The organism is Streptomyces sp. AF1A (assembly GCF_047340315.1).
In the GTDB taxonomy this organism is placed as follows: Bacteria; Actinomycetota; Actinomycetes; order Streptomycetales; family Streptomycetaceae; genus Streptomyces.
This window is the reverse complement of the sequence record NZ_JBLEBI010000016.1, coordinates 1-55,673: the sequence shown is the minus strand read 5'-3', so window position 1 is coordinate 55,673 and position 55,673 is coordinate 1. Positions and strand designations below refer to the sequence as shown.

52 protein-coding genes and 6 pseudogenes (1 of these 58 running past the window's edge) are annotated in these 55,673 nt (G+C 69.6%); 30 read left to right on the top strand and 28 right to left on the bottom strand.

Features of this window, described 5'->3' with window-relative positions; all coding sequences use genetic code 11:
- The 4 genes from ACLU3S_RS08180 to ACLU3S_RS08165 form a co-directional block, all read right to left on the bottom strand.
- Positions 1-465 carry the 5' portion of an MFS transporter gene (locus tag ACLU3S_RS08180; protein WP_413951107.1) on the bottom strand. Its footprint begins 675 nt before the window's first position, so 465 of the gene's 1,140 nt are visible here — the first part of the coding sequence; its start codon is at positions 463-465; its stop codon lies off the left edge, out of view.
- A gap of 496 nt (positions 466-961) precedes the next feature.
- Positions 962-1,360 (bottom strand): VOC family protein, encoded by a 399-nt coding sequence (locus ACLU3S_RS08175; RefSeq protein WP_413951077.1) that lies wholly within the window; start codon positions 1,358-1,360, stop codon positions 962-964.
- A 411-nt stretch (positions 1,361-1,771) separates the two neighbouring features.
- Positions 1,772-2,305, bottom strand: coding sequence for a carboxymuconolactone decarboxylase family protein (locus tag ACLU3S_RS08170; protein ID WP_413951076.1), 534 nt, complete (start codon positions 2,303-2,305; stop codon positions 1,772-1,774).
- Between the two features lie 859 nt (positions 2,306-3,164).
- Positions 3,165-3,296 carry a hypothetical protein gene (locus ACLU3S_RS08165; protein WP_413951075.1) on the bottom strand — a complete coding sequence of 44 codons (132 nt, stop codon included), beginning with the start codon at positions 3,294-3,296 and terminating at the stop codon, positions 3,165-3,167.
- Between the two features lie 63 nt (positions 3,297-3,359).
- Between ACLU3S_RS08165 and ACLU3S_RS08160 the strand changes: the two genes are divergently transcribed.
- The 3 genes from ACLU3S_RS08160 to ACLU3S_RS08150 all read left to right on the top strand — a co-directional run bounded on the left by ACLU3S_RS08160 (position 3,360) and on the right by ACLU3S_RS08150 (position 5,832).
- Complete coding sequence (locus tag ACLU3S_RS08160; RefSeq protein ID WP_413951074.1) at positions 3,360-4,187, top strand: LLM class F420-dependent oxidoreductase; 828 nt, start codon at positions 3,360-3,362, stop codon at positions 4,185-4,187.
- Positions 4,188-5,205: 1,018 nt separating this feature from the next.
- Positions 5,206-5,340 carry a hypothetical protein gene (locus tag ACLU3S_RS08155; protein ID WP_413951073.1) on the top strand — a complete coding sequence of 45 codons (135 nt, stop codon included), beginning with the start codon at positions 5,206-5,208 and terminating at the stop codon, positions 5,338-5,340.
- A 3-nt stretch (positions 5,341-5,343) separates the two neighbouring features.
- Complete coding sequence (locus ACLU3S_RS08150; protein ID WP_413951072.1) at positions 5,344-5,832, top strand: hypothetical protein; 489 nt, start codon at positions 5,344-5,346, stop codon at positions 5,830-5,832.
- 17 nt (positions 5,833-5,849) lie between these two features.
- Here the strand turns inward: ACLU3S_RS08150 and ACLU3S_RS08145 are convergent.
- Positions 5,850-6,030 (bottom strand): annotated as a pseudogene (locus ACLU3S_RS08145) (transposase); the annotation flags it as partial.
- A gap of 89 nt (positions 6,031-6,119) precedes the next feature.
- On the opposite strand from ACLU3S_RS08145, the gene ACLU3S_RS08140 reads away from it, so the two are divergent.
- A complete protein-coding gene (locus ACLU3S_RS08140; protein WP_413951071.1) occupies positions 6,120-6,287 on the top strand; it encodes a hypothetical protein in 168 nt (55 codons plus the stop codon).
- 359 nt (positions 6,288-6,646) lie between these two features.
- Here ACLU3S_RS08140 and ACLU3S_RS08135 read toward each other — a convergent pair whose 3' ends face one another.
- The 3 genes from ACLU3S_RS08135 to ACLU3S_RS08125 form a co-directional block, all read right to left on the bottom strand.
- On the bottom strand, positions 6,647-7,177 hold the full coding sequence (locus ACLU3S_RS08135; protein ID WP_413951070.1) for a hypothetical protein: 531 nt from the start codon (positions 7,175-7,177) through the stop codon (positions 6,647-6,649).
- Between the two features lie 342 nt (positions 7,178-7,519).
- On the bottom strand, positions 7,520-8,032 hold the full coding sequence (locus tag ACLU3S_RS08130; RefSeq protein WP_413951069.1) for a hypothetical protein: 513 nt from the start codon (positions 8,030-8,032) through the stop codon (positions 7,520-7,522).
- A gap of 428 nt (positions 8,033-8,460) precedes the next feature.
- The gene (locus ACLU3S_RS08125; RefSeq protein ID WP_413951068.1) at positions 8,461-10,587 is read right to left on the bottom strand and encodes a glycogen debranching N-terminal domain-containing protein; all 2,127 of its coding nucleotides are present in this window, start codon (positions 10,585-10,587) and stop codon (positions 8,461-8,463) included.
- Positions 10,588-10,709: 122 nt separating this feature from the next.
- Here ACLU3S_RS08125 and ACLU3S_RS08120 point away from each other — a divergent pair, with 122 nt between their 5' ends.
- From ACLU3S_RS08120 to ACLU3S_RS08105, 4 genes are all read left to right on the top strand, one after another.
- A complete protein-coding gene (locus tag ACLU3S_RS08120; protein WP_413951067.1) occupies positions 10,710-11,771 on the top strand; it encodes a LacI family DNA-binding transcriptional regulator in 1,062 nt (353 codons plus the stop codon).
- 148 nt (positions 11,772-11,919) lie between these two features.
- Complete coding sequence (locus ACLU3S_RS08115) at positions 11,920-13,164, top strand: extracellular solute-binding protein (protein ID WP_413951066.1); 1,245 nt, start codon at positions 11,920-11,922, stop codon at positions 13,162-13,164.
- Positions 13,165-13,366: 202 nt separating this feature from the next.
- Positions 13,367-14,353 carry a carbohydrate ABC transporter permease gene (locus tag ACLU3S_RS08110; RefSeq protein WP_413951065.1) on the top strand — a complete coding sequence of 329 codons (987 nt, stop codon included), beginning with the start codon at positions 13,367-13,369 and terminating at the stop codon, positions 14,351-14,353.
- Positions 14,350-15,246, top strand: coding sequence for a carbohydrate ABC transporter permease (locus tag ACLU3S_RS08105; RefSeq protein WP_413951064.1), 897 nt, complete (start codon positions 14,350-14,352; stop codon positions 15,244-15,246). Before ACLU3S_RS08110 ends, ACLU3S_RS08105 begins: the two co-directional genes overlap by 4 nt.
- Before the next feature lie 179 nt (positions 15,247-15,425).
- On the opposite strand, the pseudogene ACLU3S_RS08100 reads toward ACLU3S_RS08105, so the two are convergent.
- From ACLU3S_RS08100 to ACLU3S_RS08090, 3 genes and pseudogenes are all read right to left on the bottom strand, one after another.
- Positions 15,426-16,549: pseudogene (locus tag ACLU3S_RS08100) on the bottom strand (IS256 family transposase); the annotation flags it as partial.
- Positions 16,550-16,602: 53 nt separating this feature from the next.
- Positions 16,603-17,025 (bottom strand): hypothetical protein, encoded by a 423-nt coding sequence (locus tag ACLU3S_RS08095; RefSeq protein WP_413951063.1) that lies wholly within the window; start codon positions 17,023-17,025, stop codon positions 16,603-16,605.
- Complete coding sequence (locus ACLU3S_RS08090) at positions 17,022-17,852, bottom strand: IS5 family transposase (RefSeq protein ID WP_413951062.1); 831 nt, start codon at positions 17,850-17,852, stop codon at positions 17,022-17,024. Before ACLU3S_RS08090 ends, ACLU3S_RS08095 begins: the two co-directional genes overlap by 4 nt.
- 175 nt (positions 17,853-18,027) lie before the next feature.
- On the opposite strand from ACLU3S_RS08090, the gene ACLU3S_RS08085 reads away from it, so the two are divergent.
- The 3 genes from ACLU3S_RS08085 to ACLU3S_RS08075 all read left to right on the top strand — a co-directional run bounded on the left by ACLU3S_RS08085 (position 18,028) and on the right by ACLU3S_RS08075 (position 20,317).
- Positions 18,028-18,270, top strand: a complete 243-nt coding sequence (locus ACLU3S_RS08085; RefSeq protein WP_413951061.1) for a hypothetical protein — start codon at positions 18,028-18,030, stop codon at positions 18,268-18,270.
- Positions 18,271-18,973: 703 nt separating this feature from the next.
- Entirely contained in the window at positions 18,974-19,549 is a 576-nt protein-coding gene (locus tag ACLU3S_RS08080; protein WP_413951060.1) for a transcriptional regulator, read from the top strand.
- 483 nt (positions 19,550-20,032) lie between these two features.
- Entirely contained in the window at positions 20,033-20,317 is a 285-nt protein-coding gene (locus ACLU3S_RS08075; protein ID WP_413951059.1) for a hypothetical protein, read from the top strand.
- Here the strand turns inward: ACLU3S_RS08075 and ACLU3S_RS08070 are convergent.
- From ACLU3S_RS08070 to ACLU3S_RS08060, 3 genes and pseudogenes are all read right to left on the bottom strand, one after another.
- A complete protein-coding gene (locus ACLU3S_RS08070) occupies positions 20,306-20,899 on the bottom strand; it encodes a DUF4291 domain-containing protein (protein ID WP_413951106.1) in 594 nt (197 codons plus the stop codon). The genes ACLU3S_RS08075 and ACLU3S_RS08070 overlap by 12 nt on opposite strands.
- Before the next feature lie 120 nt (positions 20,900-21,019).
- Positions 21,020-21,193 (bottom strand): annotated as a pseudogene (locus tag ACLU3S_RS08065) (IS5/IS1182 family transposase); the annotation flags it as partial.
- A gap of 183 nt (positions 21,194-21,376) precedes the next feature.
- Entirely contained in the window at positions 21,377-22,003 is a 627-nt protein-coding gene (locus tag ACLU3S_RS08060) for a DUF1963 domain-containing protein (protein ID WP_413951105.1), read from the bottom strand.
- A 268-nt stretch (positions 22,004-22,271) separates the two neighbouring features.
- Here ACLU3S_RS08060 and ACLU3S_RS08055 point away from each other — a divergent pair, with 268 nt between their 5' ends.
- The 6 genes from ACLU3S_RS08055 (at position 22,272) to ACLU3S_RS08030 (ending at position 31,765) form a co-directional block, all read left to right on the top strand.
- Entirely contained in the window at positions 22,272-22,526 is a 255-nt protein-coding gene (locus ACLU3S_RS08055; RefSeq protein ID WP_413951058.1) for a hypothetical protein, read from the top strand.
- 145 nt (positions 22,527-22,671) lie between these two features.
- Positions 22,672-22,875, top strand: coding sequence for a relaxase domain-containing protein (locus ACLU3S_RS08050; protein WP_413951104.1), 204 nt, complete (start codon positions 22,672-22,674; stop codon positions 22,873-22,875).
- Positions 22,876-23,211: 336 nt separating this feature from the next.
- Entirely contained in the window at positions 23,212-25,545 is a 2,334-nt protein-coding gene (locus ACLU3S_RS08045; protein ID WP_413951057.1) for a tetratricopeptide repeat protein, read from the top strand.
- Positions 25,546-25,850: 305 nt separating this feature from the next.
- Entirely contained in the window at positions 25,851-26,213 is a 363-nt protein-coding gene (locus ACLU3S_RS08040) for a hypothetical protein (RefSeq protein ID WP_413951056.1), read from the top strand.
- Positions 26,195-29,134 carry a CHAT domain-containing protein gene (locus tag ACLU3S_RS08035; protein ID WP_413951055.1) on the top strand — a complete coding sequence of 980 codons (2,940 nt, stop codon included), beginning with the start codon at positions 26,195-26,197 and terminating at the stop codon, positions 29,132-29,134. Before ACLU3S_RS08040 ends, ACLU3S_RS08035 begins: the two co-directional genes overlap by 19 nt.
- A gap of 447 nt (positions 29,135-29,581) precedes the next feature.
- Complete coding sequence (locus ACLU3S_RS08030) at positions 29,582-31,765, top strand: SpoIIE family protein phosphatase (protein ID WP_413951054.1); 2,184 nt, start codon at positions 29,582-29,584, stop codon at positions 31,763-31,765.
- A gap of 114 nt (positions 31,766-31,879) precedes the next feature.
- On the opposite strand, the gene ACLU3S_RS08025 is transcribed toward ACLU3S_RS08030, so the two are convergent.
- The gene (locus ACLU3S_RS08025) at positions 31,880-32,581 is read right to left on the bottom strand and encodes a TetR/AcrR family transcriptional regulator (RefSeq protein WP_413951053.1); all 702 of its coding nucleotides are present in this window, start codon (positions 32,579-32,581) and stop codon (positions 31,880-31,882) included.
- Positions 32,582-32,788: 207 nt separating this feature from the next.
- Here ACLU3S_RS08025 and ACLU3S_RS08020 point away from each other — a divergent pair, with 207 nt between their 5' ends.
- The 3 genes from ACLU3S_RS08020 to ACLU3S_RS08010 are packed head-to-tail and all read left to right on the top strand — an operon-like array spanning position 32,789 to position 34,150.
- The gene (locus ACLU3S_RS08020) at positions 32,789-32,995 is read left to right on the top strand and encodes a hypothetical protein (RefSeq protein WP_413951052.1); all 207 of its coding nucleotides are present in this window, start codon (positions 32,789-32,791) and stop codon (positions 32,993-32,995) included.
- 25 nt (positions 32,996-33,020) lie between these two features.
- On the top strand, positions 33,021-33,764 hold the full coding sequence (locus tag ACLU3S_RS08015; RefSeq protein ID WP_413951051.1) for an SDR family oxidoreductase: 744 nt from the start codon (positions 33,021-33,023) through the stop codon (positions 33,762-33,764).
- On the top strand, positions 33,719-34,150 hold the full coding sequence (locus ACLU3S_RS08010) for a TSUP family transporter (RefSeq protein WP_413951103.1): 432 nt from the start codon (positions 33,719-33,721) through the stop codon (positions 34,148-34,150). Before ACLU3S_RS08015 ends, ACLU3S_RS08010 begins: the two co-directional genes overlap by 46 nt.
- A gap of 442 nt (positions 34,151-34,592) precedes the next feature.
- On the opposite strand, the gene ACLU3S_RS08005 is transcribed toward ACLU3S_RS08010, so the two are convergent.
- Positions 34,593-35,618 (bottom strand): Lrp/AsnC family transcriptional regulator, encoded by a 1,026-nt coding sequence (locus ACLU3S_RS08005; RefSeq protein WP_413951050.1) that lies wholly within the window; start codon positions 35,616-35,618, stop codon positions 34,593-34,595.
- Positions 35,619-35,722: 104 nt separating this feature from the next.
- Here ACLU3S_RS08005 and ACLU3S_RS08000 point away from each other — a divergent pair, with 104 nt between their 5' ends.
- Positions 35,723-36,994 (top strand): M20 metallopeptidase family protein, encoded by a 1,272-nt coding sequence (locus ACLU3S_RS08000; RefSeq protein ID WP_413951049.1) that lies wholly within the window; start codon positions 35,723-35,725, stop codon positions 36,992-36,994.
- 354 nt (positions 36,995-37,348) lie between these two features.
- The gene (locus ACLU3S_RS07995) at positions 37,349-38,146 is read left to right on the top strand and encodes a cyclase family protein (protein ID WP_413951048.1); all 798 of its coding nucleotides are present in this window, start codon (positions 37,349-37,351) and stop codon (positions 38,144-38,146) included.
- A 289-nt stretch (positions 38,147-38,435) separates the two neighbouring features.
- Here the strand turns inward: ACLU3S_RS07995 and ACLU3S_RS07990 are convergent, their stop codons facing one another.
- The 3 genes from ACLU3S_RS07990 to ACLU3S_RS07980 form a co-directional block, all read right to left on the bottom strand.
- Positions 38,436-38,876, bottom strand: coding sequence for a hypothetical protein (locus tag ACLU3S_RS07990; RefSeq protein WP_413951047.1), 441 nt, complete (start codon positions 38,874-38,876; stop codon positions 38,436-38,438).
- Between the two features lie 156 nt (positions 38,877-39,032).
- Entirely contained in the window at positions 39,033-39,323 is a 291-nt protein-coding gene (locus ACLU3S_RS07985) for an SDR family NAD(P)-dependent oxidoreductase (protein ID WP_413951046.1), read from the bottom strand.
- Positions 39,320-39,637, bottom strand: coding sequence for a hypothetical protein (locus ACLU3S_RS07980; protein WP_413951045.1), 318 nt, complete (start codon positions 39,635-39,637; stop codon positions 39,320-39,322). Before ACLU3S_RS07980 ends, ACLU3S_RS07985 begins: the two co-directional genes overlap by 4 nt.
- 94 nt (positions 39,638-39,731) lie before the next feature.
- On the opposite strand from ACLU3S_RS07980, the gene ACLU3S_RS07975 reads away from it, so the two are divergent.
- Positions 39,732-40,589 carry a LysR family transcriptional regulator gene (locus tag ACLU3S_RS07975; protein WP_413951044.1) on the top strand — a complete coding sequence of 286 codons (858 nt, stop codon included), beginning with the start codon at positions 39,732-39,734 and terminating at the stop codon, positions 40,587-40,589.
- A 26-nt stretch (positions 40,590-40,615) separates the two neighbouring features.
- Here ACLU3S_RS07975 and ACLU3S_RS07970 read toward each other — a convergent pair.
- Positions 40,616-40,765 (bottom strand): annotated as a pseudogene (locus ACLU3S_RS07970) (RNA-guided endonuclease TnpB family protein); the annotation flags it as partial.
- 246 nt (positions 40,766-41,011) lie between these two features.
- The gene (locus ACLU3S_RS07965; protein WP_413951043.1) at positions 41,012-42,019 is read right to left on the bottom strand and encodes an N-acyl homoserine lactonase family protein; all 1,008 of its coding nucleotides are present in this window, start codon (positions 42,017-42,019) and stop codon (positions 41,012-41,014) included.
- Between the two features lie 130 nt (positions 42,020-42,149).
- Between ACLU3S_RS07965 and ACLU3S_RS07960 the strand changes: the two genes are divergently transcribed.
- Both ACLU3S_RS07960 and ACLU3S_RS07955 read left to right on the top strand, forming a co-directional pair.
- Positions 42,150-42,755, top strand: coding sequence for a TetR/AcrR family transcriptional regulator (locus ACLU3S_RS07960; protein ID WP_413951042.1), 606 nt, complete (start codon positions 42,150-42,152; stop codon positions 42,753-42,755).
- 692 nt (positions 42,756-43,447) lie between these two features.
- Positions 43,448-43,732, top strand: coding sequence for a hypothetical protein (locus tag ACLU3S_RS07955; protein ID WP_413951041.1), 285 nt, complete (start codon positions 43,448-43,450; stop codon positions 43,730-43,732).
- A gap of 108 nt (positions 43,733-43,840) precedes the next feature.
- Here ACLU3S_RS07955 and ACLU3S_RS07950 read toward each other — a convergent pair whose 3' ends face one another.
- Positions 43,841-44,479 carry a TetR/AcrR family transcriptional regulator gene (locus ACLU3S_RS07950; RefSeq protein WP_413951040.1) on the bottom strand — a complete coding sequence of 213 codons (639 nt, stop codon included), beginning with the start codon at positions 44,477-44,479 and terminating at the stop codon, positions 43,841-43,843.
- A 292-nt stretch (positions 44,480-44,771) separates the two neighbouring features.
- Between ACLU3S_RS07950 and ACLU3S_RS07945 the strand changes: the two genes are divergently transcribed.
- The 4 genes from ACLU3S_RS07945 to ACLU3S_RS07930 all read left to right on the top strand — a co-directional run bounded on the left by ACLU3S_RS07945 (position 44,772) and on the right by ACLU3S_RS07930 (position 48,968).
- Positions 44,772-45,734: an MBL fold metallo-hydrolase gene (locus ACLU3S_RS07945; protein WP_413951039.1), complete on the top strand. Its 963-nt coding sequence runs from the start codon at positions 44,772-44,774 to the stop codon at positions 45,732-45,734.
- A gap of 238 nt (positions 45,735-45,972) precedes the next feature.
- Positions 45,973-47,652, top strand: coding sequence for a thiamine pyrophosphate-binding protein (locus ACLU3S_RS07940; RefSeq protein WP_413951038.1), 1,680 nt, complete (start codon positions 45,973-45,975; stop codon positions 47,650-47,652).
- A gap of 138 nt (positions 47,653-47,790) precedes the next feature.
- Complete coding sequence (locus tag ACLU3S_RS07935; RefSeq protein ID WP_413951037.1) at positions 47,791-47,937, top strand: hypothetical protein; 147 nt, start codon at positions 47,791-47,793, stop codon at positions 47,935-47,937.
- Positions 47,938-48,368: 431 nt separating this feature from the next.
- Positions 48,369-48,968 (top strand): carboxymuconolactone decarboxylase family protein, encoded by a 600-nt coding sequence (locus tag ACLU3S_RS07930; RefSeq protein WP_413951036.1) that lies wholly within the window; start codon positions 48,369-48,371, stop codon positions 48,966-48,968.
- A gap of 696 nt (positions 48,969-49,664) precedes the next feature.
- Here ACLU3S_RS07930 and ACLU3S_RS07925 read toward each other — a convergent pair.
- Positions 49,665-50,579 (bottom strand): alpha/beta hydrolase family protein, encoded by a 915-nt coding sequence (locus ACLU3S_RS07925; RefSeq protein WP_413951035.1) that lies wholly within the window; start codon positions 50,577-50,579, stop codon positions 49,665-49,667.
- Positions 50,580-50,679: 100 nt separating this feature from the next.
- Here ACLU3S_RS07925 and ACLU3S_RS07920 point away from each other — a divergent pair, with 100 nt between their 5' ends.
- Entirely contained in the window at positions 50,680-51,270 is a 591-nt protein-coding gene (locus ACLU3S_RS07920) for a TetR/AcrR family transcriptional regulator (RefSeq protein WP_351367268.1), read from the top strand.
- 337 nt (positions 51,271-51,607) lie between these two features.
- Here ACLU3S_RS07920 and ACLU3S_RS07915 read toward each other — a convergent pair.
- From ACLU3S_RS07915 to ACLU3S_RS07895, 5 genes and pseudogenes are all read right to left on the bottom strand, one after another.
- Positions 51,608-51,708, bottom strand: a pseudogene (locus tag ACLU3S_RS07915) (oxidoreductase); the annotation flags it as partial.
- Positions 51,709-51,905: 197 nt separating this feature from the next.
- Complete coding sequence (locus ACLU3S_RS07910; protein WP_413951034.1) at positions 51,906-52,664, bottom strand: alpha/beta fold hydrolase; 759 nt, start codon at positions 52,662-52,664, stop codon at positions 51,906-51,908.
- Positions 52,665-52,882: 218 nt separating this feature from the next.
- Positions 52,883-53,803, bottom strand: a complete 921-nt coding sequence (locus ACLU3S_RS07905) for an MBL fold metallo-hydrolase (protein WP_413951033.1) — start codon at positions 53,801-53,803, stop codon at positions 52,883-52,885.
- 37 nt (positions 53,804-53,840) lie between these two features.
- A complete protein-coding gene (locus tag ACLU3S_RS07900) occupies positions 53,841-55,067 on the bottom strand; it encodes an MFS transporter (protein WP_413951032.1) in 1,227 nt (408 codons plus the stop codon).
- A gap of 228 nt (positions 55,068-55,295) precedes the next feature.
- Positions 55,296-55,673, bottom strand: a pseudogene (locus tag ACLU3S_RS07895) (transposase); the annotation flags it as partial.

The following is a 55,673-nucleotide window of genomic DNA, read 5'->3' as shown; positions in this document are numbered from 1 at the left end:
AGGCCGGGCGGTATCCGGCTCGGCCCTGGTCCCCGTCGTCGCGGTCCATTCGTCCTGTCCAGCGCGGTCGGTCCGCTGCACGTGCTGCGCGGGCTCCCGGTCCGATGCGAGTCCGCAAGCCGCCACCGCCGACACGAAAGCGAGGAGGGCGGCCACGACCACGAACTGAGTCGTCAGCGTCAGACCGAGGGCCGCAGTAGCCACTCCGGCCAGCCCGCCGGCGACGGCACCGACGCTACGGATGGCGTGCATCGAGTTGAGCACCGCCCGTCCGTACCGCCCCTGCACGACGACCGCTTGAGCGTTCATGGCCACAGACGTGCACCCGTCGGCCGCTCCGAGCAACACCAGCAGGCCCATCAAAGTCCACGCCGAGTGCGCCGTCGCGATGAGGCCCAGCGGCACACTCAGAGCCACAGGCGCCATCGCACTCACCGCACGGCTGCCGAGGCGCCGCACCAACAGCCCCCCGCCTGGCTGCCGACCAGCGCGCCGACTCCCAAACCAGCCAGCACCAGGCCCAAAAGCCCGTCGGACAACCGGAGCTCGGTCTGCACGGCGGGAACACTGGCGGCCCAGGACGCGAAAACCGCGCCGTGGACGAAGAAGATCGCTGCCACTGCCACCCGCGCCCGGCGGGCAGCCGCGGGTACCTGGCAGCCTTCATCGCGCACTGGGCACACCGCATTCCGTCGGGGCAGCAAGGCACGTAAGCGGCGGGCGTCCACCGGCAGTTGAGTTTGGTGTGAAGAAATACAACGACACCGTCGAGTGCCCTGACGGCCTTGTCCATACCGCCCGCCTGCCGCTGTCGAGTGCCACCCACAGCCTCACGGCCTGAATCCTGACCGTCACTTCAAAGGATCCGCACCCATCACCGTTTGCGCTCCTGAAGCCGGTGGCCGCGTTCATCGGGGGCCCCTGGGATCCGGGGGCTGCCGCGTTGAGCGGGTGTGCGGCGTCAGCGTGCGAACTTCTCGACGGCCGCCGCGGTGACGGGGGTGAAGAAGTTGACGAGGTTGCCGTCCGGGTCGCGCAGCAGCAGCGACCGGTTGCCCCAGGGCATCGTGGTGGGCTCGGCGACGAAGCCGGTGACGAAGCCGGTCAGGTTCTGGTGGACGCGGTCCACGTCGTCGACGAGGAACTCGATGATCACACTGTGGTTGGCCGCCGGGCGGGCGGAGCCCGGGGCGAACAGCGCAACGGTAGGGGTGCCGGCGATCGCGAGGGTCGCGCCCGCGGTGTTGAGTTCGGCGAAGTCCTCGGTGGCCCACACCGCCCGCACCCCGATGGCGCGCTCGTAGAACTCGACGAGGCGTGCGACATCACTGGTGATGATGCGGATCGAGACGAAGTCCATGACTGTTCTCCTTGGCCGTGCGGAAGGCGTACGCGCCGCAGGCTAGGAGAAATAGCGGACAGAACCCGTCCTGTATCCGGATTAGGCTGCGAACATGCCCCGCCCCGTCGGCCGCGTCCTGACACTCCTGGAACTGCTGCAGTCCGGCGGCACCCGCACGGTGGCCGAGCTCGCCGGCCACCAGGTACGCCCTCGGGCCCACCGCCGTCGTCAGCCACCCCCCCGCCGGCCACCCGCACGCCCTGGACGACGCCACCGGCAAGCGCGAACTCGGCCGCGACGCCCGCCGGTCATCCAGGGCGCTCACCGCCGAGAGCCGCCACCGTGGTCGGGCTCGACCTGTTTGGGGCCCAACTCGCCGCAGCGGCCCGTGCGAGGGGAGCGGCCCGCTCGCGGAGCAGCACACGCCGCTCAATCCGCCGGCCCCGGCATCGCGCCCTCGGCAAGCTTGATGCGGGTCCAGACGTTCATATTGACGACGACGGCGACGATCTCGAGCATCTCCTCCGGGCTGAAGTGCGCAGCGAGGGCGTCGTGCACGCGCTGGAACGCCGCGTCGCCGCCGGTGTCCGCGGCACGGGTGAGCGCCTCGGTGTAGCGGAGCGCCGCCTGCTCGGCCTCGGAGTGGAGCTCGGTCTCCCACCACGCGGTCAGGGTGTCGATCTTGACCCGGGGGATGCCTGCCTCGCGCGCCGCCTCGTAGTGCAGGTTGAGGCAGTAGGTGCAGTTGTTGAGCTGCGAAACCCGCAGGCGCAGGAGCTCGGCGAGGCCGCGGTCGATCCGCAGCTCCGCTGTGTATCCGAATGCATCCGCGCCCATCCGGGCCAGGTTGATCAGCGCCTCGTTCCTGCTCGCGTCGAGCCGGCGGTTCACGATCTGGATATTTTCTGTCATCTCGGCCCTTTCGATACGCACCATTTTCCTGACCGGTTCCGGGGCCCGCATCGAGCCGCTCGCTCATCCATGACAAAACCGCCGTTCGGCCGAGCGAGGGAACACGTTCCCGGCGCCGGGCGGCTCGGCCGGCGCGATCAGGATCTGCGTGAGCGCATTGCCGCTCCAGTGTCGTCTCGATATGTCGTTCACGACAGGCGAGAGCGAAACGGCGGCTTCTGCCTCGTGAGTCACGCACCCCGGCCCGACCTGGGGTTCACCGGTTGAAAACACCTGCCTGAGACCCCGCCAACGACAGGAGCACGTGTACCAGGCCCGAGCGGTGCGGCACGCCCCGCGCACCCAACACCGGCCCTGGCCCGAACAGCTGATTCCGGCGCGGCGGAAGCGGGGACGGCCTGATTCTCGCTGACCGCGGTGAGCAGTTCTGGCCCAAGGGCGAGGAGGTACCCGACTGGCGCGACAGCACGGTCCCCGCAGAGCGGCCCGAATGGCCCAGCCACGTTCGACCCTGCGGGCCCGACGGCGACCCACGTGCGGGAGACCTACGGCGTCACCCGCAAAAAACTGTGCTCACACCTCGGCATCGAACTGCGCGGAGCCGCCTTGGACGTGAGCAGTAAGCGGCCCGTCCGCGAGACCGCGGCACAGTGCTGCCCCGGCGCACCATTGCCGCAGGCTTCTGCCCCTCCTGGCCGGCCTACGCACACGGACAGGCTCCACCACCTCACCCCAACGGTCGAATCGGATGTGTCCGGACATCCAGCCGCTGGAATCGCCGACCCGGTGAACCTTCCCGGTCAGAGCACCAGCGGGGGCAACCCCAAAGAGCCGGACCAGCCGGTGGGTGGTGGACGGTGCGACAGCAATGGCCGTGAGCCGGTCAGGCACCGCCGGCCGGTGCGGGAGGTCAGGCCCTGGCGATCTTCCTGCCCGGCATCGGCTCCGCGCGTGCTGTCCGCCATTCAGACGCACCGAAGGCGTTCGCGAAATACTGCGTCTCGTGCACCACACGCCCGTCGGCGAATTCCATGATGCTCACCGAATAAGCGTAGCCCGCCCACTCAGGACGGCCACAGCACAGCCGGCACGGTTCACTGACGGAATGAGGATCGGTGTCACGGCCTTTGTGACGGATGAAGGAATCCGACCCGCCGAGCTCGGCAAAGCGCTGAAGGAACGCGGCTTCGACTCGCTTTTCCTCCACGAACACAGCCATGTCCCGGTGGAACGGGAGACGAGGTTCCCCGCAGGCGGTGGGCTGCCTCGGATGTACTACCGCACGCTCGACCCGTTCGTCGCCTTGACGGCGGCCGCGACGGTCACCGAGAACCTGCTGCTGGGAACCGAGGTGGCTCTGCTGGTCGAGCGCGATGTGATGCACGCCGCGAAGCAGGTCGCCAGCCTGGACCTGGTGTCCGGCGGACGCATGATCTTCGGTGTCGGCGCGGGCTGGAGCCATGAGGAGATGCGCAACCACGGAACAGGTCCACGCACGCGGGGGAAGCTGCTGGATGAACGGCTGGCCGCAGTCAAGGAGATCTGGACGAAGGAGAAGGCGGAATTCCACGGCGAGTACGTCGACTTCGCCCCGATCTACTGCTGGCCCAAGCCGGTACAGCGCCCGCACCCGCCCCTCTACATCGGCGGTGACGGCCAGGCGGCGCTGACCAGGGTGGCGGCACACGGCGATGGCTGGATGCCGCATTCGGTGAGCGACCCCGCCCACGCCCGCCCTCAGCTGGACCGGTTGGCCGCGGCCGTCGGCCGTGTGCCGGTGATCGTGGCCTCCGTGTCACCCGCACCCGAACTCATCGATGCCTACGCCGAGGCAGGGGCCGACCACGTGACACTGTCCCTGCCGATGCGGACCGAGGACGAAACGCTGCGCATTCTGGATGGATTCGCCGAGCTCGCCCGTCACTATCGGTAGCCGCACGGCGGGCCCGGCCCGTGACGTCGAACCATCGGGACGATCCGTGGAACCGCCGCTGGCGGTCTCGCGGCCGATGGCGCCTTGTGACGAGTGCGCATGAACGATGCAGCAAGGCACTGGGCCGCGACAGGCGATTGATCGAACTTGCTCTGACCTGATCGGTGCCGTCGAGACCGGCACCGACTCCTGCCTCCTACCGCCTCGCCGGCCCCGCGCCCGAGCCGAACAGCAGGCAGCCGCCAGCTGACTTCGTCCCACTTTCCACGCTGCCCGTCGGCCCAAAGTTGACGGGCACTGTTACCGTCTTCCGCAGCAGTGATCATGAAGGAGCGGAGACAGACTTGTTCCCTGAGACGGTGCTGCATACCCAGCGACTGACCCTTCGCCCGTTCAGCAGCAGCGCCATCCCCGACACCCAGGCGAGCTGCTCGCGTGCCCGGCCCTTTCAAGACGTGGACCGGGCTTGACGATTGCCTTCCGTCCCTGCGGACGTCTCAGCGGCCCGGCATCCGCACACCCGACCACCTGCGATGCTGGCAGCTCCACAGCCCACCGGCACAACGCGGCCGAAACGAGGGAAGAGGCAGATGCTGGACGCCGAGATGCCGAAGCACCCAGTGATCCGCTTCGCCCGCGAACTCCCGCACGCTTTGCGCCTGCTGCGCCGGACGGACCGCCGCCTCGCCCCGGCAGCGACTGGGAGCTGCTCTTCGCCCACGGCGACCACACCCCCGCCCAACGGGGCGGCATCCACGCCTGGCAGGAAGCCGCCGGGCGCTCGCCAGCTGGGGTGTCAGGCGTGCGCTGGAACCTTGTGTCACCGGCCTGCGCGGTCTCGGTGGGGCCGGCGGCGGTGGGGGCGGGACAGGGACCGGGCCCCGCGGCGGTGCACATCACATGACCGTTGATGGCGATGCCAACCGGCCAGGGTGTGGCTGATCTGAGTCTACGCCCCCTCCGGGTCCCGGGGCGGATCGAGAATCGGGAAGTTGGGGTCTGACAGGCGGAGGAACCCTTGACTGAACTGCGCGAACCGCTGGAGCTGTTCGACAACTGCCCCGACGACGGCGTGGAGGGCCGGCAGGGCGTTACGGCCATGGCCGCCCCTTCGGGGCGCCGTGGGTACCTGCGCACCGTCCTCGGGGAGTAGAGCGTGTGGTCCAGCATCGTCGCCGTGCTCGGCACCCTTGCCGGTGCTGCTCTCGCGGGCTACGCGCAGCGTGCGACTGACCAGCGGGCGCGGGACGCCGCGCACCGCCAGGAGGTGACGCGCGCTGTCGCGGATCTGCTGGAGGCCGTGGTGCGGCACCGGGAGATGCACTGGCTGACCGTGGCCGCTCGGCGAGCGGGCGACGCCGAGACGACCGAGGAGCGCTCCGCGCTGGCCTCGACCCGCAGCGCTGCCACCGTCGCACGGGACCGGATCGGGCTCCTGGTGCTCTCGGACCCCGCGTTACTGGATGCCGCCGAGACGGCCTGGAGGACGGCGATAGAGCTTCCCGACATCGTCTTGGGCCCGGTGGTCGACGGGCGATTCCAGCCCGACGTGGAGACCGCGTTGGAGACCGCCCGGGAACGGTCCCGGAGCGCGCACACGGCACTGCGGATTGCGGGGGCGGCGTACATCAACACCGGTCACTGATCTACCAGCGGTTCGTCCCGCCATGCCCTCGCATCCGCCGTGTTGCCGGGCACAGGCCGGGCCGCCACCGCGAGGGGGTGTCCGCGTCGACGATGGCCTGCACGTTGCCGGGAACCGGTAGTGAGGGCAGGAGGCGCCCGCGCCGCGGTCCCGGACCGGGACGAGGGTGCCGTCCACGATCCGCATCCGGTCCGGGGCCGAGCGTCGTGGTGTCTTCCCTTTCGGCGTCTGTGTGGGCGATGGCCGGGCATACGGGCTTCACCCCCTTGTGAGAGGAGCTCATTTCCATGCTCGGCATAGTCGCGGCGGTGCTGTTCTTCGTGTCGTTTCTGATCAACGCGGCGGATCTCAGCACCAGTCATGAGTTTTCTTCGATGAACGTGATGCTGCTGGGGCTGACCGCTCTGGCCCTGCACGTGGCGGGGATCGGTTCCGGCTGGTCCCGTAGACGCTGACCCGTGAGCAGGTACTCGCCTCGTGGCGGGCGGTCGCCGTAGCGCCGGCGTGCGATGAGTTCGGCTTCCTCCAGCTTGCGCAGGCGCAGCGTTGAGGGCCTCCCCGGAGGGGAGGTCATCGGCTTCCGTATCTCACACGGTGGAGAGGCAAACGGCGTCACCGCCGGCGGGGCCCTTGTCCGAACAGGCGAAGGATGCAGGCAAGGCCGGTGAGGCCGCCGGCGCTTGCAGCCTCTCGGCCACCCTGGTCCGGGCAATGGCCGGGCATGCGCCTTTCCACGCCCAGGTGGTGGCCCAGCGCACTGCGGACGTCGCGCCCGGTCGGACCGGCATGCCGTGAGGGCGCCTGTACGGCCTGGTCACTTACACCTTGGCCTACGGGGCCGAGGTGTGGCCCGCCGCCCACGGCGTCTGCGTGGACGCCGTGGGCGGCTGTTTCTATCGCGTCGCCTTCTCGCCGGCCGGGCCGAGCGCGTCCACTTGCCGTCGATGCCCTGGCCGTTGAGGTCACCGGGCCTGCGGTCGCCTGAGAAGCGGTAGACGTGCTGTCCGCCGACGGTGATCTGGACCTGGCCGTCCTGGCGTCGGATGGCCCCGACCTCCTTGGGGTTCACTCCCGCCAGGTAGACGTTGCCGCCTTCTTGGACGGTCACGGGCGGCCACTTCACCGCGCAGGCGTCGACGCAGGACGACCGCGAGGGGTCGGTGGTGTCATCGTCGAAGCGATACAGCGCCGCCTGACTGATGTTGATCAGATGCGGTCCAGACAGGGGCGCCGAGGTGACCGCGGACAACTGGGCCCACTTCGGCGGCTGCTCCTGCACCGCCGTTCCGACCACGGTCCCGCCGTTCCCGCTGAGACCGGCGTCCTGCGCGGTGGAGTCGGCCACTTGCAGCGCAGAGTTGCCCGCCGACCGGCTGGACGCGAACGGGGCCCGCAGTGGCATCGGACGTCAACATCCCCGGGAGCGCACTCAAGGAGGCCCAGGGCATGCTGGGTTTCGTCCACGATCACATCGACATCGGACACCACACGTTCGACTTCGATGCCGCGTTCGGCCCCGAGCTCTCCCACGGCTCCGCACAGCACTTCGAGAACAAGTGGGAGGACGGGCAAGCACGTGTGGCGGCCAGGCGGGCTGCCGTGCGGAGCGCGTCTGCCGGGGAGGCGTCGTCTTCCAGCAGCATCAACGGCTCGGCGATCGGGGCGATCAGCACGTGTCCCGGATCCGTCACCACCGCTGCGGACACGCTCCGGCTGATGCGGTTGTACGGCGCTTGGGCCTGCCGGTCATGCAGCAGGTCCAAGGCGAAGCCCGGTAGGCTCCCACGGTCACGTCGGCGCCGTAGGCCACGCTGCGCTCTGCTTCGTCCATGCCCCTCGCGCAGCACGCCGACCGTGATGCCCAGGGGGCTGCAGACGGCCGCGGCGAGCTTTCCTCTTCCTCGGCCTGCCGCTCATCGGGCGTGATCATATGGACGCCGCCGTCGGCCAGCACGCGCAGAGATTCGGCCAGGAACCGGGCACCGCGCAGTCGTTCCTCCCCGGCAGTCCGGCCGCCATGGATCATGGTGCGGCCGGTAAGGCGGACCGCCATCTGCCGGGCCTCGTCGTCGAACGCCACACCCCCAACTGCCGCGGCCGGCCGGCCGAGGACAGCGAGCACCGCGTGGGAGAGGGCCTCCAGCGTCTCTCCTGCTGCGGCACGGCGCCTCAGGTCCTCGATTGCGGAACGCGCGTCCATCCAAGCTCCCAACTCACGTATCAGCCGCCTCCGGGGAAGTGCATGTCGGGCAGCTTGTCAACGAAACGTGTGAAGGCCTCGGTCGCCTCGCCCGTACGGGTCTTGGGGCCCTTCTCATCGATTTCGATGCGGCCCTCGAAGCGTCCCTGCCCGACCCGGTCCGTGCCGGGCGGCCGATACAGCGCGCTGAGGTACTCCGTCGGTGGAACAGGCCGGCGGGCTCGTGGTCCTCGCTCTCGGCGCGGGGTAGGGGTGGGGGGCTGGCGGTACTGGCATGCCGGAGAAAGCGGGCGTCATGGAGGTTGTTCTCTACCGCGTGGCTGGAATCCTCAGACGTGAAGCCCGGCTGGGGGCCGGCGCGCAGAGCTTCAACCCGTGCGCCGGCCTACCCGCCTGTCGGCCGTCGGGCAACGCCGGATGGTTCGGCATCAGGTTGTGACCAGGGCCAGCCCCTCGGGTGCTGTCACCTTCACCGATCCGTCCGCTGCCAGCGTGATGTCCAGTTGGCCTCCGCCGACTTGGAGCCCGGTGATCGTCAGCGGTGCGTACTTCGGGGCGAAGGTCGGGTTCACGGTGATCCTCCCACCTGGAACGTCCGCTTTCAGGCCGAGGGCGGCTTGGAGCACGAGGACCGAGGAGGTGGCGGCCCACGCCTGCGGCCGACAGGACGCCGGATAGGGGGCCGGGAGCCGGCTTCCCTCGGCACCGTGCCCGGCGAAGAGTTCGGGAAGACGGGCCTCGAACACCGTCGACGCGCTCAGCAGGCCTGCTGCCAGTGAGGCCGCGGCCTCCCAGAATCCTGCCCTGATCAGGCCATGTACAGCGATCGCTGTGTCGTGCGGCCAGATCGAGCCGACGTGGTAGCCATACGGGTTGAAGCCCACCGCGTCGCTGCTCAGGGTGCGCAGGCCGTGGCCTGCGTCCAGGTCGGGTGCGGCGATACGGGCCGCGAGCAGCGCGCTCTCCTCGGCGTTGAGCAGTCCGGTGCCAAGGAGGTGGCCGAAGCCGGAGGTGACCGAGTCGACGGGCTTGCCGTCGCCGTCGAGGGCGACGGCCGGGTAGGGGCCGTGTTCGTCCGATACCCAGAAGCGGTCGCGGAAGCGGGCGGCGAGTTGCTCGGCCCATGCCTCCCAGTCCTCGGCCCCCGGGCGGCCGAAGGCACGCAGCAGCGCAGCTCCGCCGCATGCGGCCTCGTAGGCGTACGCCTGGACTTCGCACAGGGCGATGGGGGCGTGGGCGCGGCTGCCGTCGCGGTAGCGGATGGAGTCGTCCGAGTCTTTCCAGCCCTGGTTGGACAGACCCTCGCCACTGTGGTCGATGTACCTCAGGAAGCCGTCGCTGTCGGCGGCTGCCTGGTCGCGCATCCAGGCGAGGGCTGATTCGGCGTGCGGGAGGAGCTCTTCGACCTGGGCCGGGTCGAGTCCCCAGCGCCAGGCGTCGTGGAGGAGGGTGATCCACAGCGGGGTGGCGTCGACTGTGCCGTAATACACCGGCGGAAGGGTGAGTTGACCCGGGATGTGCAGGGTGTCGCGGCGGACTTCGTGGAGGATCTTGCCCGGCTGTTCCTCGGTGGCTGGGTCGGTGCGGGTGCCCTGGCGGCGGGCGAGGGTGCGCAGGGTGCCGGCGGCGAGGTCGGTGCCGAGGGGCAGCAGCATGCGGGCGGCCCACAGGGCGTCGCGCCCGAAGAGGGTCAGGAACCAGGGCGCGCCCGCGGCGAGGAACTGGTCCGAGCGGTCTCCCTCGGACTGCGGGTCGGCCAGGCGCAGGCGGTCGAGGTCGGCGAGAGACTGCTCCAGCCAGCCATCCAGGCGGCGGTCCGCGCTGCGCAGTACAGGAACGCTCCACGGCACCCGGTCTGCGGGCGGGGGCGGGAACTGGTCGCCGTCCTCGTAGGCGGCCGCACAGGTCAGGGTCACCGACCACACGGTGCCGGGGTCCAGTTCGACGTCGTACGACAGCTGTCCCGCCGGCACGTCCAGTACGTCGGGGGCCGGCTCGCTGACCAGGCGGGCGGTGAAGCCGTCACCCGTCCAGGACAGGCCGACGGCCTCGCCGTCGACGACCTGGGGCGGCATCTGCTCGGGAGCGTGTCCCGACTTGACCTGGTCCATGCCGGCCAGGTCCGAGCCCGCGGTCACCGTCAGGCGGAAACGGACCTGCCGGCTGCCCGCATTGGCGATCTCCAGGCGGTCCTCGAACCGGCCCGCTGCCGTGGCGCGGCGGCGGTGGAGGGTGACGGCGGGATCGGGGGTGGCCTCGCCGAGGCCGCGCAGGACGGCTCGGAAGTCCGCGCCGTCCGCACCCCGCAATCCCTGCGCGACGGGGGCCAGGGTGATGCTCTCGGCGGCGACCGTGAGCTGGGACAGGGCCCGGCGGTCACCGTGGTAAAAGCCGTCAGCACCCTCGCTGACCTGCCCGTCCGCTCGCGAAATGACGAGGCTCGGCGCGTGCAGCGTGACGACCGCGTCATGCAGGAACGGCTGCAGTCCACCGGCTTCGGGAGCGGGTGCGGTGACCGAGCCGTTGGAGTCCTGGGTCTTGACAGTGGCGTCCAAGGAAGTAGAACCTCTCAGTGTTTTAGCGTTCCAATGACACTAAGCGACTCGTCAGAGCCGTGCAATGACTCTTGGAACGCTAAAAATAAAGTCCGTATCTCCTCTGTCTGCCGGAGAGCCGCATGCCCCGCTCCACCAACACCTCCTCGGCGAAGGGTGGCCCGGTGACCCTCGCGATGGTCGCCCGGCGGGCCGGCGTCTCGGCGCAGACCGTGTCGAACGCGATCAACTCGCCGGACCTGCTGCGCCCGCAGACCCTGGAGCGGGTCCGCCGCGTGATCGAGGAGATGGGCTACCGGCCCAGCCGGGCCGCGCAGACACTGCGCAGCGGTTCCAGCAAGCTCATCGGCTACGGCATCCAGCCCACCCCGCCCGGCAGCTCGGGCGCGGTCATGGACCGCTTCCTGCACGCGCTGTCGGAGGCCGCCGACGAGGCCGGGTACCGGATGCTGGTGTTCGCCTCCCCGCCGGGCGGCCCGAGCCTGAAGGGCTACGAGGAGCTGCTGGCCCAGCACGAGGTCGACGGCTTCGTGCTCAGCGGCACCGAGCGGGGCGACCCGCGCCAGGCGTGGCTGGCCAAGCGGGGCGTGCCGTTCGTCGGGTTCGGCCGGATGTGGTCGGGGCGGCCGATCGGTGACTGGGTGGACGTCGACGGCGCCTGCGGCACGGACGCCGCCGTGGAGCACCTGGTCTCCCTCGGGCATCAAAGGATCGCCTTCCTGGGCTGGGAGCGCGGTGCCTCCGGTGCCGGTGACGACCGTGCCGAGGGCTGGCTGCGGGCGATGAAGCGCCACGGGCTGGCGACGCGCGGGCGGCGCGGGCAGTGCGCCAACGACATCGACGCGGCCCGCGCCGCGGTGAAACCACTGCTGGACGGCGGCGCAACCGCCGTGATCGCGGCCAGCGACATGCTGGCGCTGGGCTGTTACCAGATGCTGGGCGAGCGGGGCGCCACTCCCGGCCGGGATGTCGCCGTGGTCGGCTTCGACGACTCGCCGACCGCCGGACTCCTCTCACCCGGCCTGTCCTCGATCGCCCAGCCGCTGGAGGACGTCGGCCGGGAATGCGTGCGGCTGCTGCTGGCGCGCATCGCCACCCCGGACGCGCCGCCCGAGCGACTCCTGCTGGAGCCGTCCCTGATCGTGCGCGACAGCGCCGCCACGGCTCCGTCCGCCACCCCATGAACCCCCACCCGGCCGGGGCTTTCCCGTCCCGGCCGGCCCCACTGCACCTGAAGACGCTTTTTTCTCCTCCACCCCCACGCCCCTGGCCCACGCCTTCGTGTGCCCGGGAGGAGCCGCAGGTACCACCCCGCAACCCTCGGAGGAAGCAATGCACAACCGTTCGGCCGTCGCGGCCGTGATCACCTGTGCGGCCATGCTGGCCGCCACGGGTTGCTCGTCAAGTTTCGGCAGCGACAAGAAAACGGCGCAGGACGCCAGTTCCAAGCAGCACCTGACGGTGCTGATCGCCTCCTCGGGGGACGCGGAGACCAAGGCCGTCAAGGACGCGGCGGCCGCCTGGGCCAAGCAGTCCGGCAACACGGTGACCGTGGACCTGGCCAAGGACATCAACCAGCAGCTCGGTCAGGCCTTCGCCGGGAACAAGCCGCCGGACGCCTTCTACGTCGACTCCAGCCAGTTCGCCAACTACGCCAAGGGCGGCTCCCTCTACCCCTACGGCAGCCAGATCAAGGACGCCGACGACTTCTCCGCCCAGCTGCGCACGTCGTTCACCTACGACGGGAAGCTGGTGTGCCTGCCCAAGGACACCTCCACCCTCGCCCTGGTCATCAACACCGGCCTGTGGCAGAAGGCCGGGCTGAGTGCGAAGGACTACCCGACCAGCTGGGCCCAGCTGAAGACGGTCGCGGCCAAGCTGACCAAGGGCAAGGTCACCGGGCTGGTCATCAACGGCGAGTACGCGAGAGTAGGCGTCTTCATGAAGGAGGCGGGCGGCTGGATCACCAACAGCGACCAGACGAAGATGACCGCCGACAGCACCCAGAACGCCCAGGCCCTGGGGTATGTGCAGTCGCTGCTGAAGTCCGGCTCGATGAAGTACGCCAGCCAGGTCGACACCGGCTGGGGCGGCGAAGCCTTCGGCAAGGGCAAGGCCGCCATGACCATCGAGGGCAACTGGCTCACCGGCGCCATGAAGGCCGACTTCCCCGGCGTGAAGTACGCGGTCGTCCCGCTGCCCGCCGGTCCGGCCGGCAAGGGCACCCTCGCCTTCAGCCAGTGCTGGGGCGTGGCCCAGGCCAGCGCCCACCGGGCTGCGGCCGTGGACCTGGTGAAGTATCTGACCTCCGCCACTCAGCAGTTGAAGAACGCTGACGCCTTCGGTGTGATGCCCTCCCGCACCAGCGCGCTGGCCGAGTACGGGAAGAAGTACCCGGCGGCCAAGGCGTGGGCGGACGGCACGGCGTATGCGCAGGGCCCGGTGACGGTCGCCGGCTTCGACAAGGTGCTCGCCCAGTTCAACACCGACATCGCCGCGCTGGGCACCGGTGATGCGAAGAAGATCCTCTCCGACCTGCAGCGCAACGGCGAGCAGGCCCTGACGAAGGGCGACTGAGCCCCTTATGTCCTCGCCTACGTCACAGACTCCCCGCCCGAACTCGCGCTCGAGCGCGGGCGGGGGTCCCCGTACGGCCGACTCGCCGGGCGTCCCTGACACGCCCGGCGGGTCCGGTCCGGCCGCGGGGCCCCGCAAAAAGCCCGCCACTCGTGTGGGGCGCCGCGGCGAAGGTCCCTGGGGCTGGCTGTTCGTCAGCCCCATGGTGATCATCCTCGGTCTGTTCTTCGTCCTGCCGATCTTCATGGCGCTGTGGGTGAGCCTGCTGCACTGGGACGGCCAGTCCAACCCCTTCAACGGCCAGGCGAAGTTCGTGGGCCTGGACAACTACCGGTCCCTGTTCACCCAGGACGGCCTGGACCGCACCCTGTTCGCGACCTCGCTGCGCAACAACGCCTACTACGTGCTGCTGACCGTGCCGATCCAGACGGTCCTCGCCCTGGTGCTCGCTTTGATCGTCAACCAGCGGATCCTGCGCGCACGGGGCGCCCTGCGCACCGCGTTCTTCTTCCCCTCGGTCACCAGTTCGATCGCGGTCTCCACGGTCTTCCTTTTCCTGTTCCAGGGCAGCGGCGCCGTCAACACGGCACTGTCCTGGATCGGGGTGAAGGGGCCGAGCTGGTTCAACGACCCGCGCGGCGTGCTGTCCCTGCTGCTCGGCGCGCTGGGCATCGTCGACCCGGACCATCCCTCGGGCTTCCTCGCCGACCACCATGTGATGGGACTGTCCTTCTTCGACTGGCTTTCGGGGCCGTCCGTCGCCATGTGCGTGATCATCATGCTCGCGGTGTGGACGACCTCCGGCACCTTCATGCTGATCTTCCTCGCCGCCCTCCAGGGCATCCCGCGCGAACTGGAGGAGGCCGCCGCCATCGAGGGCGTCGGCCGCCTGCAGATGCTGCGCCACGTGATCCTGCCCGCGCTGCGGCCCGTGATCTTCCTGGTGGTCACCCTCGGCCTCATCGGCACCTGGCAGGTCTTCGACCAGGTCTACGTCATGAGCGGCGGCGCCCCCGGCAACACCACCCTGACCCCGGCCTACCTGTCGTACTCGGACGCCTTCGACGACGCCAACTTCGGCCAGGGCGCGGCCATCGCCTTCGTCCTGCTGATCATCATCCTCGCCTTCACCGTCGCACAGCGTTTCCTGCTGCGCGAGCGCACCCCCCGAACCCGGAGGAACCGATGAACGCCAAGGCCGCCGCCCGGGCGCAGGGGCGCCCGGTACTGGAACGGTTCTCCCTGCCACTGCGCATCCTCGGCTACGCGACCGTCATCGCGCTCGGCCTGCTGTACCTGTTCCCGTTCATCCTGCAACTGGTCACCGGCTTCAAAACGGACCCGGATGCGGCCGCGCACCCCCTCGGGCTGATCCCCACCACCCCCACGACCGCGGCCTACCAGCGGCTGTTCGGCCTGAGCCAGTCCGGCGAGGCGGTGCCCTTCTTCCGCTGGCTGGGCAACTCCGTGTTCCTGTCGGTCACCGTCACGGCCGGACGCGTGCTGTTCGACTCGATGGCCGGCTACGCGCTCGCCCGGCTCAACTTCCCCGGCCGCAGGCTGCTGTTCGGCTTCGTCATCGCCATCCTGGCAGTGCCGCCCGTGGCCCTGCTGATCCCGAAGTTCCTGGTGCTGAACACCTTCGGGCTGTTCGACACCTACACCGCCATGATCCTGCCACTGCTGGTGGACACCGTCGGCATCTTCATCATGAAGCAGTTCTTCGAGTCCATCCCCCGAGAGGTCGAAGAGGCCGCGAAGTTGGACGGCGCCGGCGTCTTCCGCACCTTCTGGTCGATCGTCCTGCCCATGGCCCGCCCCGCCCTGATCACCCTGACCATCCTGTCGTTCCAGGGCTCCTGGAACGAGTTCACCAACCTCCTCGTCGCCACCCAGTCCAGCCAGTACGAAACCCTCACCACGGGCCTGGCCCGCTTCGTCTCCGGCAGCCTGGGCCAAGGCACCCAGTACCCCCTGAAACTGGCGGCGGCCCTGATGGCCACCATCCCCGTAGCCGTGCTGTTCTTCTGCTTCCAGCGGTACTTCGTCCAGGGCGCCAACGCCGGAGCCGTCAAGGAATAGCCCACCGCCGATGTCGTCGCGACGCGCACCCGCTGCCGGCAGGAGCCCTCGAGCCTGTGGGCTGCCTGCCCCACCGAAAGGCACACCTGTGTCCACCGCGCCCCGTGACCCGCACCGGCCCGTCGCGCATCTGCGACCGCCCCGCAACTGGGTCGTGCCCCTTGGTGTGGTGTAGGCGATCATTCGTCGGTGGCGGGCAGCAGGGTGGTCTTGTCCGGATAGAGGCTGTCCATGCTCTCGTTGGAGAGGTAGCGGCGGGGGAAGGCGATCCACTCGTCGTGCAGCTCGATCAGGACGGCGGTGGCGAGGCGTTCGACTGCGGCGTCGTTGGGGAAGACCTGGACGACGTCGGCCCGGCGTTTGACCTCCCGATTTAAGCGCTCCAGTGGGTTGGTCGACTGGATCTTCTTCCAGTGCTGGTGGGGGAAGTCGGCGAAGGCGGTCAGCTCGTCCTTGGCATCGAGGAGCATCTCCTTCACCTTGGGGAACTGCTTGCCGAAGGCGTCGGCGACGGTGTCGAGCTGGGTGCGGACCGAGACGGCGTCGGGCTGGGCGAAGATCGTGCGGATGGTCGCGGCGGCCATCTCGGCGTGCTGCTTCGGGATCACCGAGAAGACGTTGCGGACGAAATGAACGCGGCAGCGCTGGTGTGCGGCTCCGATCATGACCTTGCCAATGGCGGCGACCAGGCCGAGGTGTTGGTCGGAGATGACGAGGCGGACCCCGTTCAGGCCGCGTTTGCGCAGGTCACGCAGGAAGGTGGTCCAGAAGGTCTCGTTCTCGCTGTCGCCGACCATGAGGCCGAGGACTTCGCGGCCGCCGTCCTCGGTGACGCCGGTGGCGATGACGACGGCGCGGGAGGCGATCTGGTGGTCGACGCGGGCCTTGAGATAGGTGGCGTCGAGGTAGACGTAGGGGAAGCGGGTGTGGTCCAGGGGGCGGTTGCGGAAGGCGGCGAGGCTTTCGTCGAGGTCGCCGCAGATCCGGGAGACCTCGCTCTTGGAGATGCCGGTGTCCGAACCGAGGGCTTTGACCAGGTCGTCGACGCTGCGGGTGGAGACGCCATGGACGTATGCCTCGATGATGACGGCGTAGAGGGCCTGGTCGACGCGGCGCCGGCGTTCCAGCAGGCTGGGGAAGAAGGTGCCGGCGCGGAGCTTGGGGATGGCGAGTTCCAGGTCGCCGGCCTGGTGGTCAGGGTCCGTTCGCGGTGGCCGTTGCGGTAAGCGGTGCGGGTGTCGGTGTGCTCGCCCCATGCGGCACCGATGTGCTGTGTCGCCTCGGCTTCTATCAGAGGGCAGTAAGTAACGTGCTGCCCGTTTCACGCTTGTAGCTGGTGGTGGCCCTTCCGGGTGGCTATGGCCGTGGCTGGGTGAACAACCCCTGCGCGGGTTCGATCAGGATCCCGCGTTCGGCCAGCCGCTTGAGCTTCAGCCGGACGTTGTTGACGTTGTTGGGCGCGATCTCCAGATCCATCGCCTCGCAGACCGCCCGCGCCCGCAGCGGGGCGTCGGCCGCGGCGAACACCGCCATGATCTGCCGGTAGGCCGGATGGTCCGGCAGCTTCGCGGCCGGCGGCGTCGGCGGGGACGGATCAGGCAGAGCCAGCAGCGTCTTGCGGGTGATGCGGACCTCCTCGGCGACACGGTCGAACTCCTCCAATTGCGCGGTGAGTTCCGCGATGCGTCCCGGCGTGGCGTCGGCCTGCGCGGCGATCTCGCGCTCTTGCTCCTCCAGGCGCGCCAGCACCGCTCCCAAGGTCAGATTGCTGCCGCTCATGCGCCGCGCCAGGTAGGGGTGGAGGTCGCGGTGAGCATCCGGGCCATCCGGTCGCTTATGGCCCAGTACACCCTCGACTCGGCGGAGGCGGGCCGGTGCTCGTAGTCCCGTACCAGCCTGCGGTGCAGCATCATGATCCCGTTCACCTGCTCCACCACCCACCTCTTGGGCTGCGGGACGAACCCGCTGGCTGCCGGGTTGCGCTCGACGACTTCGACGTCGATGCCCACCTTCTGCCCGTGGTCGACGACGGCGGTCTTGAATCCCTGGTCCACCAGGGCCTTCTGCACCGTGTCGGTGTCGGCGGCGACCTTGTCCAGCAAGGCGATGCCGGCGGCGTTGTCATGCACGGACGCGGCCAGCACCACCACCGCGATCACCAGGCCGAGAACATCAACTGCCAGGCCGCGTTTGCGGCCTGGGACTTTTTTTGCCGCGTCCTTTCCGGTGGTGCCGGCGGGCACCCCGGCAGCCGCGTGCAGGCTCTGGGTGTCGAGCACCACCAGGCTCGGGTCGGCCTTGCGCCCCCGGCTCTCGCGGACCTGCCAACGCAGCAGGTCGTGGATGGTCTGGTCGGTGCCGTCGTCGCGCCACTTGTAGAAGTAGTACTTCACCGCTCCGACCGGGGGCAGGTCGTGGGGGAGGTAGTCCCACTGGCAGCCGGTACGGGACTGGTAGAGCAGGGCGTTGACGATCTCCCGCATCTCGTAGGCGCCCTGGTGGCCGCTGACGGAGGGATGCTGAGCCTTCCAGGAGGCGATGACGGGCTCGATCAGGGCGCACCGCTCGTCGGATAAGTCGCTCTTGTAGGGCTGGCGGTCGCTCACGAGGAACACTCCAGCACGACAGGACTCCCCGATCAGCCTCGATACGCCTGTGCCACACATTCCAGCGACAACAACCTGACATCACGTCACATACCGCCCTCTCAGAGCCGACGGGCGGGCAGTAGCGACCGGGGAGCGGGCAACCGGGGCGTGCGAGGTCGATGAGTGGGAAAACGTGGTGGCAGTCAGCGCGGGCAGCTACCACACTGTCGGGGTTACAGCGGCTGGGCGGGTTCTCGCAGCGGGAGACAACAGCTACGGACAGTGCGAGGTCGGTGATTGGCGCGACATTGTCGCCGTGGCGGCGGGTTCAACGCACACCCTCGGCCTGCGTGCCGGCGGCACAGTCGTGACCGCAGGGAACAATGCCGACCGCCAGTGCGAAGTGGATGCCTGGTTCGGAGTCCAGCTTCCATAGGCCCCGGGACGCGCCAACGTGAACTGACATACCGTCACCCCGAACCCCGGAACCTCATTATGATTCCAGTCCCAAGACTGCTCGCGTGCATCGTGGTACGGCTCCGGGCAGGAAGCCCGCACACGCCCAACACAAGGCGGAGGCAGCCGAGCAGCGGGCGCGGCAGCGCAAGGAAGAACACGACCGAGCGCAGGCGGAGCTGGAGCGGGCCGAAGCAGCCCTGCGCGAACCGGAAGAGCGCGACCGAGCGGGCGCGGCAACTCCACGCCCCGGTGGAACTGCGACGCCAGATGCGAGACGAGCCCGAGCGTGCGCGGAGCCGACCCGCCCGGACAGGCCCCGCTGCACGGCAGGCACGCCATGCCCCTGAGGCGGCGCGAACCCGCGCCGAGCGCTCGATGACGTGAACTCCACGCCGGCCCACAGGCCTGCCGTCCGGGCAGGGCACAAGGCACGACAGGGCCGGACCGCGCGAAGGAACAAAAGGCCGGTTTCTCCCGGCGCCGCCCAAGAGGTCAGCACCGCCGACAGTTTCAGGACGAGGCAGCATCGTGGCAGCGTTCGGCGTTATTCTGTTGCGCCTGCCCTGATATCAGAAATCGTGAGGCTGCACTTTCGCACCCCGGAATCCGGTAGTCTTGACTCGACGAGAAACATGCGCGCTTGAGGCCCCGTCAATTGTGCGCGGGCTGAGGAGACGAAGGTGCCGGAGAGGAATACCGACTTCGGGAAATACGGTGCCCGCGGCATCAAGGGACACGAGGCCGTCGCCCGCCAGCTCGATGCACTCGCCAACTTCATCGCCACGCCGATCACACAGCGCCGCGGTCTGCTCGCACGCCTGCACTACCTCACCCGCACCGACCACGCCCGCCAGGCAGCCCGCGAGGTTGGCCTCACCGTCACCGACCGCACGATGAAGGCATGGCTGGACGGCAAGCAGAACCCGTCGAAGAAGAACCTCGAGCGGATCGAGAGCGCCTACCGAACGGTGCGCCGCCACAACGTCGCCCGCTACCTGCTCGCCCGCCTCAACCGTGAAGGCCGTGGAACACGCGTCGAGTTCCACCCGCTCAACCAGTCACAGGTCCAGCGGCCCCGCCAGCGCGCCATCTCCTACCGCACACTCAACGTCCGCCACTGGGACCGCATCATCGAGGCGTGGGCGAACGACGACGAAGGGGCTCTGGACGACGCCTGGATCAGCGATGCGGTCGTGGACCTCGGCTCCGAGTGGGGCCAGTACGAGTACGTCACCAACATCGGCTTCGCAGCCTGAACCAGGAAACGGCCTGGACCACCTTCCTGGCCCCGGACCTTCTCCTTCTCCCCGGCCTCGCGCCCCTCGGGAGTCGGTCCTGGTACGCCAGGGCAGCCTGCCGGTACCGCTCCGCGCCCCCCCCGGAATGCAGCCGCTGTTGTGCCGGCATGGCCTTCACCGCAGCGATCACGTCCTCGACGGCCGCTCCCCGGCAAGCATCGCGTTGAACTGCTCAGACCCCCGGCCCACTGCCCCTTCACCAGCTGCGCCAGGCGCAGGTGCCACCGCTCTGCGCTCACCACGGCCCGGCTCATGCCGAGCATCCCGCCGGCGCGGCCTCATCGATCCCGATCCGGCCTCCTGGCTTGCTGAAGGCACGCATCTGCATCAGTACCCGGCAGGCCGCCGACAGCAGCTCCAAGCCGGCCACGCCGCCCTTTGGACCCCGGTCGTGAGGGTGAGGGGCTGGGGCTCGGGGAGGGTATCGATGCCGGGCATGGCATGGCCTGCTGCAAGCCGGGCGAGCGGTCCCGGCTGCTCTACGCGATCCGCAAGTGCCGGGGACGCAAGGACGAACCGAAGGGCTTCGGCCAGCGCGACGTGCGCGATCTGATCGTTCGCGCCCGCATCCCGCTGGGCGGACCGATCGTGCTCGTCTGGAACGACGTCCGCCTGCATGACGGCCGGCATGCGGGAGTTCGCCGACGCGAACCCCGAGTGGCTCACTGTGTTTTCAGCCGCCCGCCTGCAGGTCATCTCGATGGGCAAACGGACTCATTGGCGTAGATGAGCCAGGGCTCCGTCGCTCACGGGGTAGGGACGTTCACGGGGCAGGAGTTGCCGTGCCGTGTCCAGGTCTCCGTCTCGTACATGCGCGTGGATCGTGCGGGCGAGCGATGTGACGTCGGTGATGGACACGGTCCACTCATCGGCGTAGAGGCGTGCGGCCTCGCCGGCGAGACCGAGCTGGAGCGACCGGTGGGCAAGCGGCTGAAGGCGCAGGTCGCGTTCGGGGTCCCATTGCACCCGGGCCGGAGCCCGCTTCAATTGGCGCTTCCACGTGGCGCGGTCGGCGTGGAGCCCATGCTCGTAGTGGGACAGGCAGGCGTGCTCCAGTGCCCACTCGAAGCCGTCACGGGAGATCTCGATGGCGAGGACGGTCTCCTGTCCCTCTTTGGTGCCCCACCCGCAGCGATACATCATCCACAGGAACGACGGCTTGATCCATGTCATCCGGTCCCGCTGCCACACCGCCGGGAAACGGCCCACCCGGGCCGCCGGCAGGCCTATCTCCGGGGTGTACGCCTGGTAGACGGTGACCGTGGAGTCCGTGTGCAGGGCTCGAATCTGGTATTTGGGTTCTGCCACGGGGACCAGGGTGGGCACACCGTTCCGTACACGCCATCGAATTACCGCGATGCGAGGTCGCCGAGCCTGCGATGGCAGACGAGGGAGGCGGCATGCCGACGAAGGCGAGGAAGCGCGCGGCCTTACGTCGTAGCGGCGATGCGAACGGCGGCATCCGCCAAGCCAGGCCACCGTTCTCTCAACGGTCCAGCGGCCACGGCCCAGCCGCTGGGAGGACTCGATGCCCTTGCCGGCGATGCGCGGCGTGACGTTCCGCGAGCGTAGCCATCGGCGCAGGCGGTCGTAGTCGTACCCGGTCGTATGCGTGCTCACCCAGGTGTCGAGACCGACCGCGGACGAGACCCGCCCCAGAACGCTGAACTCCAGCAGCGAATCGTCGAGATGGGAGACGACCTCGCCGCCGTCCGTACCAGCCTCCGGCGCGTGATCCGCGAGCAGAACTGATTGATCCCGCCCCCGGCGTTTATCGAGACCGGGTCAGCACTGCCACAGGAACTTCGCGCGGCCACAGGGTTCGCAGGCGAACGCATAGGCACCGCCGCAGCCGCCGAAGTTCATGGCGGTGCTGTGGTCCGGACCTTCCTCAAGCTGGACGATCAGTGGCATAAGAGTGGCGCATGACGGACAGGACGGGGTCTCGTCGCCCTGAATCCAGGCGGGGCTACCTCCGAGCTGGCCGAGCACGGATGACGCGGAGTGGTCGTTTCCCGCTGACCACTCTTCGCAGGCCTTGTCGTAATCGGGCTCGTCGACATGCACCAAGCTGACCGCCCGCACGGAACCGAGCAAAAGCCGGTCCTCATCGACACCGTCAGGTTGGGGCAGTGGCTGAAGACCATCCGCCGGGAAGAGCAAGGCCCGATTCCCGCCCGAGTCCGGCTCCCAGTCGCTGCACATACCTGGGTCGTTCTGGCATGCGAACAAGACGAGGATCCCACGGCCCTCAATCCCACCCCCGAGGTCATCCAAGACCACCTGGGCGAGGAACTGCATCGGGCCCTTGCACGAAGTGCAGCAGGGCCACGGAGTGCCAGCCGGTGCCAGAGGCACTCCACCGGTCCGGGTCGCCTGCGCAGCCGACGCGACTGGACCTGCATCGATCATGAGAGTCGTCACGGCCAGGACTCTATGACAGACCGGTGACATCGCCCGGACAGGTCTGGCCCGGCCCGCCCGCCATCGTCGTGACCAACGTGCCTCACGACCATGCAAGTGCCTGACCTGCCAGAACGGTTCTCTCACCAACCGTCACTGTGGTCGCCTCCATCGAGGCATGAAGCCTAGCTGCCCTACACGCAGCTGCAGGGGATGGTGTGCGCTCATCGGCGTGATCACCCGCAGGCCGCGGTAATGCCATCGGGCCATCTGCAGGTTGAGCGGGCGCCCGGCGGGCACGTCGCTGCGCGATGCCCAGGACGAAGCGGGCGCCCCGCCCGGGTTCTGGATGGACCAAGAACTGGCCGCGCTCGGTCTCGCGGCCGGGGACGTGGTGACCGAGCGGCAAGCCGGACCGTTCTCGGGGGAAGGCCGGCACCCGGACGCCGACCGGATCGAGCGCGAGCTCCTGGAGGAGAGAAAGAGCCCGGCGCAGGCGCGGCGGGCGACGGTTGCCGGGCAGGGCCATTGAGCACAACAAGTCACCCAAGACCGAGAAGGCCAAGGAGCGGTTCGCCCTGGCCGGCCATGGATGGTGTTCCGGATGTTGCCGGCCGTTCAGATCGCGTGGGCGCCGGGGGACAACCTGATCCGCCGGGTCCAGGAGCTGTGCCGACATCGCCCGGGACACGGCGCCGGCGTGGCTGGAGGAGTCCGTCGCAGAGACCCGCCGGGGGAGTGGCGGCGAGCACCGCAAGCCGGCGAAGGACGGGCTGACCGCCGCGGTCCCACACTACGAGTCCACAGCCGGAAAGCCGCAGCTTCACGATCATGCGGTGACGTCCATCCGAGCCCGGCGGCCGGACGACAAGAGGACGTGATGCAGGTTCACATTCCGCGTGTCCCTTTCGCATCGGCGGTGGCCTTCCTCCGGCCCAAAGGACACTCCGGTGACGTACTCCAATCCGATCGCTCACCCGTCATGGCGCTGTTCACGCCCTCGACCGGTCAAGAGGTCTTCTCCGACCTGATCGTGAAGGGCACGCGGCTGACCGGAACCGGGAACCTCGCTCGCCGTCCTTGCCACGCAGGCATGGGCCTCGGATCGCTCCTGCACCACAGGCGCCAAGTGATCCCGGCCCTGGATCCTGTTCGCCGCGGGCATGGCACACTTGCCGCGCGTGTCCAGGGGACATTCACGGGGAGTGCGGATGCTGGTGGAACGGGTTCGTGCGTTATTGGCGCTGCCGTCCACGCGTGATGGCGAGGCGCTGCCCGCGGTCGCCGACGTGGACGCGTACGGGGAGTTAGCCGGCTCGCGGGGGCTCTACAGCCACGGGACGATCGTGCCTTTGCCGCATCCGCCGTGGTTGCGGCGGCAGTTGGACGACGCCCTGGGCGAGCGTTCGATCGTATTGCTCGCCGGGCCGAACCGGGCCGCCAAGTGGCGCGCCGGCTTCGAGGCCGTGTGCCGGACGCTGCCCGGGGCCCGGCTGCTCGTGCCCCGGCTGGAGACGGGCGCGCTGGCCGAACTGGTGGATCTGCAGCCGCCGTTGCCGGGCGACGACGGCACCCTCGTCGTATGGCTGGAGGGGATCGAGCGGTATCTGGCGGCGCCGGACGCGCTCGGCGGCGACCGACTGGAACGGCTGCTCAAACTCGGCCGGCGAGTCGTGCTGATGGCCACGGTGTCGGGGAATCTCTGGGAGATCATGCGCACGTCGCAGGGTGTCTCCCGGGCGCTGGCCCGGCAGGTGCTCGACGCGGCCGTGACGATCGAGGTGCCCGAGCCACGCGGGAACGGCGCCGAAGAGGAGACGCCCCCGGCCACGGCGGCGGACTTCGCGCATACCGACGACGAGGCCGCACCGCTGCCTTTGGAGGCCGCCGCCCTGGAGCGGCGCTACCGCGACGGGTACCTCGGCGGGCAAGCGGGCTGGCAGGTGGTCAAGGCCGCCGTCGACCGGCGGCGCGCCGGACTGTCGCGGGCCGCCACCGAGCCGGAGCTACGCGAGCTGGTCGCCGCCTGCGTCCCGTACGAGGAGCCCACGGACGACGCCTGGGTTGAGGCACTCGACTGGGCCCTGGCCGGGCCCGAGGGCGCGGCGTTGCTCAGCGAACAGCCCAGGGCAAAGACCGCCGCCCCGCGCACCTTCCAGCCGCATCCGCACATCGTCGCCCACGCCGATGCCCCCACCGCACCGCTGCCCGCCGATATACCCGCCGCCGCCTGGGAGTTCGTGCTGCGGCGCAGCGACGCGTTCGAGCTGATGCAGGTCGCCGCCACCGCCGGCGAGCGCGGCCACGCAAAGGTCGCACAGCAGGCGTGGGAGCGGGCCGCGTCGAGCCTGGAACCGATGGTCGTGTCGGCAGCCGGGCTCTTTTGCCGCTCGGAGGCGGGCGTCAGACGCCGGGACGGCAGGACGCCGGGCGGTACGGGACGTGTGCCGGGCGGCCCGGCACGTCGGTCCGGCGGAAGCCGGGCCATCGACGGGGAGTGGGTGTTCGCCGCGGCCCAGCGGTCCAACCAGGCCCAGGAGATGGCCGAGCGGGGCGACCGGGACGGTGCCGTCCGCCTGTACCGCCAGGTGCTCGCCGAGGACGACCCGATCGGCACGCCGCTGGCCGGCCTGAACCTGGGCATGATCCTGCGGGACGAAGGCGATCTGGCGGGTGCCCGGTCGGCGTACGAGAGGGCGCTGACCTGCTGCACCGCGCACGGCGACCCGACCGGAATGCACGGCGAGGTGGCCGGCCGCCTCGGGACCGTGCTCGCAGACCTCGGCGAACGCCGGGCGGCCCAGCGGATGTTCGAGGTGGCCGTCGACTCCGGGCACAGGCACGCCAAGCCGCGGGCGCTGATGTGGCTGGGGGACCTGAAACACGAGGACGGCGACATCGCCGGGGCCGTGGCCGCATACCGGGGAGCCATCGATGCCGAGGACCCCGCCCTTGCCGCCGCCGCCAGGTTCAAGCTGGCCCTGCAGATCCAGGACACGGACCCCGAGGAGGCGCTCACGCACTACCGGCACGTGGCCGGCACGACCGCAGTGCCGGACGTCGTCACCGCCGCGGCCGAGCTGCGTGCCGGCCGGATACTGCTCAGCCGCGGCGACACGGCCGGCGCCCGCGAGGCCTACCAGCGGGCCGCCGCATGCGCAGAATCCGAACCCGCGGTGTGGGCGAGCCTCGAACTCGGCGCCCTGCTCGCACAGTCCGGCGAGCTCACCGCAGCCGCGGCCGCCCTGCAGGACGCGGCCGACTCCGGACACCCCGAGGCCGCCCCCTTGGCGGCGCAGGCCCTCGCGCACACACGGCGACAGCTGGGCGATCTACGCGGCGCGCTGCAGGCCTGCCGGACGGTCACGCACAACAAGACCGGGCCCCGGGTGGCGCAGGTGCTGCTGCTCCAGGGCGATATCCACCTGCAGCTGCGGGAGGGCAAGGAGGCGGCCGCCGCCTATGGGCGGGCGATGGCCCACGGGGATGAGCCCACGATGCGGCTCGCCCGCGAGCGACTGAGGATGATCGGTTTTGGTGGCGACGACTGAGCTGCTGCAGCAGATGACGGCGGCACTGGCGGACTACGGCTTCACACCGGCCGGACAGACCGTCTACCACGACGAGTTCGGCGACGGCACCGGCACGGTGGGCTGGCTGCGGCTGCGCACCGAGCCGCGCCGCTCACCGCAGGACGACCACGACTTCCTCGTCGTCTACAGCCAGGCGGAAGGGACCTGGACGCTGGCCGCGCCCGGCGCCGAGCGCGATCGCCGCCACCACCGGCGTCGATGCGGCAGCCCGGGCGCTGGCGACGGCGGCCGCGCGGGCCGGCGCATCGGAGCCGGCCGCGCGGATGCTGCCCGACTGGGCACTGACGGCGCTCGGCGCGGCCGCGGTACAGGTGGTCGTCCCGTTCGTGCAGAGCGTCGTCGGCAAGTCGGCAGAGGACGCGTACGCGGCGCTGCGCAGGCGGCTCAGCCGCCGCCCTACCGCCGTCGACGAGATACCGGCGCAAGCACCCGCACAAGCGCCGGAGGCCACCCAATACGTCTGCATCGCCGACCCCGACGAGGACATCCAGCTCATCGCACCCGACCCGGTACCACCCGCAGCGCTGCGCCGCCTGCTCCACCTGGACGTCGCCGAGCTGCGCGGGCGGACCTTCATCTGGGACGAGAGCAGGCAGGAGTGGTTCCCATGCCGCCGAAGCCCGTGACGGACGACCTCGCCCGCCTCGCCGGGCGGCTGCGCCGCTACACGGACACCGACGACCCCAGCGTCATCCTCGACCCGGCCGCCGGACAGGAGGCCGCAAGCACGCTGCGCAGGGCGCTGTGCGCTGCCCCCGACGAGCTGTGGACCGGCCTCAACCTCACCGGCTGGCTGTTCTGGTGCCGGGCGGCGGCGACCACCGGTTGGCAGCGGGAGCGCGAGGCGCTGCTCGCCCTGGCACTGCTCGGCACGGTCGGCGCGTTCGACCCGGCCGCACTGCCGGAAGGGTTCCCGCACCAGGCCGGGTCCGGCCCGCAAGGGGAGACGGACCGCGTCGCCCGCCTCACCACGCTGGCCCTCGCCCCGGCCATCGAGACCGGCGAGCAAGATCCGACCGCACTCCTCGCCGCCGCCGTCATCTGCCGGGCCGCCGAAGCCGTGGCCAAGACGCCGGACGAGCGTGCCCGCTGCCTCACCAACCACGCACACGCGCTGCTGCTCCTGTACGAAACCGACCACGACCCAAAGCTGCTGCCCTTGCTCATCCACAGCGCACAGCGCCTGGCGCAGGCCACACCGTCCGGAAGCGAGCCGCGCGCCCTCGCCCTCGGCCGCCTCAGCCACGCCTACCGGCTGCGCTACGACGCCGGCGGCGAACCGGCCGCACTCACCCAGGCCGTGGACCACGCCCGCGCAGCCATACGAACCCTGCCACCAGGTGCCCCCGGCCGCCTCGCCCCAACCAGCGCCCTCGTGGAACTGCTGCACCTGCGCCACACCGCCCTCGGCGACACGGACGCGCTGCGCGAAGCACTCAGGCTCTCCCGCGAGCTCCTCACCCAGCTCCCTCCCGGGCACGCCGCGTCCGTCCCGACACTGGCCGCCCTCGGCGGCCAGCTGGCCGCGCTGTGGGAGCAGGACAAAAGCGCCGGCACCGCACCACTGGACGAGGCCATCGAGGCGGGCCGCACCGCGGCGGCTCTGGCGGAGCCCGGCACACAGACACTCGCCGGCATCCTCGCCGACCTCGCCCTCTGGCTGTCCTGGCGGGCCGAAAAGACCCGGTCGGAAGGCGACCTCGCCGAATCCCTCGCCTGTGCCCGCCGGGCCGTCGCCGCGGCCCCCGACGGGCGGGTTGCGGGCGCCGCGTCCGCGGCGCTGTCGGTGAGCCTTCACGCACATCACCTGCGCTCCGGCGACCCTGCACTGCTCACCGAGGCGATCGACACGGCCCGGGCGGCGGTGGCCGCCGCCAACCCGGCGCAGCTGCCGGAGCGCCGCCTCACCCTCGGCACGCTCCTCAACAACCGCTTCGCCGCAACCGCCGCCGCGCCGGACGGCCGGGAGGCCGCCGACTGCCTGCGCAGCGCCGCCCGCTCGGACAGGCTGAGCCCACTGCGCCGCGCCCGCAGCGCCTGGCACGCGGGCAAACTCGCCAACACCCTCGAGGAATGGTCACAGGCCGCCGATGATCTGGCCCTGGCCATCACCCTGCTGCGCCAGCTCACCGGCCCGCACCTGAGCGCCCGGGACCGCGAGCGACTGCTGGCGGAGTTCGCGCCACTGCCCACGCTGGCCGCCTCCGCCGCCGCCAAAGCCGGCCGACCTGAGCAAGCGGTGGAACTCCTCGAACACGGCCGCGGCGTGCTCTACGCCGATGCGGCGGCGCTGCGCGAACACGCGACCCGGCTGGCAGCCGTCGCCCCCGGGCCGGCCGCCGACCTGGAGCGCACCTCCAAAGCCCTGCGCACCGAACGCGACCCGGGCCGACGCCACCGCCTGGCGGCTCACCGCGACGCCCTGACCGCCCACATCCGGCAACTCCCCGGCTTCGAGCACTTCCTGGAGCCCCCCGCCCTTGCGGAAATTCTGCGCGGCTGTGCGGCGGGCCCGGTGGTGGTCCCGCTGCTGCAGGAAGCCGGTTCCATGGCGCTGGTCGTGACAGTGCCGGGCGTACGACTCCTCCCGCTGCCGGACCTGACGGCCAGGACACTGCGGCAGCTGGGCCGCGACATCCTCGGCGGCGCCGAGACAGCACTGGACGCGAAGCTGCCGACGACGCGGCGGATGCTGGGCGAGTACGCGATATCCGCGGGGCTCGCCCTGCTGTGGGACGCGGTGGTGGGGCCGGTACTGCAGGAGGTCGCACTGCCGGCGAACGGGGGAGCGGACGGCGAACAGCCGCCCAAGCTGTGGTGGTGCCCCACCGGCCCCCTCTCGATCCTTCCCTTCCACGCAGCCGGCCGGCACGAATCGGGCAACGCGCTCAACCTGGTGACCTCCTCCTACACCCCGACCCTGCGCGCGCTGACCCGCACCCGCCCCTGGCAACCCGCTGCGGACACCAGACCCCTGGTGATCGCCCTGCCGCACACCCCCGGAAGCGCGGCCCCGCTCCCGGCGGCCGACCAGGAAGCGGCGCTGCTGACAACGCTCTTCCCCCGCTGCCGTCTCCTGCGCGGCCCGGCCGCCAGCCGCGCGAACGTCACCGCGGCACTCGCCGACCACGAAATGGTGCACCTGGCCTGCCACACCGGCCAGGACCCGGACCGGCACTACGAGTCCCACCTCCTGCTCCACGACGGCAGACTCCACCAGCCCGACCTCCCGCTGACCGGCACCCGCCGCGGCGGGCTGGCGTTCCTGTCGGCCTGCGGCACCGCACTGAGCCGACTGGACCTTCCCGACGAGTCGCTGAACCTCCTCAGCAGCTTCCACGCGGCCGGCTTCAGCCAGCTCATCGGCAGCCTCTGGCCAGTCGACGACCACGCCACCACACGCATGGCGCACGCCTTCTACACCAACCTCCTGCCCCCGGCCCGGATGATCGCGGCACAGGCCCTGCACGCCGCTACCCGTACCCACCGCGACCGCGAACCGGACCGCCCGTCACAGTGGGCCGCCTACCTGCACGTGGGACCGTGAGCCACCCCGCCCCGCCAGGCCAGCCTGCCTCCGCGCGGGCCGTCGCCGCGGGACGCACACCCAGGCGCAGCAGCTCCACCGCCCGCTCCGCCGGCAGATGAAAGCGATCGGCGAGATGACCGACCGGTTCGCGCAGCGTGCGCAGCCTGATCAAGCTGCGTGGCCGCGTACCACCGGTGGTCGGTGACCGGTGTCACGGGCCGACTTGGGGGGATCAGTGGCCCGAGTCCGTCATGCAGGCGCAGTGCCTTGGGCGGCAGAGGCGGACCTCAGGATACCGACGTGCTGGTCGGCCGTCGGCCTTGGCCGTACAGGGCTCCCCGGCCGCGTGACTCAGGAACTAATTCCACGCATACGGTGATAAGTATAGTGATAAGTATGGCGATGGGGTCTCCCGTGCTCGTATCGACTCCGCCCTCTCCATGGGAAGTGCGGCGAGATGTCGACATGGCGGCGTCCCTGCGTCGGCTGTTTGAACGACTGCATCCAGCGACAGCCGCTGTGTACCTTCTTACCGACGACACCGGCGCCCTCGCCGCCTCCATGGTCCTCGACACCGCCCTGGGTTTCACTGTGGCTCCGGGAATGCCGGTCGACGATTTCGACTGGGCCGGGGCGGCAGCCCAGCAGACGGGAGAGATCGTCGTCCGGGACAGCGTATCGACGCGCTGGGCCATCGAGAGCAACCCGGCGGTTGTCCAGTACCTGCCGTATCCCGTACTCACGGTGGCCGCGCCGCTGCGGACGGCCCGCAAGCGGTTCGGCGTGCTCGTCCTGCGCTGGGCGCCCCCTCGGGATCCCGACAGCGCGATGCTGGACTGCGTCCGGAGCGTCGCAGAGCAGTTGTCCACCGATCTGGAACGGTCGGCGGAGCAGGGTGCGTCCATGGTCGCCCCTCCGGTCCCCTGGTTCGTTCCAGTTTCAACGGACGGCGCCGGCCCCGTCTCGCAAGGCGCCTCGGCCACAGCACCGCCCATCCGGCCGACAGGGCCCAGTGGGAGTTCCTCCTTCCTCTACCAATTCCAGCGGGTGGCCACCGAGTTGACCGCCGGCGTGCGGGCCCAGGACATCGTCGCCACCACACATGCCGAGGTGGTCCGGCCGTTCGGTGGGGACGGGGTGACGTTGTACCTGATCGAGCAAGGACGGCTGCGGGTCGCCGGCTCGGCGGGGTCTGCCAAGTCGGCTCTGAAGGCGGTGGACTACCTGCCGCTCACGCCTGGCGCGCCTGAGGCGGACGCGGTGATCAAGAACCAGTCGATGATGCTGAGTACGGCGCAGTTGCGCGCCGGCTACCCGGGGCTGAACCGCTACCACGAAGGTGCCGCCTGGCTGTTCCTTCCCCTCATCGCCGATCGCCAGGTGGTTGGATGCTCCGTCGTCAGGTACGACCATCTCCAGCAGTTGCGGGACGACGAACTAGCGGCACTGATGATCATGTTCGGGCAGGTCGGGCAGTCACTGCAGCGGGTTCGCTCGCACGAGTGGGCGGCCTCCATCGCCCGGACCCTGCAGCAGGGGCTGTTGCCAGGCAGCTTTCCACACCTGAAGGAGATCGTTGCCACCGCGCGCTACCTTCCGGCCACCCAGGGCGCCGAAGCGGGCGGCGACTGGTACGACGTGATCAGTCTGCCTGGGGGAGGGGCGGGACTGCTCATCGGGGACGTCGAGGGACACAGCCTGGAAGCCGCCGGGATCATGGCTCAACTGCGCAGCGGCGCCCGTGCGTACGCCACAGAGGGGCACGACCCGGCTGCTGTGCTGGCACGCAGCAACCGGTTGCTGGCGGGTCTGGACACCAGGCTCTTCGCCACCTGCTGCTGTATATGGCTGGACCTGGACACCGGGGAGGCCACCATCGCCAGCGCCGGCCATCCCATGCCTGTCATCAGCGACCCGAGCGGTCGGGTCAGCACGCCGGTACTCTCCGCGGGCCCGCCGCTCGGCATTTGCCCGGAGACCGTCTACATCCAGGTCGATACCGTGCTCGCACCGGGATCACTGGTCGCTCTGTACACCGATGGCCTGCTCGACCTCAGTCACCAGTCTCTCGAAACCGCCCTCGGCACGCTCCGGCAACGACTGGCCGACCAACGGGACCTGGACCTGGAGGTACTGGCCGACCGCCTGGTCTCCGATGACGGACCGCACACGGCGCGCGACGACGACCTGGCGTTGTTGCTGGTCCGGTACGAGGGGGCCAGCGAGAGCGCCGCGGAGCGGGTCGCACGGGTGTCCATCCAACGCAACGGCCTGCATGAAGTACGCCGGCTGCGGCACTTCCTGACCGACCTGATGAATACGTGGATGCTCAGCGTCGACATCGACGCGTTGGAGCTCCTGGTGTCCGAGGTGGTGACCAACTCCTTGGTACACGCTCAGAGCGAGGTCGATGTAAGGCTCCGCAACTACCCGGACCACCTGCGTGTCGAGGTGCGGGACACCAATCCGCACCCGCCCGTCATGGCCGCCATCGTGGGCGCCGATGAGGCGGTGAACGACGAGGCGGAGTCCGGGCGCGGCCTGCTGATCGTCAACGCCCTTGCCGCAGCTTGGGGTACGTCCCCCGCGGGCCGCGGCAAAACCACCTGGTTCGAGCTGGACGTCAGTTCACACGCCGCGACTTCGTAACCGTTCGCCGACCGCACGCGGCCTGTCCGGCCGTTCGGGCCGTCGTGCAAGCCGCTCCGGTCGGCCGCCGGTCGGTTCGTAGCTCGGGGTTCGTAGGGCGCTGGGGCAACAGCGCTAACTCGGCAGGTTCGGCGGGCCTTCGGGGCGGCGGGTCACCTCGATTGCCTGCGCCAGCCGCATCGAGCGCTTGAGTCCCTCACGGTCGGGCAGGACGCACAGGCCGGTCAGGATCAGTTCCAGCCGGATGAGCAGGTCGGCGAACAGGGACGGGGCGTCGGCGGGCCGGTCCGGCGCAGCCCACCGCCACAGTGCATCGAAGTAGGCCGCGCGGATCAGCTCTCCCGCTGTCTGTGCGCTGACGTCGTCGCGGATCTCACCGGACCGCTGCCCCTCCTCGATGACGCCGGCGAATTGGGTTGCCAGCGTCCGCTCCTCCAGGACGGGGCCGCCCCATTTGACCCAGGCCAGGGTGTAGACCCGGCCGGCTGCCGGCGACCGCTCGTAGGATTCCGCCAGCACCTGCATGATCAGGACCAGGCGTGCGGTCGCGGACTTCTCCGTGAAGGCTCGGTCGGCGAGCGCATGCGTGATCTCTTCGCGGCGGAGGGCGCCCCAGGCGAGGACGAAGTCCTCTTTGCGTGGGAAGTGGTTGAAGACCGTCTGGCGGGCGACGGCGGCGGCCTGGGCGATTTCGTCGTATGTCGTCTCCTCGAAGCCCTGCGCGGCGAACAGTTCGGTCGCCGCTCTCAGGAGACGTTCGCGGGTCTCCGTCTTGCGTTGCTGCCGCGGCGCCGTAGCGGTTCTCTCGCCACTCATGGGACTCCCGTTGCTCTCGATCCGATGGCCTGCTGGCCAGTCATACCCAATGTACCGGAGTCTAATGGTTAGGGTTCGTGGCGGAACGTTGCTAACGCCTATTGTTGACATCCTCATTAGGTCTGCCGCAGGCTGATGGCCAACGGGCTGTACTTCAGTCCACTAATGGTTACCCGGCTGAGCCACTCTCGGCTGAGCCGACTCAGCGTGGAGCGAATCGAAGTCCAGGATGCGCAGAGGTCGACCCAGGACGCGCAGAGCGCGTTCAACTCCCTGCTGGAGCAGAAGCCGGCCGCGATGCAGCTCACCGGCACGGCGGGCACCATGCCGCTTCCGAATGCGGCACGTGCGGCCGTGCACACCATGGGCGGACTCGCGGTTGCCGACTACATGACCGTCCTCCGGACGGCCTGATCCATCCGAGAAAGAGAGCAATTCCATGACATCGCACACCCAGCGCAAGGTCGCCATCGTGACCGGAGGGTCTCGTGGCATCGGCCGGGGCTGCGTGGAACGACTCGCGGAAGACGGGTTCGCCGTCGTCGTGGGCTATGCCACCAACGTGGCCGAGGCCGGCGAAGCCGTCGCCGCGGTCACGGCGCGCGGCTCCGAGGCGCTGGCAGTGAGTGCCGACGTGGGCGACGAGACCGCGGTCGCAGGTCTGTTCGACGCAGCCGAAAAGACGTTCGGTGGGGTCGACGTGGTCGTCCACGCGGCCGCACGGATGACGCTGGCGCCGCTGGCCGACTTCGACCTCGACGAACTGGACGAGATGCTCCGGATCAATGTCCGCGGCACATATGTTGTGTGCCAGCAGGCCGCGCGGCGGCTGCGCCCCGGTGGCTCACTGGTCAACTTCTCCTCCTCAGTGCTCGGCCGTGCCCTTCCGAACTACACCGGCTACGCCGGGAGCAAGGGTGCGGTGGAGGCACTGACATTCATCCTCGCCCATGAACTGCGCGGGCGTGACATCAACGTCAACGCGGTCGCGCCCGGTCCGACCGGCACGGAGATGTTCCTCGAAGGCAAGACCGACGAACAGATCGAGTTCTTCGCGAAGGCGGCGCCCCTGGAACGGCTGGGCACGCCGTCCGACATCGCCCAGGCGGTCGCCTTCCTCACCAGTGCCGCAGGGCACTGGGTGAACGGACAGACGATCAAGGTCAACGGCGGCCTTCACTGAGCCGCGAGACAAGAGGGACCGGCATGAGTGTGCGGGCCGTACCGATCGGCCAGTTCCTCATCGCCGTGTACGGCGGATACTTCGGCGGAGCCGTAGGCATCCTGATGGTGGCCCTGTGGAGCATCGGCCTGGGCCTCGATACCGCAGCCGGCAACCCGATGCGGATCACCCAACTCGCGGCCGTCTTCCTCACCTCGGGCGCGCTGTTCCTGTTCACCTCGGATGCACTGCGCGCACCCCTGCCTCTGGTCACCCTGCTGGCCGGTGCGACCGCTGGGGGTTTCGTCGGCGCCCAGCTGGCCCGCCGTCTTCCCGCCCGGCTGCTGCGGGGCGTCCTCCTGGCAACGGCCACGGTGACGACCGTCCTGTACTTCCTGCGCGGCTGACCATGCAGGGAAGTCACGCCTGGTCAACTCCATCATCGAGAGCTGAAGGCTGACTGACGTGATCGAAAATGGTGCCGGAACCACGGTCCGGTACACGGATGCGCGCGGGCGAGGCTGGTGATGGCCTACGAGGCGAACTGGCCGACCTCGCCCGTGCGTGTGTCCCGATCGGCGAGCACGAGCTGAACCCCGAGGGCACCAATCGTTCACCGGGCACCGTGCCGGCCGACGCGGCCCGAGTGATCGGAGCTGCGCCACGGTTCTTCGAGGCCGTGGTCGTGTACGAGCGGATGGGCGGTGCCGACTGGCAGGTCGTCGGCAATGTCCTGGGCGTGTCTGCGCGTACCGCGCGGGTGCGCTTCGCGGAGGCCGAGGCCGCCTTCCGGGAACTGCTCTCCCCCGAAAGGGGGTCAGCCGCCGGCGAGGCGGAGGGGTTGCGCGCCTACATGGCCAGAGGCCGCAGGGCGGCCGGGACGACCAGTGCCCCGGTCGCCCTGCCCGTGCTGTCCAGCATCCAGCCCATGCGTTTCGGGGTGCGCAAGTTGATCGCGTTCTCCCGCACCTGGAGCTCGGGCAGGCGCGCCCCGAAGAGCCGCTCGATGTGGAGGATCTCCGCCACGGTGCGGGTCCACACGGTCATCGCGAGATTCGTCTCCCCCGTGGTGGAGACGCACATCCTGAGCTCCGGCAGCGTCGCCAGGGCGGTGACGGCACGATCGTGGCCGGCCGGTTCGACCCGGGCCGTCCAGGTGCTGCTCACCGACCAGCCGGACACCTCCGCGGCCAGCTCGCAGCGGAACGACACCAGGCCCGAGCCGAGCAGGCGGCTGAGCTGGCGGCGTACGGTCGCGGGGTTGCGGCCGGTGGCCCGGGCGAGGTCGGCGGCGGTCGCCCTGCCGTCCTGAGCCAGCGCCTCGATCAGCGGCCATGCATCGAAGGGAAGCGCCCCGGACGCCGCTCTGGACGTGGTCGAGGCGAGCCGCTCGAAGGCCGCCACCTGCACCGGGTCCAGCGCGTCCAGGCGCCAGTGGCTGCCGTGGCGGTGCACGGCCGTCGCCACGTGACTTCGCTGGCGCGCGACACCGGGCAGGCACTCCAGCGCGTCGAAGAGGAACGCGGTCAGGGCGGGCAGGTCGCGGGTGATCACGGTGAGCAGGAGATCCCGGCCCCGTGTCGACTCCTCAACGGTGACGACCCGTGCGTCCTCACACAGCGCCCGCACGACCCCGGGCCGCGTCCCGGGCAGGCAGTCCACCTCGACGAGCGCCAGCGTCACGTCACGGTAGGCGTTGCCGGGCTGCGCGCTCACCCACGCCAGCCCCGCCGACCTCATGCGCTCCCACCGTGCCACCAGCGTCGCCCGGGTGCCACCGAGAATGCGGGCGACGTCCGTCCAACTGGCGCGAGGGGCGATCTGCAGAGCATGCAGGAGCTGCAGATCGCGCTCATCCAGCTCATTGCGATGCACGAAACGACTCTGATTCCTGACTACTGTGCACGATTCGATCGATTCTAGCTCAGGTGCGCGATCGCTACCCACACTACTCACAACGACGACGGGAGGCCCATGACGTGACGATCCAGCAGGAAGCGCAGGCACTGGCGCCCGAGTTGACGGTTCTACGGCACACACTGCACACCCGTCCCGAGATCGGCCTCGACCTCCCGCGCACGCAGGCCGAGGTCGTCCAGGCGCTGAGCGGACTGCCGCTGGACGTCTCGCTCGGCAAGCGTGCCACCTCCGTCACGGCCGTCCTGCGTGGCAGTGCGCCGCAACCCAGCGGGGCGCGGCCGGCCGTGCTGTTGCGCGCAGACATGGATGCTGTACCGGTCCAGGAAGAGACCGGGCTTGCTTACGCCTCCCGGTCCGCAGGCGTGGCGCACGCCTGCGGACACGATCTGCACACGGCGATGCTGATCGGCGCGGCGCGACTGCTCGCGGCCCGGCGCGCGGAACTGCACGGCGACGTGGTGCTCATGTTCCAGCCCGGTGAAGAGGGCTGGGAGGGCGCACGCACCATGATCGAGGAGGGAGTGCTCGACGCCGCCGGGCGGCGGGTCCAGGCCGCTTACGCGCTCCACGTCTTCTCGAACATGGCGCAGGGTTTCTTCACCCGGCCGGGGGCGATGCTCGCCTCGTCGTCGGCGCTGCTGGTCACCGTGCGGGGCGAGGGCGGGCACGCCTCGGAGCCGCACCGGGCCCGGGATCCCATCACTGTCGCGGCGGAGATGGTCCTCGCCCTGCAGACCATGATCACTCGCCGGTTCGACGTGTTCGAGCCGGTGGTGCTGACCGTGGGGAGCCTGCATGCAGGCACCCGGCGCAACGTCGTCCCCGCGACCGCTGTCTTCGAGGCGACGGTGCGTACCCTGTCCGACTCGGTGGCGGAGCAGGTCGGGCAGAGCGCGCTGCGACTGCTGCACGGCATCGCCGACGCCCATGGAACGCGGGTCGATGCGCGGTTCGTCCGCGAACGACCGGTCACCTGGAACGAACCCGGCGAGACGGCGTTCGTCGACGCAACGATCCGCGAGGTATTCGGCGAGGACCTGCACCGGCCCTTGGCCCATCCGTTCCTCGGCGCCGAGGACTTCTCCCGCGTGCTCGCCGAGGTACCCGGAGCCATGATCGCGCTGGGTGCGCTGCCCACCGGGGCGGACCCTGCGCACGCCCCGTTCAACCACAGCGGTCGCGCCCTGTTCGACGACGCGGTCCTGCCCCTGGGTGCCGCGCTCTATGCCGAACTCGCGCTCCGGCGCACCCGTGCCGCCCAGCCGCCGTCCCTCGACACCGCGAGGGTGCCGTACCCCAGCCCCACCCCGCCGCCGGAGGCCCGCCCATGAGAGAGCCCGGCCCCCTCGCTGTCACACGACTGCTGCCGAGCCCTCGCCATGACGGTCGCGAGCGTTTTCGTCGCGGCCGGTGTGGCAGTCCTGCCCGGCGGGTACGTCGAGATGTTCCCTACGGGGATCGGCAGGGTCGGCCTCGCGGTGCCGTACTCGATGGCCGTTGCCGTATTCGGCGGGACTGCGCCGTGCCTGCAAACCTGGACGGCGAGCATGTCGGGCGTGCCGCTTTCAACGGCTACGTCGTCGTCCTCCTGCTGGTGTCTGTGCTGACCGTCATCGCCTTGCCGGAGACCACGCCGGCCGAACTCGGGTCTGCCGCTGCCGGCACCGACGGAAGAAATGAGGAACATGAGACTGCTCGAAGCGCTCCGTCACGGTATCGAGGCGATCGACCTCGCGCAGCCGTTGGAGACCGGCATGCCGGTCTCACCCACACATCCGGCCTTCCAGTTCGCGCTCCGTCAGCGGCACGACGACGCGGCCCGCGCCGACGGGATCACCGGCTCGCACGAGATGATCGTCCTCGGCGGTCACGTCGGGACGCACATGGACGCTCTGTGCCATGTGGCCGTCGACGGCCACATGTTCGGCGGCGTCCCGGTGGCCGACGCCCTGCACGGCGGACGCTACCGGGTGCACGGAATCGACCAGGTGCCGCCGCTCGTCCGCCGCGGTGTGCTCTACGACGTGCCTGCCGCACGCGGCGTCGACCGGCTCGGACCGGGCGAGCCGGTACGCCTCGATGACCTGCGGGCGCACGGTGCGGCGCAGCCCGAGCGCGGCGATGTCGTGCTGATCCGCACCGGCTGGGCACAGCACTGGAACGACCCGCCCGCCTATCTCGGAGACGAACGCGGAGTCCCAGGCCTCGACACGTCCGCGGCCGCCTGGCTCGCCCAGTGCGGCGTCGCGGCGGTCGGCGCCGACACCATCGCCCTGGAGCACATCCCACCCGGGGCAGGCCCCGCGGCGCTTCCCGTGCACCGCCTGCTGCTCGCTGAGTGCGGCGTCAACCTCATCGAGGTGATGAACCTCGAAGCCCTCGCCGCGCGCGGCGCGGAGGAGTTCCTTTTTGTCGGCGCGCCTCTGAACGTCCGGGGCGCCACCGGGGCACCCATTCGCCCTCTCGCGCTCATCGGCGCCTGAGGACACGGACACCGGTCTCCTGGTGTGCTGAAGACGCTCCCGCCTCCTCGTGGAACCGCCCACCGTCTCGGACGTCGACGGGCCGAACCGCCCGTCGAGACCGACTCGCCCGGACTTCTGGAACTCCCGTGGCGACGCCCACCGCTGTGTCATCCAGTCAAGGATCGTGCGCAGCCAGGCGCGTCATCGCCGTCGTCACCGCTGCGGGCAACCGCGTCGTGCCCAGGTCTCCCGGTTCGACCGCCTCACGACAGCTCGCGCACCTCGACGACGCATAACTCAAGGGTGATCAGGCGGCAGTGGGTGGGATCTCGGTGCCTGGCTCAGGGCGCAGGCGGAAGCGTCCGCGGTCGCTTCGGACTGTCCCGGCGGTCGGCTGGGGGAAGTGGGTGCCGAGCAGCAGGGTGTCGGTGCCCGCCACGTGGTTCAGGAGGCGGGTGCGGGTTCGGGTGCGCACCGCCTGCTGGGCGTCGGTGTCGACGCAGCTGGTGAGATGTGGGTGGGACAACTGCACCGGGTGGTGGATGCTGTCGCCGGTGATCAGGGCCGTGCGGTCGGTGCCGCGCACTTCCACGGCCACCTGCCCGGGTGTGTGGCCGGGGGCCGGGACAAGCCGGACCCCGTCGGCCATCTCGTGCCCGTGGTCGGGTACGTCCACGGGGACGTACTGTCCGCTGTCGCGGACGGGGTGCACGGAGTCGCGGAACATCTGGCGGCGGTGAGGGGGCATCGGCCTGCCCCCTCACCGCCGCTCGCTGCCCCGCTCAAGCCCGGAGGCCGCCGTCGACCGACAGGGCAGTGCCGGTGACGTAGGAGGCGTCCGGCGAGGGCAGCCGCACAGCCGCGGCCGCAACCTTCGCGGACTCCGCCAGCCCGCGCAGCGAGGTCACGGCCGCCTGCCGGCCGGCATCTGCGTACCTGCCGAGGCGACGACACCGTCGAACATGGCGGTCTTCGCCAGTGCCGGGCGCAGCGCGTCGACCCGGATGCTGTCCGGACCGTAGCCCACGGCGGCCACCTTGGACAGGCCGACGACGCCGGTTTGGCGGGCGCTGTCCTCGTCCAGGTCGAGTACGGCGACCACGGCCCCGCGCCGGGCGAATTCGAGCGCGTTGGCCCGCCCGATCCCACTGTCGGCGCCGGTGATCAGACCGGCCTTGCCGGTGTAGCTGCTCATGCCAGCGGCTCGTGGTTGACCCAGATCGCCTTGTACGGGTGGCGGCCCTGCCAGCGCTTGATGAGGTCGACCGCCCCGGGCATGGTGAAAGCCGCGTCCAAGGCATCGATGTCGGCCAGGCGCAGTTGCAGGACGGCGCTGGCGACGGCCAGCGGAGCGTGGTCGTCGCCCGGGACGCGGATGTGGTGCTGGGCAGCGAACGACTCGACCAGACCGGAACCCATCACGAGCTCCTCGAACTCCTTGAGGTACTGGCGCAACGCGCTCTCAGGAATCGGACTGTCGAACGCTACGATCATCGTGTGGTGAATCATGTCTGCAGTGAACAGGCGATTTTCCCTTGCGTCCAAGATCTGACCGTTCTCATTCCATTCCTGGCAGGAATGGAATAAGCGATAGCCTTGTGCCATGGCTGAGCTGGAGACCCGCGAGCTGGAGTACTTCGTCGCTGTGGCCGAGGAACTGCACTTCGGTCACGCCGCGGCCTGCCTGGGGATCGCGCAGCCGGCCCTGTCCAAAGCGATCCGGCGCTTGGAAGCCCGGCTCGGAGTGAAGCTGCTGGAGCGTTCCAGCAGGCACGTCGCCCTCACGCTCGCCGGCGAAGCACTCCTGCATCATGGCCGGCACGCGCTCAACGCTGTCAGCGCGGCTGCCGAGAAGGCCCGCCGGGCCGGCGATCGACAAGCCCACCTGCGTTTGGTGATCAAACCCGGCAGTGATGCCAACCTCCTGTCCGCCATCCTGGCCGCCTACGCCGGCCGGCCCGACGCCCGCCAGGTGGACATCCTCTTCGGCGGAGCCACCGACCGCGCCGATCACCTGCGCGATGGCCGCGCCGATGTTGCCCTGCTGTACGCGCCGTTCGACGACATGACCGGTCTGGACCATGCAACCCTGACGGTCGAAGGACGTGTAGCGATCCTGCCGCCGGACCACCGGCTCGCTTCTCGCTCGGAGGTCACCCTCGCCGACCTCGCCCAGGAAACACTGCCACGCTGGAAAGGCGTGCGCTGGACCGGAGCGCCCGGGGCCGGGCGGGGGCCCGAGGTCACGGACACGGCCGAAGCCCTGCACATGATCAAGCTGGGACGCACCGTCGCGATCTTGCCTCGCTCGCTGGCTCAGCCGATGCACCCCGACCTCGTCTACCGGCCCGTGACCGACGCCCCCGACAGTGAACTTGTCCTCGCCTGGCTGCGGGACGACCACCGGCGCCTGGTCGCATCCTTTGTCGCTGCCGCTGTAGATGCCTCAAGGACGACCTGAGGGGGCGGGCGATCGGAACCGTCGGCCTTACGCTTGACCGTCACGGTCTTGACGCGGCCTTGTACGGGCCGGTGCTGGTGCACGCGTACGTGTCCGACACCTTGCAGACGTACACGGGTCTGGGCATCGTGCGGGGTGGAGTCCCAGCGGCAGCCGTCACCGTCCTTCGGGGAGTCACGGTGCCGAAGTGCCCGCAACGGCCGTTGTGGCAGGTGGCGGAACCACCCACCGACCTGTGGTCGGGTCGGACTTGACCTGCCGGCCACGCCTGGCGGAATGGACCGAGAGCGTGCAGCCGCAGCCCGGCGCCGGCCGCGGTGGCGAGCACGGCGTCAACGCCCTTGACCGACTTGCGGCGGCCCATGGAGTCGGCCCCTGTCAGCGGATAGTTCGCCAGCCGTACGCCACGTTTGTCGTGCCGGTCAACTGGGTTCCGTCCCCGCTGCCGATCCGACCGTCGCCCCGTCGCGGCCCGGCACGTAGCGTGGACGGCGGGCCGGGTTGAGGCGGTAGGCGGGGTCGAACGTCTCCCGCTCGTACGCCTTCGCCGCGGCATAGGCGTCATCTGTCAACTCTCCGTCTCCGGCGAGGAGAGCGCGCACCAGCCCGGTGCCGTACGGGGTGTTGTCGTGGGCGGACAGGATGACGAGTCCGGGCAGCAGGCGGTGGAGCCACTGGATGCGCCGCACTGTGTCGACGAAGACTTCCTGCGCGCCCGTCTGCATCTGCAGAACGTCGTCGACTGCCAGGTGCAGGATGGTGTAGAGAGCGTCACCTGCGAGCAGGGCGTGCCGACCGCCACCGAGGCCTACGAGGGCGCTCGTGCTGCCGGCGCTGTGTCCCGGAGTGGGCAGCAACTGGAACGAGCCGTCACCCAGCAGGTCACAGGAGCTGTCGAAGCCGCCGATGGCTGGTCCGTCGAAGTCGACGGGACGCCACTTACGCACGCCGGCGACAGACTTGGGGAACGCGAGCGGCGCGAGCCCGGCGATCATGGAGTCGCGGGCGTCGTACTCAGCACGGCCGAGGACGACTTCGGCATCGGTGAACAGCGGCAGCGAGCCGATGTGGTCCTCGTGGAAGTGCGTGATCACGACGGTGCGGATGTCCCGGGGCGTTCGGCCGTGCCGGTCGAGCTGTGCCTCGATCCGTTGGTCAGCGGGAAGGTCGTATTCGTCCTCGTCGGTGACGTACTCCATGATCGTGCCGCCGTAGTAGGCGTCGTGTGTGTCGGCCTGGGCGGGGGAGATCCCGGTATCGACGAGGATCGGACCCGCGGTGGGGTGCTCGACGAGGTAGGCGTGGATCGGAACCCAGATGAAGCCGGACGTGGCGGCGGCGAGGTTGAAAACCGAGAAGCCGTCGTGGCCGCCGTAGAACTGACCGTAGGGGACCTTCGTGCGTCCGACACGGAGTGGGAAGACCTTCATGATCCCTCCAGGAACGATGAGTGCCAAAAACGCGGAACTGTTCAGTTCCGCAATGGAACAGGCCTCAGCATAGCCCTGGGTAACTCGAAACGCTACCGTTCCGTTTCGTGTTTCAGGTAGGATGACGGCCATGGACACCCGACGTCGTCGCGGCAGCCGCGGTCCAGCACTGCAGGAGAATGTCACGACCGCCATCGCCACGGCGGCTTTCGATGAGCTGGCCGGCAACGGCTGGACGCGCCTGTCGATGGACGCGGTGGCCCGTCGTGCGGGGGTCGGCAAAGCCGCTGTCTACCGCCGTTGGCCCTCCAAGGAGGCGATGCTGCTCGACCTCGTCCAGGACCTCGTCATCCGTCATCTGCCTGATGTTCCGGACACCGGCGAACTGCGCGGCGACGTTCGTGCGTTTCTCGAGCTGACGGTCCGGCAGGCCGCTGACCCCCGCGTTCTGCCTATCGGTATCGATCTGCTCGCAGAGTCTCAGCGTAATCCTGCCCTTGCCGCATCCCTGCGGGAGGCTGTCGCTGTCCCGCGCCGCCGCGCTGCCGAAGAGATCCTGCGCCGTGCCGTCGACCGCGGGGAACTGCAGGCCGGCCTTGACCACAGCCTCGCCACCGACCTGCTGATCTCCCCTCTCTTCTTCCGTCTGGCGATCACCAGCGAGCCCGTCGACGGCCCCTTTCTCGACCGCATGACGAGCGCCCTCGTCGCCGCCGTGGCCGCAGCGGGCCAGTGACCCGGGTTTCAGTCGGTGCCCAGCCGGTCGCGGGGGACCGGCACGTGACGGTGCCGACCTCCGTTATGACCTTGCAGCGAGGCCCTCGCCCGTCTGCCTGAGCTCGCCTGCGGCGGTCTTCTCGGCTGCGAGCGCGGTTCAGCAACTCTGCGGACAGTCCGTCGCCACCGCCGAGGACGACGCCGGCTGGCTGGCCTTCCTGCGCTCGCTGATCGCCCGCGGCCTGTCCGGCGTGTCGTTTCGTCGCTCCTGCGGAGGTCGTGAATGCTGTCGGTTGTCGGACTGCTGGAACGAAAATCCCGCCCAGGGGGATGTCCGAACCTTCAGGGGCACGTGCTCGGTGTTCGCTCAGGACGTTCAGATCGAACTCGAAGGACGGGTCTCGCGCGACACCGATCCGATGCCCGCCGCGACCCCAACGGGCCGACCGGCTCGCGGAACATGACTTCCAGGACCAGCGGCCCCCCGGCGCCTGCCCGCCGCGTGAGCGAGGACTTTATCGGGGATGTGTTGCCCTCTTCAGGGAAGCCCCCCCGCAGGCGCAGACGCAGACGCGGCAATCGGCAAAGGGCCGCCGCGTCCGCGTGCCTCCTGTCGCGTCGGGACCGGCCTGCAGTACCGGAGAGGGACCCGCTACCCTTCTTCATCGACTGGGCCTCGTGGCCTTTCGGCGACGATGCACCGTCGCCCTGATGTGGCTGGCCACCTCGGCCGTCGTCTTTGCCGCCTCCCAGGCCCCGGAAACCTCCGACGAGCGGTTTTCCATGCCGGGCATCGAGGCGCAGAAGGCCTATGACCTGGCGGATGAGCGTTTCCCCGGGGCAACGGCCGACGGCGCGACCGCCCGGGTCGTGTTCGTTGCCCCGGACGGGCAGAAGGTGACCGCGTCCGACAGCGACCATCGAGAAGGCCGTCACGACCATCGAGAAGGCCGTCACGGAGCCGGCCGACGGCCCTCAGGTCGACAGGGCCGATGATCCCTTGGCGCGAAAAGAGGACCGACGTGGAGTCATCGTCGCTGGTCCCGGTGCCAATGGTTTCCACCGAGCCGAAGGCGGAGAACCCGCTGTGCGGGCGCGAGCGTATTACTCGCCCGGTTGTCCTGTGGTATGCGGAGTGGTCGCGTGCGTGCTTCCCTCCGGCCACAGTGCACGGGCGGCGTCCGACAGCCTGTCAACTCCTGAGGGACCCAGGACTGTCAACTGGAGAATGAAACCGGGCACGATGGTCGCCATCAACTGGGCGACTTCGTCGGCTGAGGCCCCCGGGGGCAGGGCGCCGGCATTTTGATGCTGCCGCACGATGTTGACGATTTCACCGCAGGCCTCGACGATTGTGGCTTTGATCCGCTCGGTGAGTGCTGGGATGTACAGGGCTTCGGACCACACCAGCAGCGAGAGGGCGGCGAAGCCGTTCTCTGCGTGCTTCGTCTTGATGACCTCGAAGAGATCGGCGAGTGCTTCCCCGATGCCGACCGTGGGTCTTCGATCGGCCAGTTTGCGGACTTCGGTGACCACCTCGCCCAGGTTCTCCTCGGCGATCGCGACAATCAGGTCCTGCTTGCCGGCGAAGTACCTGTACACGGCTCCCATGGACAGGCCTGTCTCTGTCAGCACGTCCTGCATGGTCGTCGCGTGGAAGCCGTTGCGTACGAAGCAGCGCCTCGCGCCGCTCAGGATCTCTGCGCGGCGGGCATCTAGGTACTCCTGGCTCACCTTGGGCATGCTGCCAGCGTACATGAAAAAGTGAGCGGTCGTTTTTCTTGACGGGGGGCGGCGGTCGGTGCACAGTTGAAAAAAGAGAGCGTGCGTTCGCTTTTTATGTCCTGCGTGCTTCCACGGAGCCCCGCCCGGGCCTCCCTCATGCGCAGGACGCAGTTGTGCAGCTGTGTGTCCGATCCGACAGGCACGGATGGCCGCTCAGCGTTCCGAGTCCGCTCGCGGCCCCATGCCCCTGCTCTTGGAAACTCCCCGCCGAGCCGTGGGCGCCGCGGTCCTGCCAGAAGGAGAAGGAATCATGAAGAAGCGGCTCATCGTCGCCGCAGCCGCCGCGGTGCCGGTGGCGCGCCTGGCCCGCAGCTTCGCGTCGTCGCCACTGCCTGCACCTCCCCCTCTGTCCGACTCGATTCCGATTCCCGAGGCCAATCCACCGGCGGAACTGGACGTCGTCGCGGTGCCGACCGGCGTGAACAAGCGCGTCGCAGCCTACGGTTACCGCGGCGGATCGTTCTTCGAGAAGCGCGACTTCAACATGGGTGCCGTCCTCATCAGGCACCCCAGCGGTGATCTGCTGGTCGACACCGGGTTCGGCCGCGGCATCGATCAGCAGATGACCACCATGCCGCGCTTGTTCCAGCGCATGACCAAGTACGAGATGTGGAAGCCGGCCCGGGATCAACTCGAGTCCGCCGGCTACGACTTCGGTCGGCTCGCGGGCATCCTCCTCACCCACGCGCACTGGGACCACGTGAGCGGTCTCCCGGACTTCCCCGGGGTGCCGGTGCTGGTCACCGAGCGAGAGAAGGCCGCCCTCGGCAGGGAAGGCATGCACGGCTACTTCGGCCCACCCTTCAGCGAGACCAGCATCCCCTGGAGCGTCATCCACTTCGAGTCCGGTCCCTACCTCGGCTTCCCTCGCAGCCACGACGTTCACGGCGACGGATCGATCGTCTGCGTTCCCGCCCCTGGGCACACCCCGGGCAGCATCATCGTGTTCGTGACGCTCACCAACCACGTGCGGTACGCCCTGGTGGGGGACCTTGTGTGGCAGCGCGAAGGTCTCACCCGGCTGGAAGAGCGTCCCTGGCTGGTGCGGAGGTTCGCTGATCTGGACGCGGACGGCAACCGACGCAATCTCCTGCGGATGGCCTCCATCCTCCAGCGTATCCCCGACATGATCGTCGTGCCCGCCCACGACCAACGCGCCTTCGCCGAGATGACCACCCTGCCCAACGTGATGACCAAGGGCCTCATCCTCTGACGGCGTTCGGCCGTGGCTCGACGTAGGACGCCGCCACCCCGTCCAGGGCCGCACGCGTCCGAGCATGCCTGACAGCGGGTGACGCCGACCTTCGATCGACCATTCGACGCTGCGAGTTCCCCGGCCGCTCGGGCTTTGGGCCCGGCCCTCAGCGTTTCACCGGAATGTTCTGAGCCGACGAAGAGAGAAACTCGTGACGAAAGCAAGCAGTGACACCGCAACGGAACACAACACCGAGATGGCTGCGCCCCGGGTCGCGCACGCTGTGGCCAGGGCCCTGAAAGACAACGGGATCGACCGTATCTTCCTGGTCACCGGTGGCGATCTGCTCCTCTGGCAGGCGCTGCGCGATCACGGCATCGCCATGCACCTCGCACGCAGCGAGGCCGCGTCTGTCGTCATGGCCGACGCGTACGCCCGGGTGACGGGCAAACCCGCGGTTGTCTACGGGCAGTGGGGGCCGGGCGCGGCGAACGTCGCTGGAGCGCTCGCGGATGCCTGGTGGGCACACAGCCCCCTCGTCGCCATCACCAGCACGGTGTCCACACAGGTCGAGTACAAGAACGAGTACCAGGAGCTCGATCAGCCGCCGATGTTCCAGTCGATCACGAAGTGGCAGGCGCGTGTCACCCGCGCGGACCGCGCCGGAGAACTCGTCGCTCAGGCCGTGCGCACCGCGGCCGCGGGATGCCCACGGCCCGTGCACCTCGACATCCCCTACGACACGATCATGGAAGTCGCGCCGAACGCCCGCTACGCGCCCGCCCTCACACCCACGCCGCCGGCCCCGTCGGCGAGCGCGGTGGACGACATCGTCAGCAGGCTCGCCCGGAGTGAGCGGCCGGTGATCCTCGCCGGGAACGGAGTGCTGCTCGCCGAAGCCGCGCTCGACCTCGTAGAACTCGCGGAGACCGCGTCGGTGCCCGTCGTGACGACACTTGGCGGGAAGGGCGCCATACCCGAGAACCATCCGCTGTCGGTCGGCGTCGCGGGACGCTACTCAAGCAAGATCAGCAACGCGATCGTGCATGAGGCGGATCTCGTCCTGGCCATCGGCACGGATCTCGGAGGTCTCGCGACCGACACCTACACGCTGCCCTCGGCCGCCACCGACGTGATCCAGGTCGACCTCTCGCCCGAGGCCATCGGCAGGACGCGCGCCGTGCAGGCGGGTGTGGTCGCCGATGCCGGCGAAGCGTGCCGCTCACTCGCTGCGGCGCTGACCTCGGAGCCGGTCACCGACGCGCGCCGCACGTGGTGCGAGTCCGTCCAGCGCAGGCGCGCCGCCTGGAAAGAGGATTTCCAAGCAGTGGCACGCCGACCCGCCGCCGGGCATGTGCGGCCCGAGGCCATCGTCTCGATCCTTCGGGAACTCACCCACGAGCGCGACCTGCTCGTCGTGGACACGGGCTTCATGGGGGCCTGGGGCGGCGCCCTGTTTCCCGTCCACTCGCCCGGCCGGACCTTCCTGCGCGCCGCCGGCACACTCGGCTGGGCCTTCCCCGCCGTCCTCGGAGCCCAACTCGCGGCGCCGACGGGGCAGCGTGCCTTCGCGCTGGTCGGCGACGGCGGTTTCGGCTACAACGTCGGAGACCTCGAGACCGCGATGCGACTGGACATCCCGGCGGTGACCATCGTCCTGAACAACGCGAGTCTCGGCTACGAGCACGTCGGCTTCCAGCACGCCCTCGGAGGCGACGTCGTGCACGAGGTCTGCGATTTCATCGACGTCGACCACGCGAAGGTCGCCGCCGCGTACGGGCTGTTCGCGGCTCGTGTCGATTCGGCGGAGGACTTCAGGGGAGCCCTGAAGCAGGCGATCGCCGGCGCTCGCCCGGCACTGATCGACGTCGTGGTCGACAAGGAACGGATCGCCCCGGTCACCACCTTCGACGCGCTGCTCAAGCGCGACGTCTGAATCGGCCCGGTGACCGATGACCGCGACGACGGCATCTTCCGCACGACGACGTGCTGATCGGCCGGTCCACCGGTGTCTCACCGCCCTGAAACGCACCCGCACGCTCGGTGTTCGGCTGTCGAGCACAAGGAGATCACCATGCGACCGCCACTGATTCCCCCCTACGGAGCTGACGCCGAGCAGCGCCCCCTCTACGAGGCCTTCGAGAAGATGATCCAGGCCGAGGAGTACCGAGGCTTCGAGGCCAGCGACCCCGACGGTGCGTTCGTCGGGCCAGGGTGGTGATGCTCCACTTCCCCGACCTCGCGATGCCACTCGCCCAGTTCATCGACGTCGCCCAGAAGCTGCCGGGCCCGAGCGAGCGGGTACGGCAGGTCGGCATCCTGACCCTCGGCGGCAGGTGCGACGTCGCCTACGAGCTCTGCGCGCACACCCCTTGCCCTGCGCACAAGGCTGCGCCCGGACCAGATCGCGGCCCTGAGCGCCGGCTGGCGCCCGGCCGAGGACGAGCTCCTCGCCGCAGATGTCGCCTTCACCCTGACCCGCGGCGGCGCGGTGCCGGGGCCGCTGTACGACGCAGCGGTCGCCAAGCTCGGCCAGCCGGGCTTCGCCGCGGTCGCTTTCATCACGTCCACCACCTGGCGCTCGGCACCCCGCTCAACGCGTATGACGTGCTCGCCGGCCGCGCCGTGACCCAGACCGACTAGGAACGAATCATGCCCGATATCAACGAACTCAAGGCCATGCTCGAGCACCCGGAGGACTTCGGCACGTTCGGGCGCTTCACCGAGACGCCGGTCGGCCAGATGCCGCCGAAGATGCGCGAGGCGTTCGACTTCACGCTGAAGCTGCGCGGACTCGTGCCGGGTCCGCACAAGATCTGGGCGGCGAACCCGACGCTCCTCAAGACGGTCGCGCCGGTCGGTGCGTATTTCCAGACCAAGTCGACGTTGTCGAAGGCCGAGATCGAGATCGCCACCTGTGTGATCTGCGGGCGCTGGGGCGCCGCGTACGCCAGCTACGAGCACGAGAAGATCGGTGTGATCTTCGGAGGGCTCGAGGCGGAGAAGGCGCAGGCGCTGATCGCGGGGCTGCCGACCGCGTTCGACGACCCGCGGCAGCAGATGGTGTACGAGCTCTCCTCGACGCTGGCCGCCGCGCGGATCGTGCCGCAGGGGATGTTCCAGCGGGCGCAGGAGCTGCTCGGCGACGTCGGCATTGTGGACGTGACGGTCCTGATGGGCTGGTTCAGCGCGGTCTCTCTCACCCTGATGGCCTTCGACGTGCCCTCGAACGCCGTCGGTCTCGACCAGTAGGCCTCTCCCCACCGGCTCCTGGCCACCAGGTGTCCCCCCCCGTCGGCGCCGTCCTCCGCACGGGACGGCGGGGCATTCCCTCTCCAGCGGCTTCTCTCCCCCTGGCCGAAAACCGTCCCTTTCCGGGAAAAAATCGCATGTAGGACACGGTATACGTACTGTGTCCGTCCCCAAGTCCCAGATCAGCGTGGCCGGTTCGCGCGCCCAGGCGGTCACGCCCAGGGCGGTCATGCCGGTCGGTGGGGAGGCGTCGGTCACGACCTCGGCGGCCATGGGCACGATGACCGCGGCACCCAGCCCCTGCAGGATACGGAAAGCGATCACGAGTCGGCCGAGGGGAGGGAAACCGCAGGCAGCGGTGCGCGCTGCGAAAACCGCGAGACCGTTGAGCAGCACGCGCCCGAAGACATCGCCGAAGGTGGCCGCGGAGGGCGCGCCGCTCGCAGGGGACGGAGGGGGCCGTATCGCTGCGGAATTCTTCGTCGACGGCACGCTCCAAAGCCCGACTCCGAGAGGCCGGGGGGCGATGCTCCGGAGCACGGGAGCAGCGGCTGACCAGGGCGTGGCTCATCGTGGACTTCTGGCTTTGGCCGCCGGGCTTCGGTGCATTACCGGCGCGGTGTGTGCGAGATGCCTCCCGGCCCGCCGCTGCCGTGCGGCGCGCGACGGGCCGGGAAGGGGCGGCACTGGGCCGGGTCAGTCCTTGTGCTGGAAGGACGCCTTCTCGGCGGCTTCGGTGTCGGCACGGAAGCGGGACCACGCATCGGGGTCGCGGTCGAGGGCGTCGAGGAGGTACGCGGTGACGGCGTCGGCGACGAGGGCGACCCGGTCGGCGTCCGTGTCGGTGGTCTCGCTCACGGCCTCCCCGGCGATGCCGCCCAGGGTGTGCTCTCCGCCGGGGACGACGAGGAGGCGCTTGGGGGCGGGGCTGAAGTCGAAGGCGTCGAGGAACCAGTCCGGTCCCCGCGTGGACAACCTCGACTGGTCCTTGTCGCCCGCGATGACGAGCGCCGGCGTGGTCATGGTGGAGTAGTCCGGCCTCATGAAGGGCAGGTGCTCGACGGCGAACGGCGTGAGCGAGTCGCCCGTGCCGGTCGCCGCGATGAGCACGCCCGCCTTCGCTCCGCCGTGGGAGAAGTCCTCGCCCGCGGTGCCCTGGGCGTCGAACACGCGGGCGCCCAGCAGGGTGCCGACGGTCTGGGCTCCCCAGGAGTGTCCGACGAGGGCGACGCTCGTCCGGTCGGCGCGGTCGATCAGGTCGCCTGCCTCGGCCAGGATGGTGTCAAGGTGGTCCAGCACCGCGTGGAGGTCATCGATGCGCACGCGCCAGATGGTGCCGAAGCGCGGATCGTCGAACCCTATGGCGTTGCGGCGCGAGTCCAGGTGGGTCGGCTGCACGACGACGAAGCCGGCGGCGGCCCAGCGGTCGACCAACGGCTCGTAGCCGTCCATCGACCACGCGTTGCCGTGGGAGAAAACGATGACCGGAAGGCCGCGGCCCTCGGCCGGTGCGGTCACCTTGACCTGCAGGGGCACCGCCCGGTCACCGGGGGGAACGGTGATGGGCTTGATCGCGACGGTCTTCGTCCGGGATTGCGCAGGAGTGAACATGTGCAGACTTCCTGTGGGAAAGGTGCGTGCCGCATACTTGGCGGAACGACGTTCCGCCCCACATTAGCGGAACAATGTTCCGCGAACCAGAGGTGAGATCTTGTCCCGATCGGCCGGCTCCAGAGCAGCGGGCGCCGAGCGCACTCGCCAGTCCCTGCTCGCGGCCGCGGCGCAGGTGTTCGTCGAGCAAGGCGTCCAGGCGCCCATCCGCGACATCGCCGGCCGGGCCGGCGTGGGCCTGGGCACCGTGTACCGCCACTTCCCCACCCGGGCGGAGCTGGTCGTCGCCGTCTACCGGCACCAGGTGGACGAGTGCGCGCGACTCGCCGCCGATCTCGCCGGGTCGCCGAGGCCGGGCGAGGCCCTGTCGCGATGGATGGACGCGTTCGTGGAGTTCCTCGTCACGAAGCACGGACTGGGGGCGGCACTCCAGTCCGAGGACCCCAGTCTGCAGAGCCTGCACTCCTTGATGCTCGACACACTGGTCCCGGCCTGCGCCTCGCTCCTCGACGCCGCGACGGCCCGGGGCGAGCTCGACCCGGACGTCACCGCGTACACACTGATGCGAGCGGTCGGCAACCTGTGCATCCTGGGCCCGGGATACGACCGTGAGCACGCGCGGGCCATGGTCGCCCGACTCCTTGCCGGCTGCCGGACGACCATGCCCCCGGACGGTCCCGTGGCGGCCTGACGACGAAGACCCGCCTCGCCCCCCACGCTCCTGGCGAACGGGTCAGCAGCGGCCGAGTTCGCCGGAACCACGTCCCGCCTGCGGGTTTCCCGTCCGATCGGCCGACGGCCGACAAGCGGCGCAACACCTCCGCAGCCTAGGCCGACCACGACGGCGTCGGTCGTGGCCGCTGGAGCGAACGGCCCGCAGGCTTGCGGGCTGAGTCGCGGAGATCGGTCACGGTCGACGTGCCGCCCGAGCTCGGCCGGAGGCCGCCCAGTCCATCCATGCATCGACTCATGGATCGTGCGCGATGTGACCTGCGAAGGCTGCGGTGCCCGGTGCGCAGGACCAGCCTTACGCCGAGGTGCCGGATGAGGCCCTGCTGCTGGAGTTCGACGAGCGTCTCGAACGCCTCGGTGAGCGAGCCGGGCACGGGCCCTGGGCGTCACCGAGCCGGGGTTGACGTGACGGTATGGGCAGGAAGGGGTGATCGGTGGCCAAGACGAGCCGGTCCGCCCCGTACGTCAGGGCGAGGGGCAGCGCAGTGGGTGTGGCGGCCGCGGTGTCCACGCAGAAGCGGGGCCGCGCGGACGCCACGGTCAGAAGCCGAACGCCCCCCGCGGCCGATCCCGAGCCGGCCAGGCAAGGCCTCGTCACTGAGCCTTTGCCGTGCGCCCGGTAGAACAGGAGGTGGGTGGTGTGGCGGTTGGTGTTGTGTCGTCGGGGGATGCCTCGCTGGTGTGTTCCTGCCGTGTGGATGTGTGTTGTCGGGGTGTGTGCTCGCTCGGCACTCCGTCGCGGTAGGGGGCGAGGAAGCGGGTCAGTGCGTCCGGCATTGCTTCGGGTGCCTCTTCGGCTGGGTAGTGGCCGCAGTCGGGGATGATCAGGCTTTCGACGTGTGTGGCGGCGAGTTTCATGGTGTTTGCGACGAGGTCGCCGGAGTTGGCTTCGCCGGCGATGGCCAGGACGGGCAGGGTCAGGGGCTGTTCCTTGCGCTTTTCGTTCTGCGCGATCGTGGTGTCCAGCGCCCGGTAGAAGGCGAAGCTGGTGTGCAGGGCCTGGGGGTCGCACGCGAGGGTTTCGATGTAGTAGCGCACCCCTTCGTCGGGGAGTTTCTGCGCGGCTTTGCTGGCGAACTGGTTGCCGAAGTAGAGGTGTTCGCGGCCACGGACGAGTTGTTCGTTGAGCTCGCTGAGCCGGTTGATGCCGAAGTGCCACAGTCTGGTGTTGGCCTGGTGGCCGCCGAACAGCGGTGGTGAGGTGGACAGTCCCGGGATGGCGGCTTCCGCGACTGCGAGGCATTCGAGGCGGTCGGGGTGGTCGGCGGCCAGGGCGTAGGCGGTCCACATGCCGATGTCGTGGCCCACCATGGCGAACCGTTCGTGGCCCAGGGCGGTCATCAGGGCCGCCATGTCGTTGGCGCCGGGTTGGAGCGAAGGACGGCCTGCCGCCGGAAGAGGAATCGGTCATGGCCGTCCCGGACAGGGACACAGCGGTGGGTGACGGTCCGTCATGGGCGGTGTCCGGTGTTCACGGGCGAGTGAAGGTTCTCGCTATCCCACCCGGTGATCAGGTCGGTCAGGAGTTCCGCGGTGGCTTCGGGGGCTTCGACCGGGGGAGTGGTGGCTGATCAGGTCGCAGCCGGTGCCATCTCGGTGCCTGGCTCGGGGTGCAGGCGGAAGCGTCCGCGGTCGCTTCGGACTGTGCCGGCGGTCGGCTGGGGGAAGTGGGTGCCGAGCAGCAGGGTGTCGGTGTCCGCCACGTGGTTCAGGAGGCGGGTTCGGGTGTGCACCGCCTGCCGTGCGTCGGTGTCGACGCAGCTGGTGAGATGCGGGTGGGACAGCTGCACAGGGTGGTGGATGCTGTCGCCGGTGATCAGGGCCGTGCGGTCGGTGCCACGCACTTCCACGGCCACCTGCCCGGGCGTGTGGCCGGGGGCCGGGACAAGCCGGACCCCGTCGGCCACCTCGTGCCCGTGGTCGGGTACGTCCACGGGGACGTACTGTCCGCTGTCGCGGACGGGGTGGACGGAGTCGCAGAACATCTGGCGGCGCGCCTGGTCCATCTCCGCGTCGGCCCAGTACTCCCATTCGGTGCGGCTGGTGAGGTAGCGGGCGTGGGGGAAGGTCGGCTTCCAGTTTCCTTCGGTGAAGCGGGTGTTCCAGCCGACGTGGTCGGTGTGGAGGTGGGTGGTGATGACGAGGTCCACCGAATCGGGCGGGAAGCCGGCGTCAGTCAGGCGCTGCAGGTAGTCGGTCCTCAGGCGGTTCCAGGCCGGGTTGGCGCGTGTCTTGCCGTTGCCGATCCCCGTGTCGACGAGGATGCGCAGTCCGTCGGCTTCCACGGCGAAGGTGTGGCTGGCCAGGAGGAGTGTGTCGGCGTCGGCGAAGTCGGGACGCAGCCAAGCTGCCTCGTCGATCACGTCCGCGGTGGCCTCGGGCAGCAGCCAGGGCCCGGTCTGCGGTGGCAGAATGATCTCGTCGATGCGGCGGACGACGGTGCCTCCGAGGTTCCAGGCAGGGTGGGGCTGGGCGGGGGTGGCGGTGTTCATGAGCGAGTCCTTTTTCTCGAGGGTCGAAGTCCGGGCGTCAGGTACTGAGGGGGCGCCGGCCGCTGGTGGCCAGTGCCACGAGGGCTGACAGGGCGAGCAGGCCGGTCGAGCCCGCGTACAGCAGTACGGCGGTCTCGAGGCCGTATCTCATGGTCAGGAGTCCGGCGAGGACGGCCGGCACGCTCATCGCGAGGTAGCTGAGGACGTAGTAGGAGGCGAGGGTTCCGGCCCGTTCCTCCGGGGCGGCCGGAGGTAGCAGCAGCCGCAGTGCGCCCTGGGTCACCGCGCCGAATCCGGCACCTGCCAGCAGGGTGCCGACGAAAAGAGCGGACAGGCTCTGCAGGTACGGGCTGACCAGGGTCAGCAATGCTCCGGACATCAAGGCGATGGCGCCTGCGGTGCTGACCGTGCGGGCGGGCCGGGTCCGGGTGGCGCAGATGGCCAGGGCGGCACTGGCGGTGAGGGCGAAGAACACCAGACCTCCGGTCGTGTCTGGGGCATGCGGGGCGATCAGACGGGCGAGTTGCGGGCCGAGGGAGGAGTAGAAACCGCCGAGGGCCCAGGCGGCGATGACGCCGGGCGTGATGAGCAGCATGGCCGTGCGGGAGGCTCGGGCGACGGAGATGCCGGGCTGCAGCGACCGCCATACGCCGCGGTGTGACCTCGCGGTCTCGGCCGTGCGAGTGACGAGGGCGGTTTGCGTGGCGAACAGCAGGAGCAGCAGGAGGTAGACGGTGTGGGTGGGGGCGGGTGCGAACTGGACGAGTCCGGTCGAGGCGAGGACACCGGTCGCCATGCCGGAGACGGGGGTGAGGCTGTTGGCGAGCGCTGCCCGCCCCGGATGACGGGGATGCTCGAAGTCGAGCAGGGCGGCGCCGGCGGCGCCGGTGGCCACGCCGGTGGCCAGCCCCTGTACGACCCGGGCGGCGATCAGCTCCGTCACGCCCTGTGCGGTGGCGAAGAGGGCCATGGAGGCGGCCTCGGCGAGCAGCGCACCGGTCAGGACGGGGCGCCGACCCAAGTAGTCCGACAGGGTTCCGGCGACCAGGAGCGCCACCAGCAGCGCGAGCGCGTAGGAACTGAAGACGATGGTGACCGTCAGGGCGGAGAAATGCCACTGCGTCTGGTACTCGTCGTAGAGCGGGGTCGGAGCGCTGGATGCGGCCAGCAGGCTGACGACCGCGGACGCGTGCAGTGCGAAGGAGCCGCTGCGACTGAGGCGAGGAAGGGGAGGGCGGGGCAGTTGGGCCGTGATGGTGTGCATGAGGCCTTCCGGGCTATCTAAGGCTAATTTTTTGCGTTAGTTGAGACTAGCCCTCTTCCCCGGCTAAGGCAAACTTATAGCTTTTGTGTCTGTGGAGAGGTGCCGTGCCAGCCGCGGCTCCAGCCCGTTCAGAGCGGAGCGAGCGCTGCGGTGAACAGCCCGTGCGTATATGGAGCCGGCATCTCCGAAGGGCGGAACGGGATGCGGTACATCAGTGGGCGACGACGGCTAGGTCGTTTCTGATGGCTCTTGGACGATGTCGCGGAGCCAGATGACGATCGCTGCGACGGCCAGGGTCCCGTTGAAGATGCAGTCGCGTTTGTCGTACCGGCTGGCCACTGCCCGGTACTGCTTCCACTTGCTGACGCACCGTTCGACGGCACTGCGGCGGCGGTACTGGGCCTTGTCGAAGGCAGGCGGGCGCCCGCCTGCCCGGCCCTTGCGCTTACGGGCTGCTCGCTGGTCGTCGGGCTGGCGATGGTCGCCTTGATACCCCGTCGTCGCAGGTAGCTGCGGTTGTCGCGGCTGGAGTACGCCTTGTCGCCGCGGACGTGATCCAGCGCGGGCCTGATCGTCACCCCGGTGGTGCGGAACCTGCGGTACAAG

Bases quoted from the DNA above. Each gene is read 5' to 3' on its own strand.
- ACLU3S_RS08175 (WP_413951077.1), bottom strand. From the start codon at position 1,360: ATGGACTTCGTCTCGATCCGCATCATCACCAGTGATGTCGCACGCCTC.
- ACLU3S_RS08170 (WP_413951076.1), bottom strand. From the start codon at position 2,305: ATGCGGGCCCCGGAACCGGTCAGGAAAATGGTGCGTATCGAAAGGGCC.
- ACLU3S_RS08160 (WP_413951074.1), top strand. From the start codon at position 3,360: ATGAGGATCGGTGTCACGGCCTTTGTGACGGATGAAGGAATCCGACCC.
- ACLU3S_RS08140 (WP_413951071.1), top strand. From the start codon at position 6,120: ATGCTCGGCATAGTCGCGGCGGTGCTGTTCTTCGTGTCGTTTCTGATC.
- ACLU3S_RS08130 (WP_413951069.1), bottom strand. From the start codon at position 8,032: ATGGACGCGCGTTCCGCAATCGAGGACCTGAGGCGCCGTGCCGCAGCA.
- ACLU3S_RS08120 (WP_413951067.1), top strand. From the start codon at position 10,710: ATGCCCCGCTCCACCAACACCTCCTCGGCGAAGGGTGGCCCGGTGACC.
- ACLU3S_RS08115 (WP_413951066.1), top strand. From the start codon at position 11,920: ATGCACAACCGTTCGGCCGTCGCGGCCGTGATCACCTGTGCGGCCATG.
- ACLU3S_RS08110 (WP_413951065.1), top strand. From the start codon at position 13,367: ATGGTGATCATCCTCGGTCTGTTCTTCGTCCTGCCGATCTTCATGGCG.
- ACLU3S_RS08105 (WP_413951064.1), top strand. From the start codon at position 14,350: ATGAACGCCAAGGCCGCCGCCCGGGCGCAGGGGCGCCCGGTACTGGAA.
- ACLU3S_RS08095 (WP_413951063.1), bottom strand. From the start codon at position 17,025: ATGAGCGGCAGCAATCTGACCTTGGGAGCGGTGCTGGCGCGCCTGGAG.
- ACLU3S_RS08075 (WP_413951059.1), top strand. From the start codon at position 20,033: ATGGCCTGCTGCAAGCCGGGCGAGCGGTCCCGGCTGCTCTACGCGATC.
- ACLU3S_RS08060 (WP_413951105.1), bottom strand. From the start codon at position 22,003: ATGATCGATGCAGGTCCAGTCGCGTCGGCTGCGCAGGCGACCCGGACC.
- ACLU3S_RS08040 (WP_413951056.1), top strand. From the start codon at position 25,851: ATGCTGCCCGACTGGGCACTGACGGCGCTCGGCGCGGCCGCGGTACAG.
- ACLU3S_RS08035 (WP_413951055.1), top strand. From the start codon at position 26,195: ATGCCGCCGAAGCCCGTGACGGACGACCTCGCCCGCCTCGCCGGGCGG.
- ACLU3S_RS08030 (WP_413951054.1), top strand. From the start codon at position 29,582: ATGGCGGCGTCCCTGCGTCGGCTGTTTGAACGACTGCATCCAGCGACA.
- ACLU3S_RS08025 (WP_413951053.1), bottom strand. From the start codon at position 32,581: ATGAGTGGCGAGAGAACCGCTACGGCGCCGCGGCAGCAACGCAAGACG.
- ACLU3S_RS08015 (WP_413951051.1), top strand. From the start codon at position 33,021: ATGACATCGCACACCCAGCGCAAGGTCGCCATCGTGACCGGAGGGTCT.
- ACLU3S_RS07995 (WP_413951048.1), top strand. From the start codon at position 37,349: ATGAGACTGCTCGAAGCGCTCCGTCACGGTATCGAGGCGATCGACCTC.
- ACLU3S_RS07990 (WP_413951047.1), bottom strand. From the start codon at position 38,876: ATGCCCCCTCACCGCCGCCAGATGTTCCGCGACTCCGTGCACCCCGTC.
- ACLU3S_RS07985 (WP_413951046.1), bottom strand. From the start codon at position 39,323: ATGAGCAGCTACACCGGCAAGGCCGGTCTGATCACCGGCGCCGACAGT.
- ACLU3S_RS07980 (WP_413951045.1), bottom strand. From the start codon at position 39,637: ATGATTCACCACACGATGATCGTAGCGTTCGACAGTCCGATTCCTGAG.
- ACLU3S_RS07975 (WP_413951044.1), top strand. From the start codon at position 39,732: ATGGCTGAGCTGGAGACCCGCGAGCTGGAGTACTTCGTCGCTGTGGCC.
- ACLU3S_RS07965 (WP_413951043.1), bottom strand. From the start codon at position 42,019: ATGAAGGTCTTCCCACTCCGTGTCGGACGCACGAAGGTCCCCTACGGT.
- ACLU3S_RS07960 (WP_413951042.1), top strand. From the start codon at position 42,150: ATGGACACCCGACGTCGTCGCGGCAGCCGCGGTCCAGCACTGCAGGAG.
- ACLU3S_RS07955 (WP_413951041.1), top strand. From the start codon at position 43,448: ATGTGGCTGGCCACCTCGGCCGTCGTCTTTGCCGCCTCCCAGGCCCCG.
- ACLU3S_RS07950 (WP_413951040.1), bottom strand. From the start codon at position 44,479: ATGCCCAAGGTGAGCCAGGAGTACCTAGATGCCCGCCGCGCAGAGATC.
- ACLU3S_RS07945 (WP_413951039.1), top strand. From the start codon at position 44,772: ATGAAGAAGCGGCTCATCGTCGCCGCAGCCGCCGCGGTGCCGGTGGCG.
- ACLU3S_RS07940 (WP_413951038.1), top strand. From the start codon at position 45,973: ATGGCTGCGCCCCGGGTCGCGCACGCTGTGGCCAGGGCCCTGAAAGAC.
- ACLU3S_RS07935 (WP_413951037.1), top strand. From the start codon at position 47,791: ATGCGACCGCCACTGATTCCCCCCTACGGAGCTGACGCCGAGCAGCGC.
- ACLU3S_RS07930 (WP_413951036.1), top strand. From the start codon at position 48,369: ATGCCCGATATCAACGAACTCAAGGCCATGCTCGAGCACCCGGAGGAC.
- ACLU3S_RS07925 (WP_413951035.1), bottom strand. From the start codon at position 50,579: ATGTTCACTCCTGCGCAATCCCGGACGAAGACCGTCGCGATCAAGCCC.
- ACLU3S_RS07910 (WP_413951034.1), bottom strand. From the start codon at position 52,664: ATGGCGGCCCTGATGACCGCCCTGGGCCACGAACGGTTCGCCATGGTG.
- ACLU3S_RS07905 (WP_413951033.1), bottom strand. From the start codon at position 53,803: ATGAACACCGCCACCCCCGCCCAGCCCCACCCTGCCTGGAACCTCGGA.
- ACLU3S_RS07900 (WP_413951032.1), bottom strand. From the start codon at position 55,067: ATGCACACCATCACGGCCCAACTGCCCCGCCCTCCCCTTCCTCGCCTC.